The sequence below is a fragment of the Paraburkholderia sp. BR13439 genome, assembly GCF_040948805.1.
Taxonomy (GTDB): domain Bacteria; phylum Pseudomonadota; class Gammaproteobacteria; order Burkholderiales; family Burkholderiaceae; genus Paraburkholderia; species Paraburkholderia youngii.
On record NZ_JBFPKN010000003.1, the window covers coordinates 168714 to 226096 of the forward strand.

Annotated in this window: 53 protein-coding genes and 1 pseudogene (2 of these 54 cut by a window edge); 36 read left to right on the forward strand and 18 right to left on the reverse strand. The window is 61.7% G+C overall.

Annotated features, from left to right (window positions below):
- On the forward strand, nt 1–641 hold the 3' portion of the coding sequence (locus tag AB3X96_RS07560) for a UdgX family uracil-DNA binding protein (RefSeq protein ID WP_176107561.1). It extends 22 nt beyond the left edge of the window; the window shows 641 of its 663 coding nt (coding positions 23–663); its start codon lies beyond the left edge, outside the window; its stop codon occupies nt 639–641.
- Here AB3X96_RS07560 and AB3X96_RS07565 read toward each other — a convergent pair.
- Nucleotides 633–1571 carry a DUF72 domain-containing protein gene (locus AB3X96_RS07565; protein WP_368589205.1) on the reverse strand — a complete coding sequence of 313 codons (939 nt, stop codon included), beginning with the start codon at nt 1569–1571 and terminating at the stop codon, nt 633–635. The genes AB3X96_RS07560 and AB3X96_RS07565 overlap by 9 nt on opposite strands.
- Nucleotides 1568–1801 (reverse strand): DUF2795 domain-containing protein, encoded by a 234-nt coding sequence (locus AB3X96_RS07570; RefSeq protein ID WP_176107563.1) that lies wholly within the window; start codon nt 1799–1801, stop codon nt 1568–1570. The genes AB3X96_RS07565 and AB3X96_RS07570 overlap by 4 nt, the downstream gene beginning before the upstream one ends.
- Nucleotides 1802–1956: 155 nt before the next feature.
- Here AB3X96_RS07570 and AB3X96_RS07575 point away from each other — a divergent pair, with 155 nt between their 5' ends.
- Nucleotides 1957–2895, forward strand: a complete 939-nt coding sequence (locus tag AB3X96_RS07575) for an NADP-dependent oxidoreductase (protein WP_368589206.1) — start codon at nt 1957–1959, stop codon at nt 2893–2895.
- A 28-nt stretch (nt 2896–2923) separates the two neighbouring features.
- Here the strand turns inward: AB3X96_RS07575 and AB3X96_RS07580 are convergent, their stop codons facing one another.
- Entirely contained in the window at nt 2924–3424 is a 501-nt protein-coding gene (locus tag AB3X96_RS07580; RefSeq protein WP_176107565.1) for a MarR family winged helix-turn-helix transcriptional regulator, read from the reverse strand.
- Between the two features lie 198 nt (nt 3425–3622).
- On the opposite strand from AB3X96_RS07580, the gene AB3X96_RS07585 reads away from it, so the two are divergent.
- Together AB3X96_RS07585 and AB3X96_RS07590 are read left to right on the forward strand one after the other, a co-directional pair.
- On the forward strand, nt 3623–4783 hold the full coding sequence (locus AB3X96_RS07585; RefSeq protein WP_368589207.1) for a Rieske 2Fe-2S domain-containing protein: 1161 nt from the start codon (nt 3623–3625) through the stop codon (nt 4781–4783).
- Nucleotides 4780–5745, forward strand: a complete 966-nt coding sequence (locus tag AB3X96_RS07590) for a 2Fe-2S iron-sulfur cluster-binding protein (RefSeq protein WP_368589208.1) — start codon at nt 4780–4782, stop codon at nt 5743–5745. Before AB3X96_RS07585 ends, AB3X96_RS07590 begins: the two co-directional genes overlap by 4 nt.
- Nucleotides 5746–5783: 38 nt before the next feature.
- On the opposite strand, the gene AB3X96_RS07595 is transcribed toward AB3X96_RS07590, so the two are convergent.
- The gene (locus tag AB3X96_RS07595; protein ID WP_368589209.1) at nt 5784–8240 is read right to left on the reverse strand and encodes a penicillin acylase family protein; all 2457 of its coding nucleotides are present in this window, start codon (nt 8238–8240) and stop codon (nt 5784–5786) included.
- A 446-nt stretch (nt 8241–8686) separates the two neighbouring features.
- Complete coding sequence (locus tag AB3X96_RS07600; RefSeq protein ID WP_368589210.1) at nt 8687–8968, reverse strand: tlde1 domain-containing protein; 282 nt, start codon at nt 8966–8968, stop codon at nt 8687–8689.
- A gap of 256 nt (nt 8969–9224) precedes the next feature.
- Between AB3X96_RS07600 and coxB the strand changes: the two genes are divergently transcribed.
- The 5 genes from coxB to AB3X96_RS07625 are packed head-to-tail and all read left to right on the forward strand — an operon-like array spanning nt 9225 to nt 14687.
- Nucleotides 9225–10247, forward strand: a complete 1023-nt coding sequence (gene coxB / locus AB3X96_RS07605; RefSeq protein WP_368589484.1) for a cytochrome c oxidase subunit II — start codon at nt 9225–9227, stop codon at nt 10245–10247.
- 28 nt (nt 10248–10275) lie between these two features.
- Complete coding sequence (gene ctaD, locus AB3X96_RS07610; protein WP_368589211.1) at nt 10276–12273, forward strand: cytochrome c oxidase subunit I; 1998 nt, start codon at nt 10276–10278, stop codon at nt 12271–12273.
- 1 nt (nt 12274) lies between these two features.
- Nucleotides 12275–12916, forward strand: a complete 642-nt coding sequence (locus AB3X96_RS07615) for a heme-copper oxidase subunit III (protein ID WP_368589212.1) — start codon at nt 12275–12277, stop codon at nt 12914–12916.
- The gene (locus tag AB3X96_RS07620; RefSeq protein WP_176107573.1) at nt 12913–13329 is read left to right on the forward strand and encodes a hypothetical protein; all 417 of its coding nucleotides are present in this window, start codon (nt 12913–12915) and stop codon (nt 13327–13329) included. The genes AB3X96_RS07615 and AB3X96_RS07620 overlap by 4 nt, the downstream gene beginning before the upstream one ends.
- The gene (locus AB3X96_RS07625; RefSeq protein WP_368589213.1) at nt 13329–14687 is read left to right on the forward strand and encodes a cytochrome c; all 1359 of its coding nucleotides are present in this window, start codon (nt 13329–13331) and stop codon (nt 14685–14687) included. Before AB3X96_RS07620 ends, AB3X96_RS07625 begins: the two co-directional genes overlap by 1 nt.
- Nucleotides 14688–14703: 16 nt before the next feature.
- On the opposite strand, the gene AB3X96_RS07630 is transcribed toward AB3X96_RS07625, so the two are convergent.
- Both AB3X96_RS07630 and AB3X96_RS07635 read right to left on the reverse strand, forming a co-directional pair.
- A complete protein-coding gene (locus AB3X96_RS07630) occupies nt 14704–15180 on the reverse strand; it encodes a Fis family transcriptional regulator (protein ID WP_368589214.1) in 477 nt (158 codons plus the stop codon).
- A gap of 108 nt (nt 15181–15288) precedes the next feature.
- Nucleotides 15289–16029: a 3-ketoacyl-ACP reductase gene (locus tag AB3X96_RS07635; RefSeq protein WP_368589215.1), complete on the reverse strand. Its 741-nt coding sequence runs from the start codon at nt 16027–16029 to the stop codon at nt 15289–15291.
- 377 nt (nt 16030–16406) lie between these two features.
- Here AB3X96_RS07635 and AB3X96_RS07640 point away from each other — a divergent pair, with 377 nt between their 5' ends.
- Nucleotides 16407–18098 (forward strand): Na/Pi cotransporter family protein, encoded by a 1692-nt coding sequence (locus tag AB3X96_RS07640; protein WP_368589216.1) that lies wholly within the window; start codon nt 16407–16409, stop codon nt 18096–18098.
- Between the two features lie 273 nt (nt 18099–18371).
- A complete protein-coding gene (locus AB3X96_RS07645; protein WP_013091148.1) occupies nt 18372–18644 on the forward strand; it encodes a hypothetical protein in 273 nt (90 codons plus the stop codon).
- On the opposite strand, the gene AB3X96_RS07650 is transcribed toward AB3X96_RS07645, so the two are convergent.
- The 4 genes from AB3X96_RS07650 to AB3X96_RS07665 all read right to left on the reverse strand — a co-directional run bounded on the left by AB3X96_RS07650 (nt 18628) and on the right by AB3X96_RS07665 (nt 20011).
- Nucleotides 18628–18876 (reverse strand): hypothetical protein, encoded by a 249-nt coding sequence (locus AB3X96_RS07650; protein ID WP_368589217.1) that lies wholly within the window; start codon nt 18874–18876, stop codon nt 18628–18630. The genes AB3X96_RS07645 and AB3X96_RS07650 overlap by 17 nt on opposite strands.
- Nucleotides 18870–19271, reverse strand: coding sequence for a DUF3597 domain-containing protein (locus AB3X96_RS07655; RefSeq protein ID WP_368589218.1), 402 nt, complete (start codon nt 19269–19271; stop codon nt 18870–18872). Before AB3X96_RS07655 ends, AB3X96_RS07650 begins: the two co-directional genes overlap by 7 nt.
- Nucleotides 19272–19524: 253 nt before the next feature.
- Nucleotides 19525–19674 (reverse strand): hypothetical protein, encoded by a 150-nt coding sequence (locus AB3X96_RS07660; protein ID WP_368589219.1) that lies wholly within the window; start codon nt 19672–19674, stop codon nt 19525–19527.
- Between the two features lie 19 nt (nt 19675–19693).
- The gene (locus AB3X96_RS07665) at nt 19694–20011 is read right to left on the reverse strand and encodes a porin (RefSeq protein WP_368589220.1); all 318 of its coding nucleotides are present in this window, start codon (nt 20009–20011) and stop codon (nt 19694–19696) included.
- A gap of 846 nt (nt 20012–20857) precedes the next feature.
- Here AB3X96_RS07665 and AB3X96_RS07670 point away from each other — a divergent pair.
- From AB3X96_RS07670 to AB3X96_RS07690, 5 genes are all read left to right on the forward strand, one after another.
- Nucleotides 20858–22624: a tannase/feruloyl esterase family alpha/beta hydrolase gene (locus AB3X96_RS07670; RefSeq protein ID WP_368589221.1), complete on the forward strand. Its 1767-nt coding sequence runs from the start codon at nt 20858–20860 to the stop codon at nt 22622–22624.
- Nucleotides 22625–23159: 535 nt separating this feature from the next.
- Nucleotides 23160–24515 carry an MFS transporter gene (locus tag AB3X96_RS07675; RefSeq protein ID WP_368589222.1) on the forward strand — a complete coding sequence of 452 codons (1356 nt, stop codon included), beginning with the start codon at nt 23160–23162 and terminating at the stop codon, nt 24513–24515.
- Nucleotides 24516–24586: 71 nt separating this feature from the next.
- The gene (locus AB3X96_RS07680; RefSeq protein ID WP_368589223.1) at nt 24587–25612 is read left to right on the forward strand and encodes an amidohydrolase family protein; all 1026 of its coding nucleotides are present in this window, start codon (nt 24587–24589) and stop codon (nt 25610–25612) included.
- A gap of 2 nt (nt 25613–25614) precedes the next feature.
- The gene (ligK, locus tag AB3X96_RS07685) at nt 25615–26298 is read left to right on the forward strand and encodes a 4-carboxy-4-hydroxy-2-oxoadipate aldolase/oxaloacetate decarboxylase (RefSeq protein WP_176120638.1); all 684 of its coding nucleotides are present in this window, start codon (nt 25615–25617) and stop codon (nt 26296–26298) included.
- 5 nt (nt 26299–26303) lie between these two features.
- Complete coding sequence (locus tag AB3X96_RS07690; protein ID WP_368589224.1) at nt 26304–27020, forward strand: substrate-binding domain-containing protein; 717 nt, start codon at nt 26304–26306, stop codon at nt 27018–27020.
- A 64-nt stretch (nt 27021–27084) separates the two neighbouring features.
- Here AB3X96_RS07690 and AB3X96_RS07695 read toward each other — a convergent pair whose 3' ends face one another.
- Both AB3X96_RS07695 and AB3X96_RS07700 read right to left on the reverse strand, forming a co-directional pair.
- Nucleotides 27085–28101: an ATP-grasp fold amidoligase family protein gene (locus AB3X96_RS07695; RefSeq protein WP_368589225.1), complete on the reverse strand. Its 1017-nt coding sequence runs from the start codon at nt 28099–28101 to the stop codon at nt 27085–27087.
- A gap of 60 nt (nt 28102–28161) precedes the next feature.
- Nucleotides 28162–29094, reverse strand: a complete 933-nt coding sequence (locus tag AB3X96_RS07700; RefSeq protein WP_368589226.1) for a GlxA family transcriptional regulator — start codon at nt 29092–29094, stop codon at nt 28162–28164.
- An 881-nt stretch (nt 29095–29975) separates the two neighbouring features.
- Here AB3X96_RS07700 and AB3X96_RS07705 point away from each other — a divergent pair.
- The 6 genes from AB3X96_RS07705 (at nt 29976) to AB3X96_RS07730 (ending at nt 38508) form a co-directional block, all read left to right on the forward strand.
- Nucleotides 29976–32225, forward strand: coding sequence for a polysaccharide biosynthesis tyrosine autokinase (locus AB3X96_RS07705; protein WP_368589485.1), 2250 nt, complete (start codon nt 29976–29978; stop codon nt 32223–32225).
- Between the two features lie 59 nt (nt 32226–32284).
- Nucleotides 32285–33400: a glycosyltransferase family 4 protein gene (locus AB3X96_RS07710; RefSeq protein WP_368589227.1), complete on the forward strand. Its 1116-nt coding sequence runs from the start codon at nt 32285–32287 to the stop codon at nt 33398–33400.
- A gap of 2 nt (nt 33401–33402) precedes the next feature.
- Complete coding sequence (locus AB3X96_RS07715; RefSeq protein ID WP_368589228.1) at nt 33403–34854, forward strand: hypothetical protein; 1452 nt, start codon at nt 33403–33405, stop codon at nt 34852–34854.
- A gap of 69 nt (nt 34855–34923) precedes the next feature.
- Nucleotides 34924–35934 carry a glycosyltransferase family 2 protein gene (locus tag AB3X96_RS07720; protein WP_368589229.1) on the forward strand — a complete coding sequence of 337 codons (1011 nt, stop codon included), beginning with the start codon at nt 34924–34926 and terminating at the stop codon, nt 35932–35934.
- 15 nt (nt 35935–35949) lie between these two features.
- Nucleotides 35950–37266 (forward strand): lipopolysaccharide biosynthesis protein, encoded by a 1317-nt coding sequence (locus AB3X96_RS07725; protein ID WP_368589230.1) that lies wholly within the window; start codon nt 35950–35952, stop codon nt 37264–37266.
- Nucleotides 37267–37317: 51 nt separating this feature from the next.
- Nucleotides 37318–38508, forward strand: a complete 1191-nt coding sequence (locus tag AB3X96_RS07730; protein WP_176107590.1) for a glycosyltransferase family 4 protein — start codon at nt 37318–37320, stop codon at nt 38506–38508.
- Here AB3X96_RS07730 and AB3X96_RS07735 read toward each other — a convergent pair.
- Entirely contained in the window at nt 38484–39791 is a 1308-nt protein-coding gene (locus AB3X96_RS07735) for an O-antigen ligase family protein (protein WP_368589231.1), read from the reverse strand. The genes AB3X96_RS07730 and AB3X96_RS07735 overlap by 25 nt on opposite strands.
- Nucleotides 39792–40469: 678 nt before the next feature.
- On the opposite strand from AB3X96_RS07735, the gene AB3X96_RS07740 reads away from it, so the two are divergent.
- The 4 genes from AB3X96_RS07740 to AB3X96_RS07755 are packed head-to-tail and all read left to right on the forward strand — an operon-like array spanning nt 40470 to nt 44828.
- Entirely contained in the window at nt 40470–41945 is a 1476-nt protein-coding gene (locus AB3X96_RS07740) for a mannose-1-phosphate guanylyltransferase/mannose-6-phosphate isomerase (protein ID WP_368589486.1), read from the forward strand.
- Nucleotides 41946–41986: 41 nt separating this feature from the next.
- Nucleotides 41987–43369: an undecaprenyl-phosphate glucose phosphotransferase gene (locus tag AB3X96_RS07745; RefSeq protein WP_368589232.1), complete on the forward strand. Its 1383-nt coding sequence runs from the start codon at nt 41987–41989 to the stop codon at nt 43367–43369.
- A gap of 2 nt (nt 43370–43371) precedes the next feature.
- Nucleotides 43372–44457: a sugar-transfer associated ATP-grasp domain-containing protein gene (locus AB3X96_RS07750; RefSeq protein WP_368589233.1), complete on the forward strand. Its 1086-nt coding sequence runs from the start codon at nt 43372–43374 to the stop codon at nt 44455–44457.
- 35 nt (nt 44458–44492) lie between these two features.
- Nucleotides 44493–44828, forward strand: coding sequence for a hypothetical protein (locus AB3X96_RS07755; RefSeq protein WP_368589234.1), 336 nt, complete (start codon nt 44493–44495; stop codon nt 44826–44828).
- 22 nt (nt 44829–44850) lie between these two features.
- Here the strand turns inward: AB3X96_RS07755 and AB3X96_RS07760 are convergent, their stop codons facing one another.
- Complete coding sequence (locus tag AB3X96_RS07760) at nt 44851–45264, reverse strand: hypothetical protein (protein ID WP_368589235.1); 414 nt, start codon at nt 45262–45264, stop codon at nt 44851–44853.
- Nucleotides 45265–45323: 59 nt separating this feature from the next.
- A pseudogene (locus AB3X96_RS07765) lies at nt 45324–45425 on the reverse strand (RraA family protein); the annotation flags it as partial.
- 210 nt (nt 45426–45635) lie between these two features.
- Here AB3X96_RS07765 and AB3X96_RS07770 point away from each other — a divergent pair.
- The 3 genes from AB3X96_RS07770 to AB3X96_RS07780 are packed head-to-tail and all read left to right on the forward strand — an operon-like array spanning nt 45636 to nt 47084.
- The gene (locus AB3X96_RS07770) at nt 45636–46085 is read left to right on the forward strand and encodes a hypothetical protein (protein ID WP_368589236.1); all 450 of its coding nucleotides are present in this window, start codon (nt 45636–45638) and stop codon (nt 46083–46085) included.
- On the forward strand, nt 46085–46648 hold the full coding sequence (locus tag AB3X96_RS07775; protein ID WP_176367539.1) for a lysozyme: 564 nt from the start codon (nt 46085–46087) through the stop codon (nt 46646–46648). The genes AB3X96_RS07770 and AB3X96_RS07775 overlap by 1 nt, the downstream gene beginning before the upstream one ends.
- Nucleotides 46632–47084 carry a hypothetical protein gene (locus AB3X96_RS07780; protein ID WP_176379623.1) on the forward strand — a complete coding sequence of 151 codons (453 nt, stop codon included), beginning with the start codon at nt 46632–46634 and terminating at the stop codon, nt 47082–47084. Before AB3X96_RS07775 ends, AB3X96_RS07780 begins: the two co-directional genes overlap by 17 nt.
- 106 nt (nt 47085–47190) lie before the next feature.
- Here AB3X96_RS07780 and AB3X96_RS07785 read toward each other — a convergent pair whose 3' ends face one another.
- Nucleotides 47191–48126, reverse strand: coding sequence for a LysR family transcriptional regulator (locus AB3X96_RS07785; RefSeq protein WP_368589237.1), 936 nt, complete (start codon nt 48124–48126; stop codon nt 47191–47193).
- Nucleotides 48127–48262: 136 nt separating this feature from the next.
- Here AB3X96_RS07785 and AB3X96_RS07790 point away from each other — a divergent pair, with 136 nt between their 5' ends.
- Nucleotides 48263–49606, forward strand: a complete 1344-nt coding sequence (locus AB3X96_RS07790) for an MFS transporter (RefSeq protein ID WP_368589238.1) — start codon at nt 48263–48265, stop codon at nt 49604–49606.
- Between the two features lie 31 nt (nt 49607–49637).
- The gene (locus AB3X96_RS07795) at nt 49638–50813 is read left to right on the forward strand and encodes an L-rhamnonate dehydratase (RefSeq protein ID WP_368589239.1); all 1176 of its coding nucleotides are present in this window, start codon (nt 49638–49640) and stop codon (nt 50811–50813) included.
- A gap of 64 nt (nt 50814–50877) precedes the next feature.
- On the opposite strand, the gene AB3X96_RS07800 is transcribed toward AB3X96_RS07795, so the two are convergent.
- Nucleotides 50878–51894, reverse strand: coding sequence for a LacI family DNA-binding transcriptional regulator (locus tag AB3X96_RS07800; protein ID WP_368589240.1), 1017 nt, complete (start codon nt 51892–51894; stop codon nt 50878–50880).
- A gap of 204 nt (nt 51895–52098) precedes the next feature.
- Between AB3X96_RS07800 and AB3X96_RS07805 the strand changes: the two genes are divergently transcribed.
- The 5 genes from AB3X96_RS07805 to AB3X96_RS07825 all read left to right on the forward strand — a co-directional run.
- Nucleotides 52099–53238, forward strand: coding sequence for an ABC transporter ATP-binding protein (locus AB3X96_RS07805; RefSeq protein ID WP_368589241.1), 1140 nt, complete (start codon nt 52099–52101; stop codon nt 53236–53238).
- Nucleotides 53239–53314: 76 nt separating this feature from the next.
- Nucleotides 53315–54568, forward strand: a complete 1254-nt coding sequence (locus AB3X96_RS07810) for an ABC transporter substrate-binding protein (protein ID WP_368589242.1) — start codon at nt 53315–53317, stop codon at nt 54566–54568.
- An 89-nt stretch (nt 54569–54657) separates the two neighbouring features.
- Nucleotides 54658–55563: a carbohydrate ABC transporter permease gene (locus tag AB3X96_RS07815; protein WP_368589243.1), complete on the forward strand. Its 906-nt coding sequence runs from the start codon at nt 54658–54660 to the stop codon at nt 55561–55563.
- 27 nt (nt 55564–55590) lie between these two features.
- The gene (locus AB3X96_RS07820; RefSeq protein WP_176107607.1) at nt 55591–56442 is read left to right on the forward strand and encodes a carbohydrate ABC transporter permease; all 852 of its coding nucleotides are present in this window, start codon (nt 55591–55593) and stop codon (nt 56440–56442) included.
- A gap of 60 nt (nt 56443–56502) precedes the next feature.
- Nucleotides 56503–57383, forward strand: the 5' portion of a protein-coding gene (locus AB3X96_RS07825; RefSeq protein ID WP_368589244.1) for a beta-galactosidase. It continues 1084 nt past the right edge of the window; the window shows 881 of its 1965 coding nt (coding positions 1–881); it begins with the start codon at nt 56503–56505; the stop codon falls past the right edge of the window.

The window sequence follows — 57383 nt, forward strand, 5'->3', positions numbered from 1 at the left end:
AGCGCGCGCATGGCGACGCGCAATCGGAGCCAGCGGATGTCGAACCCGATCAGCATCCGGCAAAGCTCGGCGATTGCCGCCGCTGCGCGCTCTGGCGCAACGCGACTCAGGCCGTGCCCGGCGAAGGGCAGCGGCATGCGTCGATCGTGCTGGTCGGCGAGCAGCCCGGTGACATGGAAGATCTGCAGGGCAAGCCCTTCGTCGGGCCGGCCGGGGCGTTGCTCGACCGAGCGCTCGAAGAAGCCGGCGTCAAGCGTAACGACGTATACGTGACGAACGCGGTCAAGCATTTCAAGTGGATTGCTCGCGGCAAGCGTCGTTTGCATAAAACGCCCGCTCAGCGCGAAGTCGAAGCATGCAGCTACTGGCTCGAACAGGAACTCGACATGCCGGATGTGCGCGTGGTCGTCGCACTCGGGGCGACCGCGTTGAAAGCGGTTGTCGACGATCCGCACGCGCGTTTGCAGGACGCGTTCGACAAAACGCTCGAACGCGGCGAGAAGCGTGTGGTCGCGACGTACCATCCGTCGTATGCACTGCGCGCGCCGGACCCTGAAACCCGTCGCGAGGTGTACGAGCGCATCGTCGCGGCTCTGCGCACCGCGCAGAAGCTGGCCCACGGCGGCAAGCGATCAGGGTAATGCTGGCGCTTGCGTCGCTGGCATTCCGAGGTCTTTCATCAATCGTTGCGCGTCGAACGGCGCCCGCGCTTTTACGTCATTGTCGAAGTAGCAGTAGACCTTTCGCGCGGCTCGGCGGCGCGGCGCGAGTTGCGGCGCGATCAATCGCGCGTCGGCCGGTTGTGAGCCGCCGCGCCATGCATCGATTCGTTCGGCCCATCGTTGCAGAGCTTCGTCCCCATATGAACCCGAGTATTTGGCTTCGCTGCCGTGCAGGCGGATATAGACGAAGTCCGCCGTCAGATCTTCGGCGACGGGCCACGGTTCGGTGGAATCGGAAACGACGAGCCCGACGCCGTATTGCCGCAGCAAGGCCACGAACGCCGGATCGACGAAGCTCGCGTGGCGCACTTCGACCGCGTGACGCAACACCCGCTTGCGATCGATGTCGACGTAGGGCGTCTTGACGCGCTTATCGTGTTGACTGGCGAGCGCCGCTGCGCTCGCGGTGTCAGGCGGCAACTCGTGCAGAAAGCGCTCCATTGCGTCGGGCTCGAATCGGAAGGACGGCGGAAATTGCCACAGGATCGGACCGAGCTTTTCGTTCAACGCGAGCAGGCCCTGCGCGAAGAAGTTCGCGATGCCGACGCGCGCGCTCGCATCGCGAAACCGCAGCATATGAGTCAGATAGCGCGCGCCTTTGATGCCAAACACGAAGCCGTCAGGCGTTTGCGCATACCAGCGCTGCCAGCTATCGCGCGATTGAAGGCTGTAATGCGTGCCGTTGATTTCTATCGTGCCGAATAGCGCCGACGCGTACTGCAATTCCGCTGCATGTTTCAGATCCTCAGGGTAAAAGCTGCCGCGCCAACCCTGATAGCGCCAGCCGGAAATGCCGATGCGCACATCGCCGGCCTTCTTCGTTCGCGCGTCGAGTGTGGCGTGCGTCATTGAATACGCGCGATTTCCTTCGCGACCGAGGCCGGACTGTCGAAATTGTGATCGGGCAGACGGTCGACCAGATCGACGATGTCGGTATTCGCGTGATTCTTGCGCGCCTGCGCGACCAGCTTTTCGCGCGTGGTCGGGTAATTCACGCCACTGAGTGCCTTTTCGATGTCAGCGGGATTCGGCTGGCCGGGATGACGATGATCCTGGGAATGAGCGGGGTGCTGTGACATGGTTCCTCCTTGAATGAGTACATCACGACTGCGCGCCTATCGTTACGTGTCGCATATGTCGTGCCGCGGCTCGGGGCTCGCTGAGGAACGCGGCTTGCGGTCAGCCGGAAAACGCAGCGCCGCTGACACACGACCTTTCAAGGAGAAGGCTCATCATGAGCACGATGCTCGCTTATCGCATTCACAGCTTCGGCGGTCCCGAGGTGTTCAAGGCCGAGGAGATCGAGATCCCCGAGCCAGGCGCCGGCCAGGTGCTGGTGCGCGTGCGCGCGGCCGGCGCCAATCCGGTCGACCTGAAGACACGCGCGGGCCAGTACCCGTTGATCCGCGAAGAACAGCTGCCCTATACGCTGGGGCGCGATTTTTCCGGTGTGGTCGAACGGGTCGGCGAGGGCGCCGCGCAATGGCGCGCGGGCGAGCAGGTGTATGGCTTCGTTGGCCAGGGGCAGGGTGCGTACGCGGAATTCGTCGTCGTGCCCGCGAGTGCGCTAGCGCATGCGCCCGAAAAACTGGACGCGGGGACCGCGGGCGCCGTGCCGCTCGCCGCGTTGACCGCGTGGCAGGGCCTGTTCGAGCACGGCTGCCTCGAAGCGGGCTGCCGGGTGCTGATTCATGCGGGCGCGGGCGGCGTTGGACATTTCGCCGTGCAGTTCGCGAGGCAGAAGGGCGCGCAAGTGTACGCGACGGCGTCCGGCGACGGCATCGAGTTCGTGCGCTCGCTCGGCGCGGATCGCGTGATCGACTATCACGCGCAGCGTTTCGAAGACGTCGCGCGAGATATGGACCTCGTGTTCGATCTGGTCGGCGGCGATACGCAGCGCCGCTCGTGGTCGGCGGTCGCGACCGGCGGCGCGCTGATCTCGACGCTCAACGAGCCGTCGCAGACCGAGGCGTCGAGTCATGGCGCGCGGGCCGCGCGTTACACCGCGCGGCCCGATGGGCGGCAATTGACCGAGATCGCCTCGTTGATCAATAACGGCAGCGTGCGTGTCGTGGTCGCCGAACGGTTTTCGTTCGATGCCGCGGCCAGGGCGCTGGAACGGCTCGCGAAAGGCCACGTGCGCGGCAAGATCGTGGTGGACATCGCGCCGTAGCACGGACCGCGCGCAGGATGCCAGCGGGCTAGTCCGGAGTCGCGTCGTCGCTCGCACTGCGCAGCGGCGCGCGGCTCTGGTCGTTATTCAGATGCACGAACTTTCTCAATAGCCTCAATAGCTCTCGCGCATCCTCGTCGCCCATACCGTCGAGCAGGCCGTGATTGAGCGCGTTGACGCCGGGGATCAATTCATCGAGCAACTGCTCTCCTGCCGGCGTCAGTAACAGACGACGCTGGCGGCGCGGCAGAACTTCGCGCACGATCCAGCCTTTCGCTTCGAGCCGCACCGCGATATCGGCGGTGGTCGACGTGTCGAGACCGACTCGCTGCGCGAGCGTGACCTGATCGAGTCCGGGCAATTCCTGCAGCATTCTGAGCACCGCATATTGCACGGGCGTCACCTCGCGCCCGATCAGATCATGAAACATGGACACGGAAATCTGATGCGCGCGTCGGATCAGATGGCCGGGCTGGTCGTACAGATCGATGCTGATCGCGGAAGTGCTGGTGTCGGTTGAAGTGACCATATTAGTTCTGAAAACCTCGTGCCTTTTCGTGCCTTTTTCGTCGCGAATGGAAATGGCAAATTGATCTTCGTGTTACCTGATTGAAAGTTCGTGTAGGGGAAAACCTTCATTTAATCATTAAAGGCACATTGAGTACACTGAATCTCATTGAGTGAGCTGAATGAAGTGCGCGACCTAACAACAAGGAGTGAGACTGATATGTTTCCCAAGAACGCGTGGTACGTCGCATGCATGCCCGATGCAGTCGCGGACAAGCCGCTCGGCCGGCAGATCTGCGGCGAGCCGATGGTTCTCTATCGCAACGCGGAAGGCGCCGTAGTGGCGCTCGAAGACTTCTGTCCGCATCGTGGTGCGCCGCTGTCGCTCGGTTTCGTGCGCGACGGCACGCTCGTGTGCGGCTATCACGGACTCGAAATGGGCTGTCAGGGCAAGGCGACCGGCATGCCGGGCCAACGCGTCAACGGCTTTCCGTCGATTCGCAGCTATCCCGTGATCGAGCGCTATGGCTTCGTCTGGGTATGGCCCGGCGATGCGGCGCAGGCCGATGCCGCCAAACTGCATCATCTGGAATGGGCCGAGAGTGCCGAATGGGCATATGGCGGTGGTCTTTATCACATCCGCTGCGATTACCGGCTGATGATCGACAACCTGATGGATCTGACGCACGAGACCTATGTGCACGCGAACAGCATCGGGCAAAAGGAAATCGACGAAGCCGCGCCGAAAACCGTGGCCGAAGGCGATACCGTGCGCACGAGCCGTTTCATGGAAAACGTCGCGGCGCCGCCGTTCTGGAAGATGGCGTTGCGCGGCAATGGTCTCGCCGACGACGTGCCCGTCGACCGTTGGCAGATCTGCCACTTCACGCCGCCAAGTCACGTGCTGATCGAGGTAGGGGTCGCGCATGCAGGGCATGGCGGCTATCACGCGCCGGCTGACAAGAAGGCGTCGTCGATCGTGGTGGATTTCATCACGCCTGAAACCGAAACATCGATCTGGTATTTCTGGGGCATGGCGCGCAATTTCCGTCCCGACGATGCCGCGCTGACCGCCAGCATCCGCGAAGGACAGGGCAAGATCTTCAGCGAAGATCTGGAGATGCTCGAACGTCAGCAGCAGAACCTGCTGCGCTGGCCCGAGCGCAATCTGCTGAAACTCAATATCGATGCGGGCGGTGTGATGTCGCGTCGCGTGATCGATCGGCTCGTCGCGCAGGAGCGCGCGGAGACGGGCGCGCCGCAGGCTGACGCGCCCCGGGCTGACGCGCCCCGGGCTGACGTGCCCCGGGCTGACGCGCCCCGGGCTGACGCGCCCCGGGCTGAAGTGACGCGCGTCATTCCGGTGCGGACGGCGACATGAATCATCCCGTGCTGAATGTGGTGGTCGCGCGCCGGCGCGACGAAGCGCCCGGTATCGCGAGCTTCGAACTCGCGAGCGAAAACGGTCAGGCGTTGCCCGCTTTCGACGCCGGCTCGCACGTCGACGTGCATTTGCCCAACGGGCTCGTGCGTCAGTACTCGTTGTGCAACGATCCGCGCGAAACGCATCGCTATCTGATCGCTGTGCTGCGCGACGAAGCGGGACGCGGCGGATCGAAAGCGGTGCACGATTTGCTTCGCGAGGGCGATCGCCTGCAGATCAGCGCGCCGCGCAATCATTTCGCGCTCGCTGACGATGCGGCACATCATCTGCTGCTCGCGGGCGGCATCGGTGTCACGCCGATTCTTTGCATGGCCGAGCGGCTTGCGGCCACGGGCGCTTCGTTCGACATGCACTATTGCACGCGTTCGAAGGAACGCACGGCGTTCGTCGAGCGTCTTGCACAAGCTGGCTTCGCGAAGTCGGTCCAGCTTCATCACGATGACCATCCTGGCGGCTCGACGTTCGATATCGAACAGACGCTAAGCGATGCACCGCCCGGCACGCATCTGTATGTGTGCGGTCCGCGCGGCTTCATGGACTTCGTGCTCGAGACCGCGCGCGCGAACGGCTGGCCGGAAAACAGGCTGCACTACGAGTTTTTCGGCGCGGCCGCGAATCAGCCGGCGACGGGCGGCAGCTTCCAGGTGCGCATCGCGAGCAGTGGCGCGACGATCGACGTGCCGCCCGAATGCACGGTCGTGCAGGCGCTGGCCGCGCATGGCGTCGAAGTGATCACGTCGTGCGAGATGGGTGTGTGTGGTACCTGTTTGACGCGAGTGCTGTCTGGCGAGCCGGATCACCAAGATTCCTATCTGACCGACGAGGAACGAGCAGCGAACGATCAGTTCCTGCCGTGCTGCTCGCGCGCCAAATCGCCGCTGCTGGTACTCGATCTGTAATCTTTTGCGGACGACGCGCGGGTCGCCCGTCATACCGTTTATTGCCCTTTCCGCTCGGAGTCCGACGAACTCACCGTGCGCACATTCAACGCCGGGTCGTGCGCAATCGCTTCTTCGGAGAACGGAAAAATCGTCCAGCGCTGGGCCGCGTAATCGCGCGTGCCGTCGGCATAGTGCGGCGACGCCGGATCGTCGGATTCAGACGGCGCGAGCAGCGTGCGGGCGATCACCTGATCGCCCGAGAACCACACGATCTGCAGATACGTGTCGCCCATCGGCTTGACGTTCATCGAATAGCCGCTCGCGTCGAATGGATGCGCGGCACACGCGGAGGTGAAATAGCCACCGGCGTCGCAACCGCCGAATAGCGGAATGCGCTCGTCATTGCGTTGCACGTAGAGGGCGGCGCTACGCGGCGCATCGATCGCGATGCCAGCGCGTTGCAGTGCCGCGAGCGCATCATGCAGCGCGGCGGCGAGCTTCGCCGGATCGGCGGCGATGCCCGCGGGCGTGGTCAACGGCTTCGCGGGATCGAACGGCACCGCGTATAACTGCTCGGGCGGAATCGTCAGCAGACGTCGCCACAGTTCGTCCCACAAGGTTGCACCCGCTGCGCCAGCCGCGGCCGTATCGTCCCATGCGGCCAGTACTTTGCACGCCGCGCGCTGTTGCTCCGGGTTCGGGTCGGCCGGCAGGGCCGCGAGCGCGCTGCTGTTGCACAGACGGTCGAGCACGGGCTGCTTGAACAGCAACGCCGACATCGAGCGACTGTCGAGCGCCGCGCGGCCGAGTGCATCGGCGCAAACGCCATGCGGATCGTTCTGCAATTGCGCAGCGATCGTATGGCCAAGCCGTGTGCGCAGCGTCTGCGGCGTGTCGGTCGCGCCGATGATCTTCGCGTAGCCCGTCATTGGTGCGGCCGGGTTGGTGAGCCAGTAGCTGTCGTTGAAGTTGCCGACATAGTCGCGCCGAAGCAGCGACGGCATCCGCGCGACAGGCAACGCACGGTGCTGTACCGCGCCAGGCTCGTCGCGCCAGTCGCAGTCGCTGCGCGAGCCGTCGAGGACCGGCACGCCGGGCATGATCTGCGCCAGTGCCCGGCCGACCGGCGGCGTGCAACGTTGCGCCAGCTCATCGGGCACGTCCGGGGTCGCGCCGATGTCCGCGTACCACACGCGCGGATCGTCGCGGCCGATCGCGAGCGTGTTGACCCACGGCACCGCCGCGTTCTTCTTCTGGATGCGGATGAAATCGTCGAGCGAGGCCGCCTGATTCCATTGGAGGAAGTTTTCGAACGTGCGGAAATTGTCGGTATTGATATCGCGCAGCGCGAAGGCCTGCTGCGCATTCCACGCTAGCGCGGGCGACATCGCGCCGAGGTTGACGAGCGGTCCGAAGCGGGAGCGATACAGCGTGCGCGATACGGTATGCAGCGAACCGTCGGCGGCGCGCACTTCGACGTTCACGCGCGTCGGCGTCATTGCTTCGCTGTTGCCGTCGACCTGGTACCGGGTCGGCGCGCCAGGTTCGAGCGTCAGCCTGAACAGGCCGAAGCGCTTCGCGGTGGACACGGTATGCGTCCACGCGACGTTGTCGTTGAAGCCGATCACGATCAGCGGCACGCCTAGAAACGACACGCCGCTGACGTTCAGCTTACCGGGAATAGTGAGTTGAGCCTGGTAGAAGCGATCGGGGCCGGTCCAGAACCAGTGCGGATTGCCGAGCAGCAGCGCGCTGCCGGTGTGCGTCGCGTCCGCGCCGAACGCGAGGGCGTTGCTGCCGATGCCAGCATGGCCGCCGAAGTCGGCGAGCGGTGCAGCGACGGCGGCGTCACCGTGCAACCCGCTTTGCGGCGGGTTCGGCATCGCCTGCGGCGGTTGCGCGGTCGCGATCGCATTGATGAAGCGGGCCTCGCCACCGGCCAGATTCGCCGCGATCTGACGCCGGTAGACGTCCGCGTTGCTGATCTTGCCGAGCCAAGGCGCCGCGCGGCAGGCCGCATGCGCGCCCGGAAATTCGCCGTGCGCCAGATCGGCCACGTAGCGGTTATAGCCGGCGACGAAGCCGTCGATCAGCGCGCGCATGTCCTCGGTCTGGCTTTTGCGGTAGCGCGCGACGGTCGCATCGTCGACGATGAAACGGAAGAAGAAATCCGAGTTGAGATTGTCGGGCTGGCCGAACGTCGCGCCTAACGCGGGGCGCGCGTCGGCGCCGAAGAAGCGCGAGCGTTCGCCGCGATAGGTGACGAAGCTTTCGGTCATCGTGCACAGATTGTCCTGGGCCTGCGCGTAGCCGTACCCGTAGCCGAGGCTGCCCCAGTCGTCGGCTTGGATGTGCGGAATGCCGAGCGCGGTGCGGCGGATATCGGCGCGATAGGGGCCGGTATGTGCGACGTTGTCGGTGTCCGGACTCGCGCAGCCTTGCAGAGCGGCGGCGAGGGGCAGAGCGACCAGCAGTCCGGCGAGGCGGCGGAGCAGCGAGACGTTCGAACGCATGGCTTTTTCGGTCGGGCGGACGTTGATTGGTGATGCGCGTGGCGCTCTCGCGAGCTTAGCGGGTAGTTGGAGGCGGGTCACCGTGGTGAAGCCCAAACGACAAAGCCCGCTGGTCGGCGGGCTTCGGGTGCAACTTTTGATGCGGAGTTAGCGATTATTTCCACCGCGAGATGGCTAGTCGTCAAGCTTTCGCTGACCGCGCTTCTTGCTTCGCCACACAAGCAGAACTGCTGCGGCGAAACCTAGCACGATTGCGGCCGACGACATGAGGAAAGCGAGGTCGGATTCCTGATATGCCGTCTTGACCCCGTACATACGGACCGCCAATTTCCAGATCGGATTCGAAAAGTTCAAGGGCGCTTCTGGATTCATCATCCACCACAGCGCATTGGCAAAGATTGCGAGCAGTAAGGCGAAACCGACCGCGAGGCAAATTAGGACTTTTTTCATCTCACAATCACTTCACCGTACGCTTTAAGTTCCGATCCAGGCACTGATACTTTCGGCGTGTTCGTAAATATCGAACGAATATGATGCCAGTCTGCGAGTCGATCGATAGTTATGCAGCCCTCGCTTCTCCCCAATCGGCCCTTCGGATGCAATCGGAACTGGCCACGAATGATACCTTCGCATAAGACTTTATCGTCGTCGATATTAGCGTCGATAGCGTAGAGCGCGAACCATTCGCTCTTGTTATTGCCATTCAGTTCGAATGTGCATTGAAACACCTGTCCTCCAGATTGTCCGATAACAGTGAACTCGTAAATAATTGAGTTATGCGGAGCGGCATTCTAAAGGCGATTTTTTTTGAGAAGGAAACTATTAAACTAAATTATTCACGGCAACAGCTCGGCGCACGCGGCCTGATTTTTGCTGACCTGCTTGGGCGTCGCCTTGTTCGCAGGGGGCGACGCGTGTTGAAAGCTCATCACCAGCGGGGTCCCAGTGGCAGCAGCGCAAGCATCCGGAACGTCAGGACGGCGCATCAGGCGGGGCAGCGTCACGTCGTTAGCGGCGCTGGCTAGCGCGTCCGCAAACTCCGCGCACGCCAACCCGCTAGCACCGCTGAACTACTTCCTGCACGCAGCGGGCCCGGCGGCCCGTCCGACGCTTTACCTCGGCTGGGTTTTCACCGCGATCGTGACGCTGGTCACGCTGATCGTCGCCGGTCTGTTGATCGGCGCGATGGTCCGCAAGCGTCCCGCGGCGCAACCGGATGCGCTGAGCGCCGAGCCCGGCGGCATCCGCTGGGTGTTCATCGGTACCGCGGTGTCGTCGGTCGTGCTGCTGGCGATGCTGGTCTATGCCCTGCTCACGCTCGAATCGGTGGCGTCGCCCGCGTCGTATCCGCAATTGACGATCACCGTGACCGCTTACGACTGGTGGTGGAAGGCCGATTACAGCGACGATCCGAACCCGGCCCGCAACTTCAGTACCGCGAACGAGATTCACATCCCGGTCGGTGAACCCGTGAAGATCCAGCTCAGAAGCGCGGACGTCGTGCACGCGTTCTGGGTACCGCAACTGGCGGGCAAGACGCAGACGATTCCGGGGCAAACCAACGAGCAGTGGATTCAGGCGGACCGTCCCGGCAGTTATCGTGGGCAGTGCTCGCAGTTCTGCGGCGCGCAGCACGCGCATATGGCGTTCGAAGTGATCGCGCAGGACGCCGGCGCCTTCAACGCGTGGCGCGACGCGCAGGGACGCGCGGCCAGCGTGCCCACCGGCGATGCGGCGGTCGCGGCCGGCCAGCATCTGTTCGAAGAGCGCTGCGCGGGCTGCCACACGATTCGCGGCACCAAGGCCACCGGCGTGCAGGCCCCCGATCTGACGCATCTCGGCTCGCGCCGGATGATCGCGGCGGGCGCGCTCAGCAACACGCCCGACCATCTGCTCGACTGGATCGAGCACGCGCAGCGAATCAAACCCGATGGATTGATGCCCAGTATCGCGCTGACCACCAGCGAGGCCGCCGCGATGTCGGCGTATCTGGCGACGCTGCATTGAAGCGCACCGCACGCGAGGAGCCCGTTCAATGTCCGATCATCCCGCTTCCGCTTCACTGCCCGCACTGACCCGCACGCCGCAGCGCGGCCGCGTCGAGCCCGGCAGCGAGCAGGAAAAGCGGCTGCGCGAAATCTGGGAGTCGCGGCCCGGCTGGCGGGGCTGGTTCTCGACGGTCGATCACAAGACCATCGGCCTGCGCTACCTGGTGACCGCATTCGTCTTCCTGCTGATGGGCGGCGTCGAAGCGCTGATCATGCGCGTTCAACTGGCGCGTCCCAACGCAACGGTGCTCACGCCCGAACAGTACAACCAGCTGTTCACGATGCACGGACTGACGATGATCTTTCTGTACGCGCTGCCCGTTCTGTCCGGCTTTTCGAACTATATCTGGCCGCTCGTGCTCGGCGCGCGCGACATGGCCTTTCCGCGCCTGAACGCGCTGTCGTATTGGGTGTTCCTGTTCGCCGGCATCTTCCTGTATGCGAGTTTTCCGACCGGCCAGGCCCCCGACGCGGGCTGGTTCAACTACGTGCCGCTGTCCGGGCTCGAATACAGCAACGGCCCGAACATCGACGTGTATGCGCTCGGCATGGTCCTGCTCGGTATTTCGACGACGGTCGGCTCGATGAACTTCGTCGTCACGCTGCTGAGGATGCGCGCGCCGGGCATGTCGCTCGATCGCGTGCCGGTGCTCGTGTGGGGCACGCTGACCGCGTCGGGCGGCAATCTGTTGGCGGTGCCTTCGGTGAGCCTCGCGTTTCTGATGCTGTGGATGGACCGCCGCATCGGCACGCATTTTTTCGACGTGCTCAATAGCGGGCGTCCGTTGCTATGGCAGCACCTGTTCTGGATCTTCGCGCACCCGTGGGTCTATGTGGTCGTGCTGCCGGCGATGGGCATCGTGTCGGATGCGCTACCGGTCTTTTGCCGCCGGCCGCTGGTCGGCTATGGGCCGGTCGCGTTGGCGACGGTCGCGACGATGGTGCTCGGCTTTGCCGTGTGGATCCACCATATGTTCGCGACCGGCATTCCCGCGCTCGCGCTGTCGTTCTTCGGCTCGGCCAGCATGGTCATCGCGGTGCCGAGCGCGGTCGCGACGTTCGCGTGGGTCGCGACGATCTGGACCGGCCGCCCCGTGTATCGCGTGCCGTTCCTGTTTTTCGCGGGCTTCGTGCTGCTGTTCGTGATCGGCGGTGTCTCCGGCGTGATGACGGCCGCGGTGCCGTTCGACTGGCAACTCACCGACACCTACTTCGTCGTCGCGCATCTGCACTACGTGCTGCTCGGCATCAACGTGTTTCCGGTGATCGGCGGCATCTACTTCTGGTTTCCGAAGTTCACCGGCAGGATGACGAACGAGCGTCTCGGCAAGCTCGCGTTCTGGGTGCTGTTCATCGGCTTCAACGTCGCGTTCTTTCCGATGCATATCGCGGGACTGCTCGGCATGCCGCGCCGCATGTACACGTATCCCGCCGACATGGGCTGGAATACGGTGAACCTCGTCACGTCGCTCGGTTCGTTCCTGTTTGCGGCCGGCGTGCTGCTGTTTCTGATCGATATCGCGGTGAGCCTGAAGCGCGGCAAGCTCGCCGGCAACAATCCGTGGGATGCGCCGACGCTCGAATGGTCGGTCAGCTCGCCGCCGCCGCCGTACAACTTCGCGGTGGTGCCGACGCTCGCGAGCCGGCATCCATTGTGGGAAGGACGCGTCGAAGAGCCGGGGGAGGCGGTTCAAGCGCGCTCGCAACTCGACGAAGGTTATCTGCTCGCGCAAGGTCGCGAAGCGTTGGGCACGACCGCACTGGAGGCGAGTCCCGACGTGATTCTGAAGATGCCCGAAGATTCATACGCGCCGTTCTGGCTCGCGGTCTTCGCCGCGCTACTGTTCGCGGGGCTCGCGTTGACCGCGTGGGTTTTCGTCGGCGCGATGCTGGCCGGTTGCGCGGTGTCGATCATCACGTGGCTGTGGCCCGAGCGCGCGCTGATCCAGCGCGAGCCTGTCGCGGTCGAGGACGCGGGAGGCTGACATGAGCGATGCACTGAATTTCAATCGCGCGTCGAGCGAACCGGACCAGACCGCGCGAGCATTGCCGGTTGGCAGCGCGGGCGAGCGGTCGAGCGGCTGGTGGGGCTGCTTCACGCTGATCGCGACCGAAGGCGCGCTGTTCGGCTATCTGATCTTCTCGTATCTGTATCTGGCGTCGCAGAGCCAGCAGCATTGGCCGCCCGAGGGACTGCCGAAGCTCGGGCTCGGCAGCGCGAATACGGTCATTCTGCTGTCGAGCAGCGTGTTCGTCTGGTTCTGCGAGCGCTGCGTGCGTCGGCGGCGGTTGCGGCTGGGGGTCGCGTCGATGGCGGTAGGCATCGTGCTGGGCTGCATCTTCATGGGCATTCAGTTGCGCGAATGGCATAACCACCCCTATGGCCTGACCTCGCACCTGTATGGCTCGCTGTACTTCACGATTACCGGCTTTCACATGGCGCACGTGCTGGTCGGGATCGTCGTGCTGACGCTGCTGGCGATCTGGACCGCGCTCGGCTATTTCGATGACAAGCGCTGCGCGGCGCTGTCGATCGGCGGGCTGTATTGGCACTTCGTCGATGTCGTGTGGCTGTTCATTTTCAGCACGCTGTATCTGACGCCGTATCTGTTCCGGGAGTGGTCATGACGACGGTGCCCCGAGACTCGCACATCTCGATGCGCTACGTGCTGATCGGTCTGCTCGCGGCACCGTTCGCGTGGCTGTTGCAGATGATGCTCGCGGAAACGCTCGCCGCGCAGGCCTGCTATCCGCACAACCATCCGCTCGGCGCGCCGCTCGTGTCGTGGATGCGTCCGGCGATCGTCGCGCTCGGCACGGTGTGTCTGGTCGCGGGCGCGTTCGGCACGTGGGTCGCATGGCGCAATCTGCGCCGCGTCGCGCCGCTGAAACTCGGTGGGCTGAACGGCGAGCGTCGCACGCGCGCCGAACTCGACTGGTTTCTGACGCACGTCGCGGTGATGACCAGCATGCTATTTCTGTTCGCATTGATCGCAACGGATGTCGCGGTCGCGATCGTGTCGCCGTGCAGGTGGTGGTGATGAAGCGCGACGTTCTCGACACAGTTAGACACGGCATCGTGGCCGCATGCGCGCTGACGATAGCAGCGGCGGCACACGCCGCCAGCGCGGCCGACGCGACGGCAAACGCCGCCAGCCCCTCGACCGACGCCGCGCAGATCGCCCGCGGCGCATATCTCGCCAAAGCCGCCGATTGCGCCGGTTGCCACACCGCCGCGCCGCGCGTCCCGCATCCGGGCGCGGCGCCTGAAGCTACGCCGCCGTTTGCCGGCGGGCTCGGCATGGGATCGCCGTTCGGCACGATCTATACGTCGAACATCACGCCGGACCCGCAATACGGCATCGGCCGTTATAGCTATGACGACTTCGCGCGCGCGTTGCGCGAGGGCATCGCGCCCGGGGGCAAGCGGCTTTATCCGGCGATGCCGTACCCGTCGTTCGCGAAGATCACCGACGACGACATGCACGCGCTCTACGCCTACTTCATGCACGGCGTGCAACCGGTCGCGGTGCCGGCCCCGCAAACGCGCTTGCCGTTTCCATTCAATCAGCGCTGGGTGTTGATGTTCTGGGACTGGGTGTTCGCACCGAAAGGCCAGTTCAAGGCCGATGCGAAACATGACGCGCAGTGGAATCGCGGTGCGTATCTGGTGCAATCGCTTGGCCATTGCGGCGCCTGCCACACGCCGCGCGGACCCGCCTACGAAGAGCGCGGCTATGACGAGTCGGCATCGGCCTATCTGACGGGTGGCACCAACGACCACTGGTTTGCGCCGAACCTGAGCGCCGACCCAGGCTCGGGGCTCGGCCGAAGTTCCGCGGCCGACATCGTCGACTTCCTGCGCCACGGTCACGGCGGCGGACTCATCACGTTCGGCAGCATGGTGCAGGTCGTCGAAGACAGCACGCAGTACCTGAACGACCACGATCTCGCGGCGATCGCCGCGTATCTGAAGAGCCTGCCGTCGCACGCGCCGAGCGGCAATTTCAACGCACGCTCCAGCGCCGCGCAGCAAACCGTGCAGGCGCTGAAAACCGGCGATGTGGAAAGACCCGGCGCGGGCATCTATGCGTCGTATTGCGCGCGCTGTCATCAGATGGACGGGGCCGGGGTGCCGCATAAGTACCCGCGCCTCGCGGGCAACCCCGCGGTGCTGTCGGCATCGAGCGCGTCACTAGTGCGGTTGCTGGTCGAGGGCGGCGGCAGTCCGCATACCGAGTCGGGACCGGAGCCGCACAAGATGCCGTCTTTCGCCGGCAAGCTCACGGACACGGAAATGGCCCGTGTGCTCACCTTTGTTCGAACCACATGGGGAAATGCGGCCGGACCGGTCACGCGAAACGATGTATCTAATGTGCGCGGCGCATTGCACAAGTAAATGCCAACACGCGTCGTTACGCGGTGTTCTCGTCGCCGTCGACGTCGCAGTGGTCATTGGCGGCGCTGAACAGGGTCTTCAGTTTCGCGTTGACTGCGATCAACTCCCCGACTGGCGTTACCGCGAGTTGCTGATCGAAGAGCGTGAGGACCTGACCGAGCAGCGCGTAGGCGTCGTGATCGACCACGCAGATGCCGGTTTCGAGTCCCGCCTGGCGGCAGCGCAGAATCACGCGCTCCGCGTCGCGAAACAGCTCGGGTACGGCCGAACCATAGCCGCGCTGATTCAGCAGCATCGCCATGTAAATGGCCTGCGCCATGCTGCCGACGTGATAGTGATTGGCGACGCCGCTGCGTAATGCTTCGAGCGTCATGTGATAGTCGAGCGAGATTTCGCCTGCTTTGGCAGGCACGATCGGGCGCAGCATCGCCTTCGGGCGGGTGCGCGGCGACTTCGCGGGTGCGGCGCGAGTACGGCTCGCTTTTCTGGTCATATGCTCACTGAGGCGGCCGGCTTGCGCCGGGCCGCTAAACCATCACGGAACCTGACAACGTCGATAACGGAACACGGCTGCGCCGCATCACACGCGGCGCCGTTCCCGTTAGCCCATATGCAGACCGCCGTTCAGCGAGAAATCCGCTCCGGTCGCAAAGCCCGCTTGATCCGACGCGATCCACGCGACGATCGACGCAATCTCTTCCGGCGTACCGAGACGCCGTACCGGAATCGTCGCGACGATTTTTTCCAGCACTTCCGGACGGATGGCCTTGACCATGTCGGTGCCGATATAGCCGGGCGACACGGTGTTGACCGTCACGTTCTTGGTGGCCACTTCCTGCGCGAGCGCCATCGTGAAGCCGTGAATGCCGGCCTTGGCGGTGGAGTAGTTGGTCTGCCCGAATTGGCCTTTCTGGCCGTTGACGGACGAGATGTTGATGATGCGCCCAAAGCCCCGGTCGACCATGCTCTCGATGACCTGTTTGGTCACGTTGAACAGGCTCGTGAGATTGGTGTCGATCACCGCTTGCCAGTCTTCGTAGGTCATCTTGCGGAACATGCCGTCGCGCGTGATGCCCGCGTTGTTGACGAGCACGTCGACTTCGCCCACTTCCGTCCTGACCTTCTCGAACGCTTTCGCGGTGGACTCCCAATCCGCGACGTTGCCTTCCGAGGCGATGAAGTTAAAGCCGAGCGCTTTCTGATCTTCCAGCCATCGGGCTTTGCGCGCCGAGTTCGGTCCGCAGCCCGCAATGACGGTGTAGTTCTCTTTGTGCAAGCGCTGGCAGATGGCGGTTCCGATACCACCCATGCCGCCGGTTACGTATGCAACACGATTTGCCATAAGTCCTCCTTCTCGTTTGGGGTGAGTTGAGCAAGTTTGATTGGAGGATGGACCTATTATTGGCAGCGGCAAACGGCCGGGACGATGGGCATTTTCACCTACGGGTTAACTGCCAAATCGGATGCCGGAATCGTTGTTTGACGAGGCAATGAATTATCTTGATTGACGGTTGAATGCTTTGCGAACTCCGCGGTCCCGATGCCGCCGGCCGCTTTCCCGTCCTTGCCTGCGCGCCGTCTTCCTCATACCCTTAGCGTTAGCCTTAAGTAGCTGCCCCGGACACAGCGCGGCAGACCGCCGGCACGGTCGTCGATCCGGGGAGCGAAGCCGTCCCTTGCTCCCGCATCTATTCGTGTGATCATCAGAGGCACATCAGGATGACTGATTATCTTGCTGACATCGATCCCGACAAGTTGAACATCCTTGGGATCTTCGGGCTGTTGATCGGCGGCCTCGCGCTGTTTCTTCTCGGGCTGGAGTTCTTGACCGGCGGGCTTAAGGCGATCGCGGGATCGAAACTGCAGTCGCTGATCGGCGTGCTGACCGCGAACCGGTTTCGCGGCGTGTTGGCGGGTGCCATCGTGACCGCGCTGCTGAACTCGTCGACCATCACGACGGTGCTGATGGTCGGCTTCGTGTCCGCCGGCCTGATGACACTTGCCCAGTCGGTGCCGATGATCATGGGCGCGAACATCGGCTCGACCATCACCGCGCAGATCATCGCCTTCGACGTTTCGCGCCTGACGCCCTACATGCTCTCGATCGGCTTCGTGCTGCACGCGTTTGCTCCGCGCGAGCTGCTGCGGCAGATCGGCGGCGTCGTGATGGGGCTGGGGCTGCTGTTCATGGGCATCCAGCTGATGGGCGAGTCCACGCATCCGTTGCGCACGTACCAGCCGTTCATCGACGCGATGCAGGACATGCGCAATCCGCTCGTCGGGGTCATCGTGGGGGCGGTCTTCACCGCGATCGTGCAAAGCTCGGCGGCGACGCTCGCGGTCGTTATTGCGCTGAGCGGGCAGGGGCTGATGCCGCTCGAGGCCGCCATCACGCTGATTCTCGGCGCGAATGTCGGCACCTGCGGCACGGCCTTGCTCGCTTCGATCGGCAAGCCGCCGGAGGCGGTGCAGGTGGGCGTCGTGCATCTGGTGTTCAATGTGCTCGGCGTCGTAATCGCGCTCTTCCTGATTCCTCAGATGGCGGAATTCGTGCGCTGGATATCGCCGTCGCATCCGGACCTGCAGGGCCTCGAGCGCCTCGCGGCCGAGGCGCCGCGCCAGGTAGCCAATGTGCATACTTTGTTCAGCGTCGCAAATACGCTGCTGCTGATCTGGTTCACCGGTCCCATCGCGCGGTTCGCGCAACTGGTCGTGCCGCAGCGTGCGAAGCCCGCCAAACCCGCGGGCGATCCGCAGTATCTCGACGAGTCGGTATTGACGGTGCCGGCGCTTGGATTGCAGCGCGTGCGCATCGAGCTGACCCGGCTCGGCATGCAGGTGCTCGAAGTCGTGCAACGCGGCTCCCAGATGGTGTCGACGGGCACGATGGAAGAGATCAATCAGATGCTCGATAAGGACAAGGAGAGCGATCGGCTCTCGTTCGAGATTCTTCAATATATCGGTCGCCTGTCGAAGGGGGAGCACTCGGAGGAGGAAGGTCAGCAGATGGTCGGCTATACGCAGGTCACGAGCCACCTCGAAAGCATCAGCGGCATTGTCGGCACGACGTTGCTCAGCGTCGCGCAGCAGCGAATGACGCAGCAGCTCGACCTGTTGCGCCTGCGCGATGCGGCGACCACGCAGTTTTCCGAGGCGGTGATCCGCAATCTCGAGCAGGCGATCCGCACGATCGAGGCGCCCGATCCGGAGGAAGTCGCGAAGGTCATCGACGCGAAAGCCGGCATCGAGAAACTCGCCGCGACCGCGCGTCAGGTCGTGCTCGCGAAGCTTCAGTTGGCCGACAAGGCGGACGTCGTCACGTTCCGGCTGGCGATGGATCTGATCGAGCAGGGCCGGCAGATCGCGCAGTTTGCGCGGGCCATTGCGAAAAACGTGGCGGCGCTTCAATAGATTCAATGGCGGTCGATATATTCGTGCGGAACTGATCGCCAGCACACGTAGGTCCGGGTTGCATGACGGTTAAACTTGTGGCGTGTCATCCTCGTGACACGCTTTCAAAGAGAGTGGGATTGCCCGCCTTTGCTGTGCGGGCTTTTTTCTTGTCGCGCGGGTTGTGGTATCAGTAGTGAAGCTTGCAACGCCTGTAACGATTTAACACACGCCGCGTCCATTATTTGATAGCCTTTGTCGCAGCAGAGCATTGAACTCAAGGAGGGATTCACCATGATAAGGTGGCTTGCTAACTGGGCTTCACAACATGCTCCTACTCCCGAGAAACAGGCCGAACGCGCGCTGAACAACTTGCGCATGGAACTGTTTCAGGCCGAACAGCTGGTGCTCGACGCACAGCTGCGTGCCGATTACTATCGGGCTCGCTTGACCTTCCTCGAGGAAGTCACGAGAAAGGGAATCGAACAGGTATCGGACGAACGCAAGGCTCCTCTGGAGCCTCCCCAGCCACTCCGGCCGGGACTCAAGCTCACCGCGGCACAATAGCCGCGTATATTCCCATCGCAATCTGTTCGGTCAGCCGCGTTTGAATACGTGGGCTGACGGCAATCGTGCTGTCCAGGGCGCGTGCAATGCGCGTTTTGCCAGCCGATTGTGCGAGCATTGATTGCCGCGCCGAGAAGGTTCGAGTTGCCCGGTTCAGTGCTTCGACCGGGCAACTTCGTTTGAGCGATTGATTTTTACTGCGGGTAAACGCCTGCTTTGTCGTGCTTAGCATGCCAGATCGGGCGGCAGCTTGCCGCCGTTCGCAGCGAGCGCCTGCATCACCTGCTTGTGCAGCCAGATGTTCATGCTCGCTGAGTCGTTCATATCCCCGCTGTACTTCAATTCCTGCGCAAGCTGCTTGCGGTGTTCGAGACTGCTGTCGACGCCGAGCGCCTTCATCGTGTCGACAATCGACGTACGCCAGTTCAACGTCTGTCCGCTTTCGCTGACGAGTTGATCCATCACGGCGGCCACGTCGACGTCGGTCAGCGGTGCGGGTGCGGCGGGCGCGTTGGGCGTCGCGGCTTGCGCGGCGGCCGGGTCGGGGGTGGCTTCCGTCGCGGGAGGAGGTTGGTCCGGCTTCGCTTTGCCGAACAGCTTGTGCACGATGTCACCAAAAATACTCATTTCCGAAATCTCCGCGGTTGAATGACGAATGCGAGTGGGGCGCTCGCGGGACATGCCCCCGATATGCTACGCGTCTAGCACGCTGAAAAACGTAATATTTTGTCAGCCGGTCGTCATTCGGCGTGCTCACGGTCGAACTGCCATACCGCTGGGAAGCCCATCGATTTGCACATTCCGGAGAACGGGTACATGGTGTCTTCCACCTGCGTGGTGCCGCGCTGCGCCTCGATCTGGTCGTAGACATCTTGCAGTGCTATCGCGCCGCGAGAAAGCCCGATGCCGGATAAATCGCAATCGAAAAACCGAGCTTCTGCAATTCAGCGGGCATCAGTTGCGGCGTGCGGCCGCCTTCGACGATGTTCACGAGCAGCGGCGTATCGAACGTGCGTGCGATCGTCTCCAACTCGTCGATCGTTCCGGTATCAGAAGTGCGTATGCAAGCCGACTCGTGCGATAGCCTGGGTCTGGCCGCTCGATGCGCCGTCCGCGCTGTTCATGCCGTTGATCTGCGCGAAGCCGCCCGAGCTTGCGCGCTGGTACAGGCCCGTCACGTAGACGCTCGTGCGCTTCGACAGCGAGTAGTCGACAATCGCCGCGACCTGGTGCGCGTGATTATTGTCGACGACCGAATTGCCCTTCATGTACATATACGACGCGCCGGTGGCGAGTGCCGGCGTGAACCGGTACAGCACGCCGACCGAGGCTTCATAGACCGAGCCGCCATTCGCCGAGTTGTGCACCCGTGAGAATGGCGAGCGCGATCTGCGTCTTCTTCATTGATTTGATCTCCTTTCTATATTTCGTCATGCCAAGCGAAGTCGTATGGCTATGGCGGTATTGGCGGGCTGTCAGACATCGCGGGGTTTACGCGAACTCGCGAGGCGGCGCTCTGACTATTTCATTTCCGACTATGTGTGGTAGTTCATTGCAATAAAAGCTTTGCGTTTGCATCGCGGCAACAAGATGTTTTGCTTGCCGTAAAGCAGACGAATGGAAGGTGTAAGAGGCTGAAATGTCACGACAAACGCATCAATAAACAAAACAGAAAGCTTTTCGCGTAGATTCGCAACGCGATTGGAAATAGCGTTTCGGCTTTCTTCCGTGATTACTTCGTGGAACTCATTCGCGACTCATAGTGCTACCGACTACTGATTTCAATTTGTTTCTCTTCGCATCTAAAAAAATTATTGGGTGCGACCGTGGGAGTTGGCGGTGCACGCTCGAATCGGCTTGCGGCGCCCCTTGTCATTCCTTGTGCCATCGGCTCGAGCGTGGTGTCGAGCGTCATCGAGTTCGGCGTGCGAGCGCATCGGAGAGCCGCCGATATCGCTGATCCCTGTGGTTAACCCGCGATTTCATGTCATTCACCGTCTGGCTAACGTCGCGTCAACCCGGCAAGCCCGTGCGACCGCACCGCCGCGACCGGAAGAACGAGGACGTTTCTAAAAGCCGAAGTACCAAAAGAGGAGATGTGAATCGATGAAGGTGAAGACGACATGCGTCACGCATCGCGGATGCGCAATGCGCACCGCGAACACACGCACGGGCCCAATAGTGGACCGTGACAACCGCGCAGGAGAACAAGTATGAGAAGACTGCAACCCCTCAAGTTGTTGTCGCGCATCAAGGCGCGCGGCGTTTCACTGCTGACGTTCGTCGGCGTTTGCGCGACGGCTGCGATCGTCGCTGCATGCGGTGGCGGTAGCGGTGGCGGCTCGCTCACGTACACGCTGTTGGCAGCCGTGCAACCGGTCGTCGATTGCTCGAAGCTCGCTTCAATCGATATCACCGACATCGGCGGCGCCGGTAGTTCGATTACCTCGGCGACCGTGACCAACGCAACGGTCAACGGCGCGACGGTCGCGTTCTGCACGGTGAAGGGCACACTCGCTCCGTCGAACACGTTCGAAGTCGCGCTGCCGGTCAGCACATGGACACAGCGTTTCGCGGAACTCGGGTGCGGTGGTTTGTGCGGCAATCTGAGCGACCCGACCAAGCAAAGCTCGTTCAGCTTCTCGTACCAGTGCCCGCTCGTGCAACAAGGCGGCTTCGTAACGGCGGCGACCGACATGGGTCACTCGGGCCAGGATTCGAACTGGACCACGGACCCGCAAAAGCAGGCTGACTTCGCGTATCGCGGACAGCACATCACGACGCTCGCCGCGAAAAAGCTGATCAAGGCTTACTACGGACAGACGCAGAAGTATTCGTACTTCATCGGCTGCTCGGACGGCGGCCGCGAAGCGCTGATGGCCGCGCAACGTTACCCGACCGACTACAACGGTATCGTCGCCGGTGCGCCGGCTGCGCACTTCCAGATCCAGAACTCGCTGTATCACGGCTGGAGCGTGAAGTCGCAAAGCACGACCGGCACCAGCGCCGGCAATGCGATTCTGTATGCCGACAAGGCGACGCTGCTGCATAAAGCCGTCGCGGCGGCATGCGGCGGCGGCAGCGGCGCGGCCGACGGCCTGATCGCCGATCCGCGTACCTGCCATTTCGACCCCGCGACGATCCAGTGCTCGAGCGGCGCGGCGAGCACCAGCAACTGCCTGACCGCGGCTGAAGTCACGACAGCGAAGGCCATTTACAGCGGTCCGACCGATGCGACGACCGGCGAGTACATGCTGGCGGGTTCGCCGCAGTATGGTTCGGAAGCGAACTGGGTTGGCGTCGAAGTGCCGACGTCGAACTCGACGGATGCCCCGGTTTCCGTGACGAAGCTGTTCAGCTATTCGATCGTGACGGGCGCGTACAACCTGATCTTCACGGGCTCGCCGACGATGCCGAGCATCGACACCTTCGGCTACCAGGACGCCAGCTTCTACGCGACTTACCTGAAGGCGAACCATCCGTTCATCGACGCGACGAGCCCGGACCTGTCCGCGTTCAATGCTGCCGGCGGCAAGCTGATCCTGTGGCACGGCTGGGCGGACCAGCACATCTCGCCGCTGTTCACGATCCAGTACTACGAGGCGATGCAGAACACGATGGGCACGTCGAGCGTGGACCAGTTCGCGCGTCTTTATCTGGTGCCGGGCGTCGGTCACTGTGGTGGCGGCGAAGGCAACCCGAATATCGACCTCGTGTCGAAGATCACCAACTGGGTCGAAGAATCCAGGGTGCCGACTTCCGTGATGACGTATCAGACCGATTCGTCGAACAACGTGACGGCCTCGCGTCCGGTCTATCCGTACCCGGCGGTCGCGAAGTACACCGGTTCGGGCGACTGGCACGACGGTGCGAACTACACGCAAGGCACACCGCTCTACGCGGCAGCCTCGCGTACGTGGGCCGGTTCGAGCTTCTACACGCCTTATGCGCCGGCGACGCGCGGTGTCGCGGCGCCCTGAACCGGGTCTCGCACAGAGCGCTAACTGAGTACGAGCCGGTCCGCGACGCCGGCTCATCCCGAAGCGGCATGGCCGTGACACGGTCATCCGCTTTTTCTTTTGAGCCCTTTTTTCGTGGGGAAAATCCGCTGCCAGCGCGGCGCATTCACGTCGATCGCAAAAGCGGGGCGTCTCGCTGCCGTTCTATGCGAGTTCGTTCCCGCGTCATCTGTTTTGTTTATCAGTTGGTGTGCCAACTGGCGTCCCGCAAGGCCGCTTCGAAGGCCGGTGGGCCTAGGTCGAACGCCGGTCCGGCGCCGCTTTGCGCGAATCGGACAGACTTCGACGATGCTATGCGGAACGGTGAAAATGCGGATACTCGCTTCAATCATATGGTTAACCCGCGCTTTGGCCCGCGAAGGACGGAACGTACCGTCACGCCAGTTGTTTGAGTAGGGCGTGCAGGGGCCCCATCGCCACGATGGTTACGACGCACTTTGCGAAGCAACCCGCGTCGAGCGCGCGATAGGCCATTGAAGGAGACAGGAGAGTTTTGATGAGTACTACCAGCAGTAACAGAATTGATATCAAGAAGTTCATCGACGAACGGCCGATCTCGCCCTACCAGTGGCTGCTGGTAGTGCTGTGTTTTCTGATCGTGACCGCCGATGGCATGGACGTCGCGATCATGGGTTTCGTCGCACCGTCCATCATTCATGATTGGGGTATTTCGCGTCCCGAATTCGGTCTCGTGATGAGCGCGGCGCCGATCGGTCTGGTGATTGGCGCATTGTTCGCGGGTCCGGCATCGGACCGCATCGGCCGCAAGTGGGTGCTGATTACGTCGGTGTTTCTGTTCGGTGTGTTCACGATCGCGACTGCATTCACGCAATCGCCGTTTTCGATGGCGGCGCTGCGTCTGTTGAGCGGTGTCGGCCTCGGCGCGGCGATGCCGAACTCGACGACGCTGCTGTCCGAGTACGCACCGCAACGCAAGCGCGCGCTGCTGATCACCGTGATGTTCACGGGCTTCAATGTCGGCTCGGCATTGATCGGCTTCGCGGCCGGCTGGCTGATTCCGGTTCACGGCTGGCGCTCGGTGCTGATTTTCGGCGGCGCGCTGCCGCTCGTGCTGATCCCGTTCCAGATCTGGCTGCTGCCTGAGTCGGCCCGTCTGCTCGCGGTGCGCGGCGCGCCTGCGCAGCGTATCGGCAAGGTGCTCGGCCGCGTGTGCGGCGTGCGTTTCGCCGGCAATGAAGTGTTCGTGTCGAACGAACCGCCGCTGCCGACGCGCAAGCCGATCGGCGTGCTGTTCTCGCAAGGCTATGGCTCGATGACGATCGCGCTGTGGGTCACGTATTTCATGGGCCTGCTCGTGATCTATCTGCTGACCGGCTGGCTGCCGACGCTGATGAAGGATGCGGGTCTGTCGGTCACCACCGCGGCCAACATCACGGCGATGTTCCAGATCGGCGGCACGATCGGCGCGGTGCTGGTCGGCTGGGTCATGGACAAGGCGCGTCCGGCGCCGGTCATCAGCGCCGCGTATATCGGCGGCGCAGTGTGCGTGCTCGGGCTCGGCTACATCGGCGCGATGTCGTCGTCGCTCGCATTGCTGGTGTTTGCCGCGGGCTTCTGCATGAGCGGCGCGCAAACCGGTCTGAACGCATTTGCGCCCGGCCGCTACCCGACCGTTGCGCGTGCGACCGGTGTGAGCTGGATGCTCGGCATGGGCCGCTTCGGCAGCATCTTCGGCTCGGCGATCGGCGGCGCGCTGCTCGGCTTCGGCTGGCAGTTCGGCGCGATCCTCGCCATGCTTGCGATCCCCGCTACGCTCGCCGCGATCGCCATCCTGGTGAGCCAGCGCGCGGGCGGCACCGGTACGGCGGCGCAGCCGAATACCGCGCATTGACGCACGCAGGTACGTGGCGCGCGTGCGGTTCGCGCGCGCCGCTGGTTAAATTCATCTACTGAGGAATCACGGTGATCATCGACATTCACGGCCACTACACCACCGCGCCCAAAGCGTTGGAGGCGTGGCGTAAGCGCCAGATCGCAGGCATCAAGAGTCCGTCCGAGATGCCGGCGGTGTCGGAATTGCAGATCAGCGACGACGAGCTGCGCGAGTCGATCGAAAACAACCAGTTGAAACTGATGCGCGAGCGCGGCCTCGATCTGACGATCTTCAGTCCGCGTGCGAGCTTCATGGCGCATCACATCGGTGACTTCGAAGTCTCCAGCACGTGGACCGCGATCTGCAATGAACTGTGCTATCGCGTGAGCCAGCTGTTTCCCGCGAACTTCGTGCCGGCCGCGATGCTGCCGCAAAGTCCGGGTGTCGATCCGGTCACCTGTATTCCTGAACTCGTCAAATGCGTCGAGCAATACGGCAATGTCGCGATCAACCTGAATCCCGATCCATCGGGCGGCCACTGGACCAGCCCGCCGCTGTCGGACCGCTCGTGGTACCCGATCTACGAGAAAATGGTCGAGTACGACATTCCCGCGATGATTCACGTGAGCACGAGCTGCAATGCGTGCTTCCACACCACCGGTTCGCACTACCTGAATGCGGATACCACCGCGTTCATGCAATGCCTGACCTCGGACCTGTTCCGTGATTTCCCGACGCTGCGGTTCGTGATTCCGCACGGCGGCGGCGCGGTGCCGTATCACTGGGGTCGTTTCCGCGGCCTCGCGCAGGAAATGAAGAAGCCGTTGCTGAAGGACCATCTGCTGAACAACGTGTTTTTCGACACCTGTGTCTATCATCAGCCGGGCATCGATCTGCTCACGCGCGTGATTCCCGTGGACAACATCCTGTTCGCGAGCGAGATGATCGGCGCGGTGCGCGGCATCGATCCGGAAACCGGCCACTATTTCGATGACACGAAGCGCTACGTTGAAGCCGCGGATATGAACCCGGAGCAGCGCTACAAGATCTACGAAGGCAACGCGCGGCGCGTCTATCCGCGTCTCGATGCCTTGCTGAAAAAGAAGGGGCTGTAATCATGTATGAAATCGGAGTCGTGTATCGCAACATCCAGCGCGCGGATGCGGACGTGGCCGCGAAACTCGGCGCGCTCGGTTCGGCCACCGTGCATGAAGCCATGGGTCGCACGGGCTTGCTCCAGCCGTATATGCGTCCGATCTATACCGGCGCGCGCGCGAGCGGCACGGCCGTCACGGTGCTGCTGCAACCGGGCGACAACTGGATGCTGCACGTCGCGGCCGAACAGATCCGGCCGGGCGACGTCGTCGTCGCGGGTGTCACCGCGGAGAGCACCGACGGCTACTTCGGCGATCTGCTCGCAACCAGCTTCCAGGCGCGCGGCGCCCATGCGCTGATCATCGACGCCGGTGTGCGCGACGTCGGCGTGCTGACCGAAATGAACTTCCCGGTCTGGAGCAAGGCGATTTCCGCGAAGGGCACGGTCAAGGCGACGCTCGGCTCGGTGAACATTCCGGTCGTGTGTGCGGGCGCACTGGTCACGCCGGGCGACGTCGTCGTTGCCGATGACGACGGCGTGGTCGTGGTGCCGGCGGCCGCCGCGCAAGCGGTGCTCGACAAGGCCGCGGCGCGCGAGGCGAACGAAGCCGAGAAGCGCGCGAAACTCGCCTCCGGTGTGCTGGGTCTCGATATGTACAACATGCGCGGGCCGCTCGAGCAGGCTGGACTGCGTTACAAGGACTGACAGGCGTGGTCGCAGAGATCAACGGTCAAGCCGTGCGCGCGCCGATCACCGGCATTTCGTCGATGGCCACGCGCCAGGTGCTCGCCGAACTCGCCGCGTCGTACGAGCGGCGCACCGGGCAGGGCGTCACGATCGAATCGGTCGGCGGCGTCGATGCGGCGCGCCGGGTCGAGGATGACGAAGTCTTCGATATCGTCGTGCTCGCAGCAGACGCGATCGAGCGGCTCGTGGTGACGGGTTGCGTCGAAGCGGCGAGCCGCGTCGGGCTCGCGCGCTCGGGCATCGCGGTCGCGGTCGCGGCCGGAGCGACACACCCGGACATCGCGACCGAAGCGGCGCTGCGCGACGCGATTCTCGGTGCGCGCAGCATCGGTTACTCGACGGGGCCGAGCGGCACGCATCTACTGAAGCTGTTCGAACGCTGGGGCATTGCCGGGCAGATCGCTTCGCGTATCGTGAAGGCGCCGCCGGGTGTGCCGGTCGGCACGCTCGTCGCGCGCGGAGAAGTCGCGCTCGGCTTTCAGCAGATGAGCGAATTGATTCACGTGCCCGGTATCGACGTGCTCGGCGAGCTTCCTGCCGCCATCCAGTCCACCACGACTTTCACCGCCGCGATCTGCACGGCGGCGCGCCACCCCGAAGCGGCGCAGGCGTTGCTGACGTTTCTGGTCTCGCGCGAGGCCGACGGCGCAAAGCTGCAAAACGGCATGTCGCCGGCTTGATGGGGGGCGGCGTTCGCCGCCCCGGCTCGATGGTGGAATCCAAACGCCGCGAATGAAAGCGGATTCAAGCCATCAGCTTGCCCCACTCGTAATCGATACTGTCCGGCGTGAAGGGCAGCACGCCTGCACCGGGCGTAAATGTCAGTTCGCCGAAATAAACGCGGTCGTCCGGCGCATACAGGTCCACTCGCACATAGTCGAAGTCTTCGCACAGACGGACCGCGATATCGAGCACGGCATCCAGATTCGGCGGGCGCGGACCTGGTGCCGCACTGCGCTTGTAGTCGCCGATTGCGATATCGAGGTGATTCCAGTCGACGTCATACACGTCGCCGTGCGTCGCGGTGCCGAACCGGTCGGAGATCACGAGGATATAGATGATCGGCCCCCCAGGCCGACCGCCGAAGCAGTGCATCTTGAGATCCGCCGGAATCTGGCCGCGCTGATCGAGCAGCAGCTTCTCGAAGAAGACGCGAGGCTCGATCGACCGATAGTGCCGTTCGCGCCCAACGTAATAGAATTCGGTGCGCAGCCACTGGTCGGCAAGCTTCTTCAGCTTGTCGAACGAGGTCTCCGATTTGTTTCTCACCACTTCGACGAAATTGCTGCCGTGATTGGCTTTCATTACGAAAGCATCGGGCAACGCGTCGAACACTTCGGGCGTGAATACAGCGGGCGCTGCGATCAGCGGTATCAAATGCTTGTCACCGATCTTCCGGGCAATATAGTCCCGCACCAGCAGCTTGTCGGTCAGCTCGATATAGCGAGGATCAGGGTGAAGATTGCGCTGCAGGATCTTCTCATTGAACGTCACTGGACGAATCAGATTCGGATAACGGCCAGTGCATTTGTGATGTAACAGGCTTAGGAAAAGGGCATCCGGCAATAAGGTCTTCGCCGCTTCCTTGATCTTTCTCACGGTAGATGGCGCTTGCCCTTGCGAGAAATGCGCGCCTGCGTGCAGGCCCGGCATCTTACAGCGCGCAGCCACGGCACTGTCAACGGATTGTAGGGAGGCCATGTTTTCCGGCGCGACGGCCGCGTCCTCCGCGGCCAGTTCGGCGGTTTTGATGATCGTCATGTTCTTATCCCTTTTGCGGTCGAGCCGACGAGTCGTGCTCGGAGTAACAGGGAATTGAAATCAAAGCGTCAGCGGCGCTTGCCGCAACATCTCGGTCGCGGCACTCCAGCTTTCCTCCGGTGTCAGCCAGCGTTCTTCCGCGTCCACATGCTGTTGCGCGCGGAATTGCGTCGGCGACATGCCATAGCGCTCCTTGAATAGCCGCCCGAGCCGATTACCGTCGCCCATTCCGCAGCGACGCGCGATCTTATCGACCGGCAAATCGGTGTTCTTCAGCATCGAGCGAACGATCTCGAAGCGTGTGCGCAGCAGATATTCGAGTGGCGTCATGCCGAACTCGCATTTGAAACGGCGCTGAAAATTGCGCTTGCTCATCGCCACCGACTCGGCCGCCTGGGCAACCGAAATAGCCTTGCTGTAGTTCTCCTTGATCCAGCGCGCCGACTCGCGAATCTTCTCGGTCGTCGTCGTGATATTGACGTCGTCGAACTCCGAACGGCTCTTCTCGGCGTAGCCGGTTTGCAGGATGCGGCCGATTTTGCGGGCCGTGTCGGTATTGATGTCGCGTTCGATCTGCGCGAGCGCGAGATCGGTCGGCGTCACATTGCTTTGCGTGCGCGCGGTATCACCGCTGTCGTCGAACAGAAAAATCGGCACGATCGATTGCAGCGGATCGTTGCAGACGACCGCGAGATTCGCACCCTGTTGCATGCCGAAAGATGCGATCGATCCTTGCAGTGAGATCCACGACAGAAACCGATCGTTGGATTCCGCCACTTCGGTGACGTCGCGGCAGGCCACGAAGAACGCGTGGAAATCCGCGAGGCAATAGCGTTCGAGGCCTTGCGTCCAGATCGATATGCCGGAAGAACTGGTCACCAGACCACCGCCATCGGATACCACGGTAAACCGGTATGGCGCCTCTTCGCCAGCCGTTCTCTTGAACTCATTGGCAAGCCGGAACGCGTCGCCGATCGCGCCGGTACTTGCCATCGAACAATCCTGAAAGACGAATAGACCAATGTGCTTCATCACGCCAGCTTCTCCAGACAGGAAAATCTACGCATTGAGATTAGCGCATCGATTTCTGTCAGACGAGCTTGGCCGGCAGGCGCGGGTGTTTTGGCGTAATCGTCAAGATTCGAGAAATTCTTACCTCACTATTAGCTAAATTGCGTGCTACTAATTAACGTTGCGCGGAATTTTTTTCCACCTCGACTAGCGCGATTTTTGCAGGCGAGAAGCCAGGGCATCGGCGGAATGCGCCGAGTGGCGCGGAATCGGCACGATTTGCGGGATATCAACGGCATTCTTTGCACACCAACCGCCCATTTGGCGTTCTGTCGCGATGTACGGCGCCTATCGTATAACTCTGTTACAGCAATTGCAGATCGCAACAAGGCTTTCCAGCTTCTGTTTCATTTGTAAAAGGCTCCGCATTATCGGCCAATAGCACCCTACTTTGGGCCGCCGGCGAATGCCCCGATCCTTTGCGGACTATGCTTCACCGCAACATCGAGAGAGAAATTGTCAATCGCGGATTACGTGAATGGCGGGTACCGCATTCGCTGATTCGTGAGAAGAACAATCGGCAATGCCGCGGTGGATAAGCAATAGGTGTGTAGCCTTCCGTGGTTCGAGAGGTCCCGAACACGGCTCCCCGACCTAACCCGACACAGCACGTCGCTTCGCCGTGCTGCCAGCCAATTCAGGGTCTATCCGGCCGGCGGCATAAATAGCGACGTGGCGACGCAAAGCGATCGCCGATCGCTTTGTTTCATCAACCTGCAAGGATCAGACCGGTGGATTACTATCCGCAAAACTCGCTCTATCCCGCTGTTGATACCGAGCGCAGACAACTCAGTGCCAGCGGGATGCTTACGCTAATGCGTGACCACATCTGGGAGATCGTGGTGACGACGGTCGTCGTCCTCACGCTCGCGGTCGCGTATCTTCTGATTACCACCCCCATCTATTCCGCCGACGTAATCGTTCGTGTGGACCCGCCCGAGCCGAATGCGCTCGGACTTGCGTTGCAGAACCAGGACCTGTTGCCGCCTCCAACACCGTCGTCGGTAACGGAAATGGCGGTGATGGAAAGCCGGTCGGTTTTGCAGCCGGTGATCGACCAGTTCCGTTTCGACATTTCGGTAAAGCCGCACAAGCTTCCGGTGCTCGGCGACATCGCCGAAAAATTTGCTACACCGGGACAGCCTTCGGCGCCGTGGCTCGGCCTGAAATCGTATGCATGGGGCGGTGAGCGCGTGCAGATCGCGGCGCTCGACGTGCCGCGCGAACTTGAGGAAGAGAAGCTGACCTTGACCGCGCTCGACAATGGCGGCTTCGAATTGCATGGCCCGTCCGGCGAGTTGCTGGCGAGTGGCACGGTCGGCATGCCGCTCAAGCAGAACGGCGTGTCGATGCTCGTGAAGGAACTCGCTGCGCGGCCCGGCACGAAATTCGAAGTGATCCGCTGGAATGAGCTCGATGCGATCAAGCGCTTCGAGAGTCTGATCAAGATCGGCGACAAGGTGAAAGACTCGGGGTTGCTGCAAATCCAGTACCGCGACAAGAGTCCGGACAAAGCCGCTGCCGTCGCCAATGCATTGGGACAGCAATACCTCGCCTCCGCGGTGGCGAGCCGACAATCGAACGACACGCAGACGCTCGCGTTCATTAACGGCGAACTCCCGCGTCTACTCGCCGATCTGCGAAAAGCCGAGGAAGCGCTGAAGAGCTTCCGCTCGAACTCGCAATCGATGCAGCCGACCAACGAGGCGCAAGCCTATTTGCAGGGCGGCCTCGATCTCGACAAGCAGATCGCGACGTTGCAATTGCAGCGCACGCAAATGCTCGAGCGCTATACGCCGCAGAGCCGCTGGGTGCAGAACATCGACGAGCAACTGGCGCAATTGAAAGAAGCGAAAGCGAAATTCTCCGACCATTTCAACGGCATGCCGGCGTCGGAGCGCGAGAGCGTCGATCTGATCCGCGCGCAGAAGGTGGCTGAAACGGTGTATCTCGGCATGGTCCAGAAGGCTGAGCAATTGCAGGTGCGCCGCGCCAGCACGACGGGCGGTGCGCATATTCTCGATCCGGCGATGAGACCGCATATGCCGGTCATGCCGCAGCCGATTCTCGTGCTCGGCGGCGGATTGATGCTCGGTATCGTGTCCGGCGTCGTGTTGGTCTTCATGCGCCGCCACGTGATGATCGGCGTGACTGACCCGCGCTACGTCGAGCGCCAGATGAGCGTGCCGGTGTTTGGCGAGATTCTGTTCAGCCATCAGCAAGTGCTGCTCGATCGCGATGCGACCGCAGGCCGAAAATCTCTGCCGCCAGCGACCGGGCGTGCCCATCCGCCGCTGCAGAAGAGTCTGCACGAGATTCAGCTCGATAAGGGCATTCCGAACAGGATTCTCGCCGCGCGCTTTCCACACGACGCGTCGGTCGAAGCGCTGCGCAGCGTACGGACCGCCGTCACGCGCGATCTCGCGCATGCACGCAACAACATCGTCATGGTCATCGGCCCCACGCCGTCCGCCGGCAAGAGCTTCGTCGCCGCGAATCTGGCGATCCTGCACGCGGAAGTCGGTCAGCGTGTGGTGCTGATCGATGCCGATATGCGGCGTGGCCATCTCGCCTCGCTATTCAACGAGAGCAATCGTGGAGGCCTATCCGAAGTGCTGTCCGAACGCTTGCCGTTGCGCAATGCGTTGCGCTCCACCCGCATCGACGGATTGACGTTCCTGTCGTGCGGCGTGCGCCCGGAGAATCCCGCCGCGCTGCTGATGAAGCCGCGCCTGAAGGATGTTCTTGAGCGGCTGTCGAGCCAGTTCGATCTGGTGATCATCGATACGCCGCCTTTCCTCGCGGTCACCGACGCCTCGATCGTCGCGAACGAGGCGGGCGCATCCCTGCTCGTGCTGCGCTCTGGTATGCAGAGCGAGGAGGAGATCGCCGACACGATCAGAAAGGTTGAACGCGCGGAAGGGCGCATCGCGGGCGCGGTGTTCAACGGCATACCGCTGCGTCGAAGCACGAAGAATTACGGCTACGAAACGAACTATGCCAGCGATTTCGGCGAAAACGACGCCGGGCAGCAAGCGCCGCGAGGCGCCTGAGCGTGTGGAGGCCTCAACGCGGCAACGCGCGTTCGCGATGGCGTAAAACGGAGAACCAGATGGCCTTTGCAATCAACGGAAAGTTTACTTCGCAGTCCATCACGGGGGTTCAACGCGTGGCGTATGAGCTGACGAGAGCCATGCAGATGCGCGCCGCGCCCGGTGACGAACCGGAATTGTTCGTGCCACAAAACGCAGTCGAGCCCGGGGCGCTGCTCAGACCGCAGCGGCGCTTTCCGTGGCTGCGTGGCACGTTGTGGGAGCAGATCACGCTGCCGATCGCTGCTCGCGGGATCACACTGCTCAGTCTGTGCAATACGAATCCGCTGTTCAAGCACAGTCAGGTCGTGATGGTTCACGACATGGCCGTCTTCGACGTGCCGCAAGGCTTTTCGAGGAAATTCCGGCTCTGGTATCGCATCGTCTTCACGCTATTGCCGCGCACGCATCCGATCGTTCTGACGGTGTCGACGTATTCGAAAATGCGGATCTGCCATCACCTGAAGATCGACGAATCGCGTGTGAAAGTGGTGGCGCCCGGCGCGGATCATCTCGACCGGATCGTGGCCGACCCGTCGGTGCTGCAACGGCTCGAGTTGAACAAGGACGCGTATTGCGTGATCGTCGGCAGTCTCGACCCGCGCAAGAATCTGCGCGGCGTGCTGGACGCAATTGCGCGGCTCGGGCATCTGCGCGACGTGAAATTCGTCATCGTGGGAAAACAGTATCCGCGCATCTTCAGCAGTGCGGGCGTTGAGCATCAGCTGCAGTCGCGGCAGGTGGTGTGGGCCGGATTCGTGTCCGACGAGGAGCTGAAGGGGCTCTACCAGAACGCTGGATGCCTCGTGTTTCCGTCGTTGTACGAAGGCTTCGGCCTGCCGCCTCTGGAAGCGATGTATTGCGGCTGTCCGGTGATCGCGTCGACGCGTACGTCGATACCGGAAGCGTGCGGGGATGCCGCGATGTACTGCGACGCGGCCTCCGCGGACGACATCGCCGCAAAGATCGAGCAGATGATGAGCGACGCCGATCTGCGCCAACAATACCGCAGCGCTGGGCTGCTGCATGCGCGCGAGTTTCGCTGGGAGCGCGCGGCGCAACAAGTGCTCGAAATCCTCGATGTAAAGACCGGCGAGCGGCTGCCTGAACTGGCACCGCGCGCGTCAGCGAGCTAGCGATGGATCGCATCAAGACCCGTGCTGGCAGAAGACGTGCGTTGCGCACACTCGCCGCGTTGGCGGCGGGCGCGGCCGCGCCATTGTCGGATATCAGGCCCGCTCTCGCGTTGGTACAGGACCCTGCGCACGCGCGCGGCCGCATGATGAGCGATCTGATCGGCGTGAACGGCTGGGCCGGATCGGCTGCCGACATCGAGATGTGGCGAGCGATGGGCATCAGCTGGGGGCGCGACACGGTCGGCCCGGGCCAACCTGATCGGCGCGGCGAGCCGATGCGCATCGACAAAACCAGCTCGGCGTACGATGTCGATCTGCCGTCCAGACTGTTGCGAAATGAACGCAATGGAATCGGTTCGCTGCTGATGCTCGGCTTTACGCCGAGATGGAATGCGAGTGTGCCGGGCGAAAGCAATTCGGCACCCGTCGACGTGGATGCATGGAAGCAGTACGTCGAGGCGGTGGTCCGCAAGTATTCGGCGCCGCCTTATAACCTGCGCTATTTCCAGATCTGGAACGAGGCGGCTGGAAAATTGTCCGGCGGCTTGCAGCAGTCGGTGTTCTGGCGCGGCCCCGGGTTCAGCAAGGACGAAAAACGCTCGAAACCGTACGAGAGCGCGATGCAGGATTACGTCGAGCGGGTTCATATTCCGGCCGCCCGCATCATTCGCAGTCATCACGCGTACGTGGTGTATGGCGGCTGGCCCGACCAGGGCGGCCTCGACAACTTCTACCGCTGGCTCGAATATCGCAGTCCGGCATTGAAAGAGCGCATGCTCGATTGGGTCGACTATATCGACACGCACTATTTGCCGGTCTCCGACATGGAACCGCTGTACCAGAGGTACGTGAAGAACGGTCCCGCGCGCGGCTTCTGGCAAACCGAGATCGGCAACGAGTACATCAAAGACCCGCACTATTTGCCGCGCTATTTCTTCGACTTCGCGGTGTGGGCGCTGGGCAGGAACTGGGACGATCCGAATAAGTACCTGTCGATGATCTATCACTGGGAGGGCTATGAACCGTATCGTCTCACGCATCCCGGTCCGCCCGAACGAACCTACAACGTTTCCGGTCGAAGCTTGGTCGTGTTGCGACAAACCGTGGGTGGGCATCTGGCGAGTTTTTCGAAGCCGCTGCAATGCGGTCCGGGTGTTGCTGCAAATGCTTTGGTTTCCGGCAACGACCTGGTGATGCAGGTGAGCAGCAGCGCGGGCTGGCAGAACATTTCCATCGGCGGGCTGCAGACGCTGCGCTCGCATGCGGTAAAGGCCGATTTCATCGACGCGGTGAGTGGCGAGGCGAGCGCACCGGACAATGTTGCATTGAGTTGGGACAACGATTTGATGAACGTGCGATTCAAGGTACCCGACAAGGTGAATGGTGCTGGTAACAATCCGCCCAAACATCTGGCTTATCTGGTGGTACGGAGTGCGGCGCAGGCAGTGGCATAGCGAGATTTCGCGAACTTTGCGGCCGCCGGGAGCCGGCGGACCGAACCTGATGGATAGCGTTGACACATCATGAAACAGGTCACCATTGCGATTTGCAATTACAACTACGAGCACTATCTGGCGGCGGCGATCGACTCGGCGCTCGCGCAGGACTATCCGGCGACCACGGTCATGATCGTCGACGATGGATCGACCGACGGGTCACGCGCGATCATCGAAGGCTACGGCGACCGCGTCGTGTCGGTGTACAAGAAAAATGGCGGACAGGTGTCCGCCTACAACCATGCAATCGCGTCGCTCACCACCGAGTTTGTGATCTTGCTCGATTCGGATGACGTGCTGTACCCATCCGCAGTCACCGAGGTCATGCGCTTCTTCGAGAACGGCGAGTGGGCGAAGGTGCAATTCCGCCTCGACGTGATGGACAGCAATGGAGAATTGACGGGTGCCTACGTGCCGAACAGCGAGCCGCCCCCCGACTGCAGCGGTCTGCTGCGCGGCGGTTGGCTCTATCCGTCGCCGCCCGCGTCTGGCAACGCTTACCGGGTGAGTGCGCTCAAGCAGATCTTCCCGGTCCCCGAAGAGGGCGTGAATCGCTATGGCGCGGACTTTTACGCGATCTATGGCGTCGCGCTGGCTGGACCGATCGCGACTTTGTCGAAGTCGCTAGGCGGCTATCGTGTGCATAACGCGGGCAGTGAAACGGTGTCGTTCGCAAACTCGGAACAACTGACGAAAGCGCCGCGCGCGTTCAACATGCGCTGGGCCATTCTGCGCAATATTGCAAAAGACCGCCTCGACATTGAATTACCGGCCACATTTCTCGACTTTTCACACGAGAAAGCGACATTCTGCTCTTCCGTTTATCGCGCGACGTTTTTCAGGCGTTGGCACTGGATGCTCCGCGATTCGCGCAACTATCTGCACACGATCATTGCAAATCCGTTCTGGAGCCTGAAGAAGAAGCTCGGCACGCTCGTACTGTCGAGCCTGTGTCTCGTGCCGTACTCGCCGCTGTCGGATTTCGCGGTGCGTTATATCGCGAACCCGCTTGCGCGCCGTCGCGTCGCAGGACGCTAGGCGAAGGGGGACGGCATGGATAGACGAACGAGCACCAACCTGATCGTATTTGTGTACGCCGGCTATTTCATGAGGTACGTGTACCTCATGATCGTGGTGCCGTTCTATGGCAGGGTGCTTGGCGTGGCCGAATACGGCCGGGTACTCGCGTCGATGTCGCTGATGAACGTGATATGGATGTTCGTCGGCTTCGGCTTCACCTTCGTCGGCATGCGCGAGGTGGCGAAAGCGCAGTCGACTCAGGAATGCAATGCGATCTATTCGCTGCATGTCAGCGCGCGGCTGACACTCGCCGTGATTGGCGCGGGCATCGGCATCGTTGCGACGTTCTGCTCACCGTTGTTGGCGGAGCAGCCTCTGATCGGCATGCTCGCAACCCTGCTAGGGATCGTGTCGGCGTGCAATCTCGGCTGGCTGTTTCAGGGGCGGCAGCAGATTCGCACGCCGATCATGATCGAAGTGTTCGGCTTCGCGCTGAGTCTCGTGCTGGTGCTGGCGCTCGTCAAAGGTCCGAACGACGCCGTATGGGTGTTGGCGAGCCTGCTGATTGCGGGCGTCGCGTCGCTGGTCATTGCGTATGGTTTGACGACGTGGCAACTCGGTTGGCCGCGTCTGGCGTTTTCCGGCGTCCTGCCGCTCGTGCGCAGGTCGACGATGCTGTTCTGCTTTTCGTCCGGCTCCGTCGTGCTGACGGCATCGTCGACGTATTTGCTGACCTTGTTCTCGACGCCCGCGGAGGTCGGCTATTTCGGCGCGGCCGAGCGTTTCGCGACGATCGGTCTGAGCCTGATGGCCCCCGCGGCGCAAGTCTTTATTCCGACGATAACCCGGCAACTCGCGCAGGGCGACAAGACGGGTGCGCATGTAACGACGCGGCGCGGCGCCTTGTTGCTGCTCGGCTATGGCGTGCTCGTGCTGTGCGGCGCGTTAACGCTTTCGCCTTTCGTGTTGCCGCTGATTCTCGGCGCCGCGTTCGAGCCGAGTGTGCACGTATTGCAGGTATTTGCATGGATGTTCCCGTTCGCGGCCTTCAATGAGTTCGTCGCGTTCTACGTATTCGTACCGCGCAGGAAAGACCGGGTACTCGCGATTGCGGGCGTCGCCTCGGCGCTGGTCAATCTCGTGGCGGCGCTCGTTCTCGCGCCGCGTTTCGGCGCGATTGGCATGGCCTCTGCTCGGGTGATCGGCGAAGCAGCGCTCTCGGTCACGCTGCTCAGCGTGCTGATTCGCCTCGAGCTGGTGGGGCTGTTGCCCGGCGCCGAGCGGGCGCTCGCGCGGGTGCGGGTGGTGTGTGGGCTTCGTACGCAAGCGGGCGGCGCAAAAGACGATTGAAGTGGCGCGTGGGTGTGCGGGAGTTTGGGTGGATTGTCACAGGAGGTCGAAGTGAAAGTCGCTATTGTTCACGATTGGCTGGTAGTGTCCGGCGGCGCCGAGAAAGTATTGAAGAACATCATCGAGTGCTTCCCGGATGCGGACGTCTTTTCGATTGTCGATTTTCTCGAAGACCGCGATTGCGTGAAGGGGAAGTCCGTCAATACGTCCTTCATCCAGAAGATGCCATTTGCGCGAAGACGATACCGCGCCTATTTGCCGTTGATGCCGATTGCTATCGAGCAGGTGGATCTGTCCGGCTACGATCTCGTCATTTCGAGCTCCCACGCGGTCGCCAAAGGCGTGTTGACCGGGCCGAACCAGGTACACATCAGCTACATTCATTCGCCGATCCGCTATGCGTGGGATCTGCAACATCAGTACCTGCGCGAATCCCATCTCGACAGGGGACTGCGCTCCGCGTTGGCGCGAGTGCTGCTTCATTACATTCGCGGCTGGGATTCGCGTTCTGCGAACGGCGTCGATCATCTCGTTGCTAATTCCCAGTTCATTGCACGGCGAATCAGAAAGGCCTATCAGCGTGAAGCGACCGTGATCTATCCGCCAGTCGATCTGGCGAATATGTCCATTGGTACGGAGAAAGAGGATTTCTACGTGACGGCGTCGCGGATGGTGCCTTATAAGCGTATTGATCTGATCGTTCAGGCTTTTTCGCAAACGCCCGAGCGCAAGCTGGTCGTGATCGGCGACGGTCCCGATATGAAGAAAATCAAAGCGGTGGCCGGCGACAACGTCAAGATCCTCGGGCATCAGCCGTCCGACGTGCTGGTCGATCATTTGCGGCGCGCGCGTGCATTCGTGTTCGCGGCGGAAGAGGATTTCGGCATTTCCGTGGTCGAAGCGCAGGCATGCGGTACACCGGTGATTGCCTTCGGCCGCGGCGGCGCGCTTGAATCGGTGGTGGGATTGCCTCTCGAGCGGCCCACCGGGGTCTTCTTCGGCGAGCAAAGCACCGCGTCCTTGCTCGAAGCCGTTAGCCGTTTCGAGAGCAACGCCGCCTTATTCGATGCACGTGTGTGCCGCAAGAATGCCGAGCGTTTTTCGTCTGAGAACTTCAAGAAGGCGCTGATGGGCTTCGTCGATGCCCGGCTCCCCTATGCGTGCGTCGAGCAGTTCCTTCCCTATGCGCCGAGTCAGTCGCTGCCGGCCGAAGAACGTCATCTTGCCGACGTTGCGCCGTGAGTCGGGCGCCGGGGCACGGGCTGTGTAGCTCGCGCACCCACGACGCCCGCCTTGCGCGCACCGCGCGGGCCGGGCCTGAACGCAGTGGCCGCCAGCGGACGCGCGGCTAGCAGCAGCGAGATTACAAGAGAAAGAATCAATACATTCGACGGCGTGACCAGTCGATGTTCGGTTGCCGACATCACCAGCAGGCATACCGACGAAATCTCGACGAAGCGGAACGCCGCGAAGTGGCGGCCCCCCTCGACCAACGCGGCATACGCCGCCCCCTGCTTGCTCCATTCCACCAGTTTCCAGAAGAACGCGAGGATCAGCGTCAAGCCCACGACGCCGAGCTCGGCGAGAATATTCAGGTACGAGTTGTGAGCGTGCGAGTCGCTGTGCTCGATCACGATGTCGGACGGTACCGCGAACAGATGGAAGTACGAGGTGAGGCTGCCGATATGATCGTCGAACGAGCCGAAGCCGAGACCGACGAGCGGGCTTTGCACGAAATACGCGAGCGCTCGTGGCCATAGCCACTCGTAGCGGATGTTGAGGTTGTTGACCTTGGCGTCGTTGGCGTGAATCGCGAACGTATAGCCCATGTAGTCGACGTTCGGCTGGGTATGGTAGATCGCGATGGCGGCCGAGGCGATCAGCAGCACGGCGATCAGCGTACCGAGAATCCAGCGCTTGCGGCCAAAGTACAGGTAGGGCAGAACGGCCACCGCGCCGAGCAGCGAGCCGCGGCTGTAGGTCGAAAACAGCATCAGCGTAGTGCAGAACAGCAGCGCGATTATCAGCTTGCTGCGTTTTTGCAGGTAGCACGCTACGCCGAGACAGAACAGCATCGCGAGGAAGCCGCCGGCCGCGTTACGGGCAATGAAGTAGCTGCCGAAGGTGTCGTTAGGGTGAATAAAGATGCTGAACAGCCCGTTCGTGGCGATGTAGTACGCGTACATCGGCAGATTGATGACGACTGCGAAGATGAACAACGAACGCAGCACCTTATTCAGATCCCAGCGGTGCGCATACACGCAACCGGCAAAAATGGGCAGATAGGAGATGAAGAAATTGCCGTCGCGCCGATAGAAGTCGAATTCGAGGAATGACTGCGGATCATAGAGCAACGTCGAGATGATCGCGAGCACCGTGAAAGCGGTAAGCGGCGTGATGAACGCGGGATAAGTGCGGCCGTAAAAGCGCCATGCCAGCAATACAAGCGGGACGAAGCCTATCGCACTGATGGGCACGAAGTTCGTGACCGTCATGAAAAGTGCGAGTAGCGAAAGATAGGCCATTGCAGCTCCAGAAAAACGGATGGCGCGCCGGTTGGGGTTGTGCCCATGCGCTGGATGATGGCGAGATTGGGAACAGCGAAAGACTTACAGTGTGGCCGTGCGGATCACACAGCTGTTTGTCTTTGACAGGAATGCCACGGGACGTTCATTAAACGGTAGCACGTGTCGCTGCTTATTTCCATCGTGCGCACTGCAATAGAAGTGCAAGCTCGTTCGCAAGCTTGCGAAATCCGGTCCGCGAGCGCCGCCAAAACTTCCGCGCTTCGCGCCAGATGGCCTGTGTCGCAAGGCGCTCTCACTATGATGAATTCATCGGGGCACGACGTCGACCAGATCCGATGTACGTCGTTGCCACATTCGTTCTTTCGTTTTCAAATCGTTTTCCGGTCGTCGTTGTCGAGCGGATCACTGCGATTCGGCCAGTCAGTTTCTGTACTTCCAGCTCGCGCCGGATTGCCGTCGGCGCGTGCCTCTATCACTGTGAACTGAACTACTGGTCCGGTCCGTTTGACGCGGACGCCCTGTCGATAAATCACATCAGACGGTATTTGCGTGGATCGCGGCACACCGCGTTGTGCGGTGTCGTCCAGGAAGACGCGTTCCCGAGCCGGTTTCAATGCGAAGGAGTTTGCGATGGGTAAGGTTACCGCGGCAGCAGCCGCAGTGGATGTCGAAACGATGCGACAGGATGCCGCCGAGTCGGATTTCCCGACGCTCGTGCAGGTGATTCTCGCCGGTGGTTCCGGCACCCGGTTGTGGCCGGTGTCGCGCGAACAGTTTCCCAAGCAACTGATCGACGTGATCGGTAAGCAGACTTTGCTACAAGCGACCATGGGGCGCATGGCGGGCTTCGATGCCGCATGGAACGTCGCGGCCGATCCGGTGATCGTCTGCGGCACCGAGCATTATTTCGCCACTTACGAACAGGCGCGCGAGATCGGCGTGAACGCGCGGATCGTGGTCGAGCCCGCGCGTCGCGATACCGCGCCGGCACTGACGCTTGCCGCGCTGACGGCATGCACCGAAGACGAAGACGCGATCCTCGTCGCGATGCCAGCCGACCACGCGATCGCGAATCTGGAAGCGCTGCATCACTCGCTCGACATCGCCGCAACGCATGCGCGCAACGGCGCGATCGTCACGCTCGGCGTGCCGCCCGAACGGGCCGATACGGGCTTCGGTTATATCCGGCTCGGCGATGCATTGCCCGACGGCGCGCGTCGCATCGAGCGCTTCGTGGAGAAGCCCGCTGCGGAACTCGCGGCCCAGTACGTCGCGTCGGGCAATTACTGGTGGAATAGCGGCATCTTCGTCGTGCGGGCGTCGGTGTGGCTTTCGGTCATCCAGCAGTTTCAGCCGGACATGCACACGGCCTGCATTCAGGCGTATCGCGACGCGAAGAAGACTGAAGAATGCATCATGCCGGACGCCGACGGGTTTCTCGGTTCGCCGTCCGACTCGATCGACTATGCGGTGATGGAACAGCTAGGCAAACCCGAGTCGGCGTTTTCGGGCGTGGTGGTGCCGCTCGAAGCGGGGTGGTCCGATCTCGGCTCGTGGGATGCCGTGTGGCAAGCGATGGAGAAGGACGAGTGCGGTAACGCGGCCAGCGGCCGCGTACTGTTCGAAGGAGCCACCGCGACCTACGCACGCTCGCAAGGAGGCAGGCTTCTCGCTTGCGTCGGCACCGACAACATGATCGTGATCGAAACCGACGACGCGGTGCTCGTCGCGGATCGCTCGCATGTGCAGGACATCAAGGGACTCGTGTCGCGGATCAGGGCCGAGAAGTCACCGGAAGCCGATGCTCACAGAAAAGTCCGTCGCCCGTGGGGTTTCTATGACTCGATCGATCATGGCGAGCGCTTTCAGGTAAAGCGCATCGTCGTGATGCCGGGCGGCCGTCTGTCGTTGCAGATGCATCATCATCGCGCCGAGCATTGGGTGGTGGTGTGCGGCACCGCGCTCGTCACGCGTGGAGAAGAGCAGTTTCTCCTCGGCGAAAACGAATCGACCTACATCCCGCTGGGTGTTCGCCATCGGCTCGAAAATCCGGGCCGCGTACCGCTGCAGATCATCGAAGTACAGTCCGGCACTTATCTCGGCGAAGACGACATCGTGCGTTTCGACGACAAGTACGGGCGTTGTGGCTGATGCGACGAAGTCGACCTGATACGTCCTATGAGGGGGCTGTGATGCGATTGCTGACTGGTCTGCTGGCGAGAGCGTTCGACGTCGCGATGATCGTGGCTGGGGCCTTCGCGGCCTCACAGGTGCGCTTCGACGGCGGCTCGCAACGGAGCTTCTATTTCGCGTTCGTCGCTTTTGCCGCGGCGTTTGCTCTCGCGGTCTTTCCGGCGCTCGGCGTATACGAGTCCTGGCGGGGCCGCTCGAAAAGAGTGCTGGCGAGCCAGGTGGCGCTCGGCTGGCTCGTCGTGCAGGCGTGCGCGATGGTGCTGATGTTCTCGCTGCACCGGATCGACATCGTGTCGCGGCTCTGGTTCGTGTACTGGACCGGCATTTCGGGCGCCGCGATGATGTCCGGCCGGCTGGTCACGCATGCGCTGCTCGGCCGCATGCGTCATGCGGGGATGAACTTGCAGCAGGTCGCGGTGGCGGCGTGCGGCGATCATTGCGACGAGATCATTCGCAAGATCGAGACCTCGCCCGCTGCTGGCTTTCGCGCGAATGCGTTGTATAACCTGCACCCCGACTGTTGCGTGCCGCCGCACCCGTCGGTGCAGATGTTCGAAGAACAGTCCGCGTTCGCTCGCTACGTGCGCGAGCAGCAGATCGGCGAAGTGTGGCTGGCACTGCCGCTCACCGAGGAGCGCGCGATTCTCAAGCTGGTGGCGGAGTTTCGCAACGACCTGATCAATGTGCGCTTCATGCCCGACGTGCGCTCGCTTGCGCTGTTCGAAGGCAGCATGACCGAGTTGCTCGGCTTGCCGACGATCAATCTCGCCGCGTCGCCGCTGCCGCCCAAGGCGTTGGTGCAGAAAGACCTGTTCGACCGTCTGTTCGCGCTCGTCGCTTTGATCGCGATCTCGCCGATCCTGCTGGGCTGCGCGATAGCCGTCAAACTGAGTTCGCGCGGGCCGGTATTCTTCAAGCAGCGCCGCAAAGGCGCCGACGGCCGAGTATTTACGATCTACAAGTTCCGCACGATGCGCTTGCACGAGCAGAAGCCGGGCATTCTCGAACAGGCGACGCGCGGCGATCCACGCATCACCAGCGTCGGTGCATTCCTGCGCCGCACGAGTCTCGACGAACTGCCGCAGTTCTTCAACGTGCTGCGCGGCGATATGTCGGTGGTAGGGCCGCGTCCGCATGCGCTCGAACATGACGATCTCTATCAGAACATCGTGTCGGGCTATATTCAACGTTATCGGATCAAACCCGGCATTACCGGCTGGGCGCAGATCAACGGATATCGCGGCGAGACCGATCGCCTCGAAAAAATGGAAGGCCGTGTTGCACACGATCTGTACTACCTGCGCAACTGGTCATTCTGGCTCGACATGAAGATCATTCTGGCCACGATTTTCAAGGGGCTTCATCATCCAAACGCGTACTAAGCATGATGCTATCCGGAGTTGAAAACGTAGTGAGACGATCAGCAAAGCGGGTCTCGCTTTACCGCTTTCACCACGATCACGGCATGCAGGCGAGAAGAATATTGGAGCGACTGGAAAGCAGATATGGCAAGGCCGACCCGAACAACCTGCGGCTCGCGGACGCCTATGCGCGGGACGTGTTCGGCGACCCGGTCTACGCGCCCTGGCTGCGCGTTTATACCGCGTTTTGCGGCACATTCAAGGAAGGCTGGATTCCGGACAACTACTATGGGATCGTCGTCGTGCCGCATCTGAAAGGCTGGTACGGCAAGATTTCGAGCCTTAAGCCGATTTCACGGCTGATATTCGACGGCGACGAATTGCCGGACCTGGCGTACTTTGCCAACGGACTGTTCTTTACGGACAAAAGCGTCGTGGTACCCGAGCGCGACCTGAAGGACGTCGTGTTCGAGCATACCGAGCGCGTCGCATTCAAGCTCGACGGTTCCGGACAGGGCAATGGTGTCTACTTCTTCGACCGTGCCAACTTCGACCCCGCGGTCATCAGGTCGCTCGGCAATGGCGTGATTCAGACTTTCATCGACCAGCACAGTCTGTTCATGGCGTTTGCTTCGAAACCGGTGGCGACGTTGCGCTTCACGACCGTGGTGGACGACACCGGCCACATTTCCGTTCGAGCCTGCTACTTGCGCCTCGGCAGAGCCAAAGATACGCATGTGCTGGCGAATCGCGAAATATGTGTGTCGGTCAATCTGGAGACGGGCGAACTCTGCGACCTGGGGTATATGAGCGACTGGGGCGCGGTAGACGCGCATCCGGACTCGGGCGTGCGCTTTGCGGGCGTGAAGATTCCGTGTTTCGACAAATGCATGGCGACCGTGCTGCGCCTGCACAGGAAGATTCCGTTTGCGCGCTGCATCGGCTGGGATCTCACGGTCGACGCGAACGACCAGGTCAAGTTGATGGAGTGGAACGGCAAGCACAACGACGTCAAATTCAGCGAGGCGACGCAAGGCCCGTGCTTCGCGGATCTGAACTGGGAACGGCTCAGGGCCGAACCTGACTTTGGACGGCTGCCACCGGTCTGACCGGGCAGGACAATAAACGCAGCGGGAGACGCGACGTGAGCGAACAGTTATGGTGCGTCCACATCGAAGGGCTGAACGACTTCATCGCCGTCGATTCGGAGGAATCGGCGCGGCACGAGGCGTCGGCGATCAATGCGTATATCGATCGCGCCGAAAGAGGCTCGCGTGCCGCGCGTTTGCGCGCGGTGGTGGTCGAATGGCCGTTCAGCGCCGACGGTCACGCCAGAGCCCTCGATACCGATTGGCACGATCTGCAGCATATGCCGCATAGACAGCAGGCTGCGGCGCGCCCCGACAGCGTGCTGTCGAATCTCGCGCGGCGCGTCAAAGAACTGCTGGGTGTCGCACGCGCGGACAGGGACGATGCCTGAACCGTGGCGATGGCAAACCGCGTTACGCGGGCAGCGGCACGTCCGCGATCAGATCCGCGTTCACCGCGCGAATCCTGCGGTCGACAAAGTAACCGCCGCCTTCGACGTAGCGCAAGTACAGTCGCCCGCACGTCGAGCATTGCCATACGCCGCAGCGGTTGTACGGGAAATAGCGCGGCGCGATCGGCGCATCGGCCGACCAGTAGCTCGTTTTATTGGGCAGATATTCGCTGAAGGTCGGCTCCGGATCGTCTTCCGGCATCAGCGTGCCGATCTCCTCCAACAAGGTTTCGTCGAGTGAAAGCGGTTGCGATTGCCAGCCGTCGAGGGGAGTGCGCGTGCATTCGCAAGGCGCGGCGGCGCGTTGTTGTTCCAGGCGCCGCTGCGCCGCACGCGCGAGGTCGAGAATGGTTGCAGTGTTCAGGTAGTGCGCCATGTGGCTAGTAGCAAGGGGTTCATGAGCCGTTCATCATCCGGTCGCGCTGCGTCGCGAGTCGCACCGTCGATCAGGAGCAGGTCGCCGGAGCGGCAGAATTCGAACGCGCGATGGATCGCGAGATTGTCGCCGGGGCGTGTATGGGTCGTCAATGCGGTGCCGGGGCCGTCAATTCCTGACGATCAGGGGGCGGCTCAATGCCGCCTTTTTCTAGTCATGCCGCCTAAGCAGGATATGCAATAAAAATAAGATACGCGACATCATTGTAAATAGTTGTCAAAAACGGCTTATCCCAATTTAAAACGGTTGACCGTGGTCCGTTTCAGGTGTCAATTCTCGGGGCATCACCCCGAAACCTGATGAGGACTTCAATGGAGCAACAGAGACAGCAAAACACTTGGAGCGTTGAGGAGGAAGTATGCGGGGTTTGCCGCATTACCTATTCGATATATTCCAATTTTCCCCCAATGCCATCCGCAATGGCCTTGAACGCCGAAACTGGGGAGTTCTTTCCATTCGATAAGCTCCGCTCGCTTCCAACCGGTTACGCCATGGCCGAGGCCCTGGGATATGCATGGACGTGCAATTGTCGCGAACGCAAGGCAGAGTCAGCGCTAACGTCGAACGATCGGACTCACGACGAGCAATACACACTCAAAGTTGCTGGCGGCCGGATTATGCGCGACACGTATTACACGGTTCGTCTGCCGTCTGGTTCGCTCGCACACGGCGTTACAGATGGTTTGGGGCGCACTAAACGCTACAAAACGAACGGCCCTCAATCCATATCTATTTATCTTGGTCACCGAGAGGACGCGTAATGCCCGACGCACTTGGAACAGCGATAACGAATACCAATCCGAATTCATGCGTGACTGTCCATTCGGGCAGACTCTGCAAGCCATGGAAGATATCGCAGCAAGGGATAACTTTCATTGCAGGCTGGGAAGCTTTCAAGCCACATATTTACGACAACGACGGTGCAGGTAAAGGAGGTAATGCAACTATTGGGTATGGACATCTGGTTCATATGGGGCCAATATCAGGGGCGGTGTCTGAAGCGCAATTTCGCAATGGCATAACAATTGCCGAGGCCCGAGAATTGTTGCTGCTTGACCTTGATTACCCTGAGCACATTCTAAATAGAAAGATTCGCGTTCCACTATATCAGTACGAGTACGATGCGCTCGTTTGCTTTGTATATAACCTTCCAAGTGGTAACGCTGGCTTGTTGAGTCTTGTTAACTCGGGTCACTATGACCGCGTGCCGGCCAAATTTTTGGAATATACGATGGCTGGCGGTGTGCGGCCGCGTGGACTGATCAAGCGTCGTCGCTCAGAAGGCAGTCTTTTCAAAGAAGGAAATTATGACCACAGCCATTAAAACCATCGGGGCGGTACTGATGATATCGGCGTCTATTTCAGCGTTGGCGGATACGGCATGTGAAGAGAAGGCAAAAACGCGAAACGATTTTCTTGCCTGCACCAACGCCGACACAGAAAAAATTCTCGCGAACGCAGAGAAGCTGTATCGAGGCATCAGGAAAGGTACGACTGGAGATAAACAGATTGCTCTCGACAAGAATTTTGGAATCTGGAATGAAAGAATGTCATCGGACTGTACATTGATTGCTTATTCGTTTAACGAGTGGAGTGATCGCTATGCTCCCGATACGGGTTTTCAGGTTGCGGAATGCCGCTTAAATATCGCTTCGCAGGAACTGGAGTTCTATAAGTGGCTGTCTTGTCCCGAAGATATGGAAACGTCAAAAATTCCAAAATGTGCTGCAGTCAATCGGTTACTTCGAAGAGGTCGGTAACAAGGATTGCTAGAGTGACGCGATGAATTTGTGCCGACCGTGAACACCGACGATGAAATAGTTCTTCTCCTCCGAGACGTCGAATAGCAGCGTTTCACAGAAGCCCTCACGCCGCACGAATCGAATCGATGACCAGTTGCATCGCCGGCGTGACGCGCCGGTTTCTGCGCAGAATCAGCCCATACGGTGCGAGCCGGCCGCGCAACGGCGTCGCGACCGCGGCGATCGCATCGAGCGCGACGTAGTACTGCGCGACCGAACTCGGCAGCACGGCGAGCATGTCCGAATCGCGCAGTAACGACAGCGTGGTCAGAATCGACGACGTCTCGACCGTGCTGACCGGTGGCGCGACGCGCGACTCGCGAAACGTTTGATCGATGACCTGGCGCATCGGGCTCGGATGCGGCTGGATGATCCACGAATAGCGCGCAAGGTCCGCGAGCTTCGGCCGCGTCCGCGCTTGTTTGCCTGTTTTCACGGCGGGATGATCGGGCCGCACGACGATCGACAGCGCCTCTTCCGCCAACGTCTCGAAGCTCAGGTCGAGTGCCGGAAAACCATCGGGAATCCGACCGATTACTATATCGAGCTGATCCTGTTGCAGCGACTGCACCAGCACGTCGCTGGTGTCGATCGTGACCGCCATCTGCAGGCGCGGATGCGCCTCCTTCAGCTTGACGATCGTGTGCGTCAGCAATTCGGGCGACGGCGCCATCACCGCGCCGATGCGTACCTTGCCGATATCGCCGGCCTCGATGCCGGCCAACTCCTCGCGCAGCTCGTCGAGATCCTCGAACACGACACGCGCATAGCGCATCACGGCCTCGCCGAAGATCGTCGGCTCCATGCCGCGCGCATGTCGCACGAACAGCGATACACCGAGCGTGTCTTCGAGTTCCTGCAAGGCCTTGGTCGCTGCGGGCTGGGTCATCGCGAGATCGTCCGCGGCGCGTCGCAGCGATTCGGTTTCCGACAGCGCGACCATCAGTTGCAGATGACGTAGGCGCAGACGCTTGCGGATGGTGGAGGCGGGCGGGATCATGAGCGATAACTTTAAGGAATCGGCCGATACGAATTATTCAGTGGTCAGTTATCGGATAGTTTCGCACACTAGCGCTTATTGCAGAACGGCAATCGCGACGCCGTTCGCGTTGACAAGACCAAACTGGAGACGACGCATGACGATGACCGCGAGCCCCGCGCTCGACAGCGCGATTACCAAAGCGCGCACGAGGCTGCTGCCTTTTCTGATCCTGATGTACGTACTGGCGTTCATCGACCGCGCGAACGTCGGCTTCGCGAAGAACGTGCTACGGGCCGACACCGGCTTGAGCGACGCGGCGTTCGCCTTCGGCGCCGGCATTTTCTTCGTCGGCTATGCGGTGTTCGAAGTGCCGAGCAACCTGCTGATGTACCGCTTCGGCGCGCGCGTCTGGATGAGCCGCATCATGGTCACGTGGGGCATCGTGTCCGCGTGCACCGCCATCGTCGACAGCGCCACGAGCTTCTATGTGCTGCGCACGCTGCTCGGCATCGCCGAAGCCGGTTTCTTCCCGGGCATCATCCTGTTCCTGTCGAACTGGTTTCCCGCGAAAACGCGCTCGCAGACGATGGGGATGTTCTATTTCGGCTTCCCCCTCGCGCTGTTGCTCGGCAGCCCGATATCGGGTCTGCTGCTCGATGCGGGCAATCCCTTTGGCATGCATCCGTGGCAGTGGCTCTTTGTCGTCGAGGGGCTCGCGGCGTCGGCGGTGGGTGTCGTCGCTTACTTCTATCTGACCGACCGGCCCGTCGAGGCGCGCTGGCTCTATGCCGATGAGCGTGATGCGCTCGATCACGCATTGCGCCAGGAAGACCGCCAGAAGCTCGCGCATGGTCCGGCTTCGGTGCTGGCGGCGCTGCGCGACTCGCGCGTGCTGTTCTGCGGCCTGATCTACTTCGCGGTGCAGATGAGCGTGTACGGTGTCGTGTTCTATCTGCCGACGCGCATCGCCGGGCTCGCGAGCGGTGGCCATGTCGGCGTCGAGGTCGGACTGCTGACCGCGATTCCGTGGATCGCCGCGATCATCGGGACGTTCTGCGTGACGCGCTACGCCGACCGTCACGGTCATCACCGTATTTGGGCCGCGGCGATGCTCGCGCTCGCGGCGATCGGCATTGCCGCGTCCGCGATGACGTCGTCGGTGACGCTGGCGATTGCCGCGTTCTGTTTCGCCGCGATCGGTTTCGTCTGCGTGCAGCCGCTGTTCTGGACGCTACCCACCGGTTACCTTGGCGGCGCCGCAGCCGCGGGCGGCATCGCGTTGATCAATTCGATCGGCAATCTCGGCGGCTTCGTCGCACCGAACCTGAAGGGGCTGGCCGAGCGCGCGATCGGCTCGTCGCAGGCGGGGATGTTCTCGCTCGCGGTGGTCGGCCTGATCGGCGCATTGCTGTTGCTGACGTTCCGCTTCACGTCCGCTTCCGCTTCCAGTTCCGTCTCTCATCGCAATAGCCCGCTCGGCGAACGCACGGGCCACTGACTCACCGACTCTTAGAAGGAAATCGTCGAACATGAAGATCAAGCATATCCGTACGCGTGTTTTCGAGTGGAAAGGCAAAGTCGTCCCACCGCAAGCGCATTTCTGCACGAACGCGGTCGATATTCTGTACGAGCGCGGCGACGCGATGGGTTCATTCCGCTTTCACGGCTGGCTCGTCGTCGAAGTCGAATGCGACGACGGCACGGTGGGCATCGGCAATTGCGCGCTCGCGCCGCGCATCGCGAAGCAGATCATCGACGAATACCTTGTGCCGATCGCGATCGGCGAAGATCCGTTCGACAACGAGTACATCTGGCAGAAGATGTATCGCCGCACGCTCGCCTGGGGCCGCAAAGGCATCGGCATGGCGGCGATCTCCGCGATCGATATCGCGCTGTGGGACATCATGGGCAAGGCCGTGAAAAAGCCGGTATTCAAGCTGCTCGGCGGCCGCACGAAAGAAAAGATCTGGTGTTACGCGTCGAAGCTCTATAACAACGACGACCGCGATGCGTTCCTCGGCGAAGCACAAGGCTACCTGGACACCGGCTTCACCGCGATGAAGATGCGCTTCGGCTACGGCCCGAAAGACGGCCCGAAAGGCATGGCGAAAAACATCGAACAGGTGCGCCTGTTGCGTGAACTGGCCGGCGACGAAGTCGACATCATGCTCGAATGTTATATGGGCTGGACGCTCGAATACGCGCGCAGAATGCTGCCGCGCCTCGCAGAATTCAATCCGCGCTGGATCGAGGAGCCGGTGATCGGCGACGACATCGAAGGCTATCAGGAGCTGAAGAAGATGAACCTGATGCCGGTGTCGGGCGGCGAGCACGAGTTCACGAGCTACGGCTTCAAGGATCTGCTCGAACGCCGCGCGATCGACGTGATCCAGTACGACACGAATCGCGTGGGCGGCATCACGGCGGCACGCAAGATCAATGCGATGGCCGAAGCGTGGTCGGTGCCGGTTATCCCTCACGCGGGGCAGATGCACAACTATCACCTGACGATGTCGAGCACCGCGAGTCCGATGTCGGAGTTCTTCCCTGTGTTCGACGTCGAAGTGGGCAACGAATTGTTCTACTACATCTTCGAAGGCGAGCCGCAACCGGAAAATGGCTATCTGCAACTGTCGGACGACGTGCCGGGCCTGGGCATCCAATTGAGCGACAAGTATCTTGCCGATTTCAACATCGTCGAATGAATCGACAGAGACGAAGGAAAGTGTCGTCACGCAGATGGCGATGGAGCGAGCTAGCTAAGGCGCGTCAGCGTTTCCTGCGCGGCCCGGTCGAAGCACGCACCACCAGCTCGGGCGGCGGCCCGAGCACCATCGACGGCTGCCGCTCCGGCGTCTGGATCAAACGGATCAGACTCTGGATCGACAACTCCGCGACGGCCGCGGTTTGAATCGCGACCGTGGTCAGCGCCGGATGCACCTGATGCGCGAGCTGAATGTCGGTGATGCCGATCACCGACACGTCGCCGGGAACCGAGCGGCCGAGCGTGATCAACGCCTGGATCGCGCCAATCGCGAGCAGGTCGTTGGTCGCGAAGATCGCGCTCAGTTGCGGGCGATTCGCCATCAGCTCCATGCAGGCGGCGAAGCCGGCGTCGATCGAGTCGCGAATTTGCAGCACCGCGGCCGCGTCGGCTTCGAAGCCGGCCGCGCGCATCGCCGCCCGAAAACCGTTCGAGCGCGCGTCCTGCAAACCGCCGCAGCCGTCGCCGATCAGCAAGCCGATCTCGCGATGGCCGAGTCCGAGCAGATGCCGCGCGGCCAATTCGCCCGCGCGCGCGAAGTCGACCGCGATGCACGGTAGCGCGGGCGGCGACTCTGGGTGCTCCCACATCGCAAGCAGAATCGGCGCGCTATGTGTCGCCGATGCGCACAGGTCGTTGATCGTGATGTCCGTGTTCATCACGAGCACGCCGTCGGCGAGCGTGCCGGCGATCTGATTCAGATACGCGCGGCCGATTTCGGCGTCGTCGTCAGTATTGCAAACCATCAGGAAGTGGCCGGTCTTGCGCGCCGCGCGCTCGGCGGCGAGCACGAACTCCGGATAGAACGGGTTCGAGATGTTCGACAGCATCAGTGCGAGCGTCGACGACCGGCCTTCGGCGAGCGCTCGCGCATTAAGGTTCGGCCGATAGCCGAGCTCGGCGATCGCCTGCAGCACGCGCTCAGCCGTTTCAGGGCGGACTTTCTCGCGATTGCGCAGCACGTTGGAGACGGTGGCGGCGGTAACCTGCGCGCGTTTCGCGACTTCGGACAACGTGACCATGTTGGGTTATCCCAGATTTAGGGAGGTCAATTCAAATGTTGCAAACGACCCGCGAGATTGCTAACTTTCCCAAAAACGTAACGGAGACACCTGCCATGACTTTTTCCGTCGAACTCGAATTTAAGCGATTAAATGCCGCCCGCACAAGGCCCGGGCGTTTTATTTCGGCGAAAATTTAAGCGGTTAAATCAAGGCGGAGACAGCATGGCGACGATTCGTTTGAGCGATGTGCAAAAGGCCTACGGCGACCATCCGCCGGTGATCCGGCGCGTGAATCTGGAGATCGCGCAGCATGAGTTCTGCGTGTTCCTGGGCCCGTCGGGCTGCGGCAAGTCAACCTTACTACGGATGATCGCTGGTCTCGAGGACCTCAGCGAAGGCGAGCTGCATATCGGCGGGCGACTCGTCAACGACGTGCCGGCCGCCGAGCGCGGCGTCGCGATGGTGTTCCAAAGCTACGCGTTGTTTCCGCACATGACCGTGTTCGACAACATGGCGTTCGGATTGAAGCTCGCGAAGCAGCCGAAGGACGTGATCGAGCGCAAGGTGCGTGAAGCCGCGCGGATTCTGCAACTGGACAGCCTGCTCGACCGGCATCCCAAAGCGCTGTCGGGCGGCCAGCGGCAGCGCGTCGCGATCGGCCGCGCGATCGTGCGCGAGCCGGGCGTGTTTCTGTTCGACGAGCCGCTGTCGAATCTCGATGCCGCGCTGCGCGGTCAGACGCGCGTCGAGATCGCGCGTCTGCATCAGAGGTTCGCGAACGCGAGCGTGGTGTACGTCACGCACGATCAGGTCGAAGCGATGACGCTCGCCGATCGCATCGTGCTGCTGCATGCGGGCGCGGATGCCGAGCGCTTCGGCAGCATCGCGCAGAGCGGTGCGCCGCTCGAGCTGTATCACCAGCCAAAGTCGCGCTTCGTCGCGGGCTTTATCGGCTCGCCGCGCATGAACTTCATCGATGCAGCGGTCGAATCGATCGAGCCGGGCCGAGTGACGGTGGCGCTGGCGGCGGGCGCGCAAAACCTCGTCGCGGACGTCGATGGAGAACGGCTGCAACGCGGCCAGCCCGTCACGCTCGGCGTGCGCCCGGAGCATCTGCGGCTCGACGGCGATGAACAGTTCATTCAGTGCGCGACCGTGCTGTCGGAGCGGCTCGGCGAGCACAGCTATATCCACGCGGATCATGCAGGCGGCACGCTGATCGCGAAAGCGCCCGGCGATACGCCGCTCGGCGCGGGCGAACGCATCCGCGTTCACGTGCCGCCCGCTGCTTGCCATCTGTTCGACGAACAGGGGCTCGCGCTGCGGCGTAGCACGTTCGAACCGGAACGCGCGGCCGCCTGACCGAATTCCGCCATAGAGCGGGTTACATCGCCGGCCACGCTGCGTAGCCGGTCAACAGGTAGACAAGGAGACATAGATGATTGCTCTTCGCCTTCGCCGTCTTGCCCAGGTATCGATCGCCGCCGCCGTGGTAGCCGGCGCGCTCGGCAGTGCCGTGGTCGACGCGGCTACGCTGAACGTCAACGTATCGGCGCGCGGTAATCAGCGCTCGACCTGGCAGGACGCATTCGATCAGTTCAAGAAAGCCAATCCCGACATCGACCTGAAAATCACCTACGTGACCGAGGAAGCGTACAAGGTGCAGATGGGCGGCTGGCTCGCGACCGATCCGCCCGATGTCGTGTCGTGGCACGACGGCGAGCGGATGGCCTATTACGCGCAACGTGGTCTGCTCGAAGATCTGAGCTCGGACTGGGCGAAGAACGGCTGGTCGCAGCAGTATGCGTCGGTCAAGGACGCATCGACGTACAAGGGCAAGCAGTATGCGGCGCCGCTCGGCTATGACGCGTACGGCTTCTTCTATCGCAAGGATCTGTTCGAGAAGGCCGGCATCAAGAGCGAGCCGAAAACGTGGGACGAACTGCTCGAAGCCAACAGGAAGTTGAAGGCGATCGGTGTCGCGCCGATCGCGGTGGCCGCACGTGATAGCTGGACGCTGGCCGCGTGGTTCGACTATCTGGATCTGCGCATCAACGGCAACGAGTTCCATCAGAAGCTGATGGCCGGCGAAATTCCGTACACCGATCCGCGCGTGAAGAAGGTCTACACGACGTGGAAGACGCTGCTCGACAACAAAGACTTCATCGACAACGCGCTGTCGTACGACGTCGATTCGATCGGCCCGATCCTGAACAACGGCAAGGCCGCGATGATGCTGATGGGCACGTTCTTCTCGGCGAGCTTCCCGCCGTCCGTCAAGGATCAGATCGGCTTCTTCCGCTTTCCGGTGATCGACGCAAACGTGCCGATGGCAGAAGACGGTCCCGTCAACGTGCTGCTGATCCCGGCGAAGGCAAAGAACAAGGCCGACGCGCGCAAGCTGCTCGCGTTCATGGAGACGCCGAAGATCAACGCGGAACTCGCAAAGGGCTGGGGACAGTTGCCGTCGAACAGCCAGGCCGCTCCGCCTGAAGACGCGATCTCGAAGGTCGGCTTCCAGACGCTCGCGAACACGAAGGGCGGCATCGCGCAGTTCTACGATCGCGACATGCAGAAGGAAATGGCAGACGAAGGCATGAAGGCCATGCAGCAGTTCTACAGCGATCCGTCGCAACTCGACAGCGTGCTCGCTCATCTCGAAGCGACCCGCAAGCGCATCTACCAGAAGTAAGTCCCACGGCGCCGGCCGCGTGAGTGCGGCCGGCTTGCGGGCCCCGCTTCTGGGTCAACTCCGCCTTCGATTTCCGACGAGGCCGTTCCATGTCTCATACCGCAGCGCGCCGCTTGCCCGCGGCGCGGCACCGTCGCGTCTCGACGACGCGCCGTCATCAGCATCGCGCAGCGTTTTTCTTTCTGCTGCCCGGCTGTGCGTTGTTCACGCTGTGCGTGATCTATCCGATCATCAGCAGTATTTCACTGAGCTTCTACAACTGGGACGGCATGACGCCGAAGACCTTCGCGGGTCTTGCCAACTACGTCGAGCTGTTCCGGTCCGATACGTTCTACACGGCGCTGAAGAACAACCTGATCTGGCTTGCGCTGTTTCTGCTCGCGCCGCCTCTCGGTCTGTTGTTCGCGCTGTATCTGAACCAGCATGTGCGCGGCATGCGCGTCGTGAAATCGCTGTTTTTCGCGCCGTTTGTGCTGTCGGGCGTAGTAGTTGGCCTTGTGTTCAGCTGGTTCTACGATCCGACGTTCGGGCTGCTGCGCTTGATCGTCGGTCGCGGCATTCCGGTGCTCGGCGATCCGCACACGGTCACGTTCGGCATCATCTTCGCCGCGCTGTGGCCGCAGGCACCGTTCTGCATGATCCTGTATCTGACCGGACTCACCGGCATCAATCCCGAGGTGGTCGAAGCGGCGCGCATGGAAGGCGCAAAAGGGCTGCGACTGTTGTGGCACGTGATCCTGCCGCAACTGCGGCCCGCCACCTTCATGGCGGTGGTGCTGACCGTGATCGGCGCACTGCGCAGCTTCGATCTGATCGCGGTGATGAGCGGCGGCGGTCCGTTCGACAGTTCGACCGTGCTCGCCTATTTCATGTACGACGAGGCGATCAAGTATTACCGCGAAGGCTATTCCGCCGCGATTGCGGTCGTGCTGTTCGCGATCATGCTCGTCTATATCGTGTTCCATTTGCGCCGCATGCTGCGCGAGGAACGCTGATTCTGTGTACGTCAGGAGTACCAGCTCATGTATCCGCTTCCCGTCGAACGCTGGAAACCGCTGAATCGCACGCTTTACAAGGCTTCGCTGCCGCTTGCGCTGTTTATCTGGCTGCTGCCGATGCTCGCCGTTTTGCTGACCTCGATCCGCTCGACGGACGAGTTGTCGCAGGGCGACTACTGGACATGGCCGAAACACTTCGCGCTGCTGGAGAACTACGGCACCGCGCTCACGCAAACGCCGATGCTGCATTACTTCGCCAATAGCGTGCTGATCACGGTGCCTTCGGTGATCGGCGCGATCGTGCTCGCGTCGATGGCGGGTTTCGCGTTGGCGACGTATCGCTTTCCGGGCAACACGGCCGTGCTGTTGGCGTTCGTCGCCGGCAATTTCGTGCCGATCCAGATCCTGATGATTCCAGTGCGCGACATGGCGCTGAAGTTCGGCCTGTTCAACACCGTGTGGGCGCTGGTGATCTTTCATGTGTCGTTCCAGACCGGCTTTTGCACCTTGTTTCTGCGCAATTTCATCAAGCAGCTGCCGTTCGAGATGATCGAGGCCGCGCGCGTCGAAGGGGCGAGCGAGTGGACGATCTATCTGCGCATCGTGCTGCCTTTGATCCGCCCCGCGCTCGCCGCGCTCGCGATCCTCGTGTTCACGTTCGTGTGGAACGACTACTTCTGGGCGCTGTGTCTGACGCAAGGCGACGACGCCGCGCCGATCACAGTCGGCGTCGCCGCGCTGAAAGGGCAATGGACGACCGCGTGGAACCTGGTCGCGGCGGGCTCGGTGCTGGCCGCATTGCCTTCGGTGCTGATGTTCTTCGGAATGCAAAGGCACTTCGTCGCCGGACTCACGTTCGGCGCAAGCAAGGGCTAACCGGCGCTTGAAACACGATTGAAACGACGGCTCGACGTCACCTCACCACGAGACTTTCACATGCAACTTGGTGTCTGCTACTACCCGGAACAATGGCCGCGCGCGATGTGGGCCGACGACGCACAACGTATGGTCGAACTCGGCATCACGCATGCGCGGATCGCCGAATTCGCGTGGAGCCGCATGGAGCCGCGCGCCGGCGAATACGACTGGCAATGGCTCGACGAAGCCCTCGACACGCTGGCCAAAGCGGGCCTGAAACTCGTGCTCGGCACGCCGACCGCTGCGCCGCCGAAGTGGCTCGTCGACGCGTATCCGGACGTGCTGCCGGTGCGCGCGGACGGCACGCGCTGGAATTTCGGCTCGCGGCGTCACTACGATATTTCGAGCGACACGTACCGGCGCGAATGCGTGCGCATCGTCACCGCGATGGCGCAGCGCTACGGACGGCATCCGTCGATCGTCGCGTGGCAGACCGATAACGAACTCGGCTGCCACGATACGGTGCCGAGCTATTCGCCCACGGCATTGCAGCGCTTTCACGCGTGGCTGCAACGGCGCTATGCAACGATCGGCGCGTTGAACGACGCGTGGGGCAACGTGTTCTGGAGCATGGAGTACCCGTCGTTCGACGCGATCGGTCTGCCGACGCTGACACCTACCGACGCCAATCCGATCCATCTGCTCGATTTCCGCCGCTTCATGTCCGACGAGGTCGCGAGCTTCCATCGCGAACAGATCGACGTGTTGCGTGAGCATGCGCCGAACGCGGATCTGCTGCACAACTTCATGGGCTTTTTCACGACCTTCGATCACTATCGCTTCGCCGCCGACAACGCGATCGACATCGCCGCATGGGATAGCTATCCGATCGCGCGCACCGAATCGATCGCATTGCCGGAGGAGCAGAAGGCGCGCTTCGCGCGTACCGGACATCCCGA

Coding starts and splice junctions, on each gene's coding strand:
- AB3X96_RS07565 (WP_368589205.1), bottom strand. CDS start 1,571: ATGACGCACGCCACACTCGACGCGCGAACGAAGAAGGCCGGCGATGTG.
- AB3X96_RS07570 (WP_176107563.1), bottom strand. CDS start 1,801: ATGTCACAGCACCCCGCTCATTCCCAGGATCATCGTCATCCCGGCCAG.
- AB3X96_RS07575 (WP_368589206.1), top strand. CDS start 1,957: ATGAGCACGATGCTCGCTTATCGCATTCACAGCTTCGGCGGTCCCGAG.
- AB3X96_RS07580 (WP_176107565.1), bottom strand. CDS start 3,424: ATGGTCACTTCAACCGACACCAGCACTTCCGCGATCAGCATCGATCTG.
- AB3X96_RS07585 (WP_368589207.1), top strand. CDS start 3,623: ATGTTTCCCAAGAACGCGTGGTACGTCGCATGCATGCCCGATGCAGTC.
- AB3X96_RS07590 (WP_368589208.1), top strand. CDS start 4,780: ATGAATCATCCCGTGCTGAATGTGGTGGTCGCGCGCCGGCGCGACGAA.
- AB3X96_RS07595 (WP_368589209.1), bottom strand. CDS start 8,240: ATGCGTTCGAACGTCTCGCTGCTCCGCCGCCTCGCCGGACTGCTGGTC.
- ctaD (WP_368589211.1), top strand. CDS start 10,276: ATGTCCGATCATCCCGCTTCCGCTTCACTGCCCGCACTGACCCGCACG.
- AB3X96_RS07615 (WP_368589212.1), top strand. CDS start 12,275: ATGAGCGATGCACTGAATTTCAATCGCGCGTCGAGCGAACCGGACCAG.
- AB3X96_RS07620 (WP_176107573.1), top strand. CDS start 12,913: ATGACGACGGTGCCCCGAGACTCGCACATCTCGATGCGCTACGTGCTG.
- AB3X96_RS07625 (WP_368589213.1), top strand. CDS start 13,329: ATGAAGCGCGACGTTCTCGACACAGTTAGACACGGCATCGTGGCCGCA.
- AB3X96_RS07630 (WP_368589214.1), bottom strand. CDS start 15,180: ATGACCAGAAAAGCGAGCCGTACTCGCGCCGCACCCGCGAAGTCGCCG.
- AB3X96_RS07635 (WP_368589215.1), bottom strand. CDS start 16,029: ATGGCAAATCGTGTTGCATACGTAACCGGCGGCATGGGTGGTATCGGA.
- AB3X96_RS07640 (WP_368589216.1), top strand. CDS start 16,407: ATGACTGATTATCTTGCTGACATCGATCCCGACAAGTTGAACATCCTT.
- AB3X96_RS07645 (WP_013091148.1), top strand. CDS start 18,372: ATGATAAGGTGGCTTGCTAACTGGGCTTCACAACATGCTCCTACTCCC.
- AB3X96_RS07650 (WP_368589217.1), bottom strand. CDS start 18,876: ATGCTAAGCACGACAAAGCAGGCGTTTACCCGCAGTAAAAATCAATCG.
- AB3X96_RS07655 (WP_368589218.1), bottom strand. CDS start 19,271: ATGAGTATTTTTGGTGACATCGTGCACAAGCTGTTCGGCAAAGCGAAG.
- AB3X96_RS07670 (WP_368589221.1), top strand. CDS start 20,858: ATGAGAAGACTGCAACCCCTCAAGTTGTTGTCGCGCATCAAGGCGCGC.
- AB3X96_RS07675 (WP_368589222.1), top strand. CDS start 23,160: ATGAGTACTACCAGCAGTAACAGAATTGATATCAAGAAGTTCATCGAC.
- ligK (WP_176120638.1), top strand. CDS start 25,615: ATGTATGAAATCGGAGTCGTGTATCGCAACATCCAGCGCGCGGATGCG.
- AB3X96_RS07695 (WP_368589225.1), bottom strand. CDS start 28,101: ATGACGATCATCAAAACCGCCGAACTGGCCGCGGAGGACGCGGCCGTC.
- AB3X96_RS07700 (WP_368589226.1), bottom strand. CDS start 29,094: ATGGCAAGTACCGGCGCGATCGGCGACGCGTTCCGGCTTGCCAATGAG.
- AB3X96_RS07705 (WP_368589485.1), top strand. CDS start 29,976: ATGCTTACGCTAATGCGTGACCACATCTGGGAGATCGTGGTGACGACG.
- AB3X96_RS07710 (WP_368589227.1), top strand. CDS start 32,285: ATGGCCTTTGCAATCAACGGAAAGTTTACTTCGCAGTCCATCACGGGG.
- AB3X96_RS07715 (WP_368589228.1), top strand. CDS start 33,403: ATGGATCGCATCAAGACCCGTGCTGGCAGAAGACGTGCGTTGCGCACA.
- AB3X96_RS07720 (WP_368589229.1), top strand. CDS start 34,924: ATGAAACAGGTCACCATTGCGATTTGCAATTACAACTACGAGCACTAT.
- AB3X96_RS07725 (WP_368589230.1), top strand. CDS start 35,950: ATGGATAGACGAACGAGCACCAACCTGATCGTATTTGTGTACGCCGGC.
- AB3X96_RS07735 (WP_368589231.1), bottom strand. CDS start 39,791: ATGGCCTATCTTTCGCTACTCGCACTTTTCATGACGGTCACGAACTTC.
- AB3X96_RS07740 (WP_368589486.1), top strand. CDS start 40,470: ATGCGACAGGATGCCGCCGAGTCGGATTTCCCGACGCTCGTGCAGGTG.
- AB3X96_RS07745 (WP_368589232.1), top strand. CDS start 41,987: ATGCGATTGCTGACTGGTCTGCTGGCGAGAGCGTTCGACGTCGCGATG.
- AB3X96_RS07750 (WP_368589233.1), top strand. CDS start 43,372: ATGATGCTATCCGGAGTTGAAAACGTAGTGAGACGATCAGCAAAGCGG.
- AB3X96_RS07760 (WP_368589235.1), bottom strand. CDS start 45,264: ATGGCGCACTACCTGAACACTGCAACCATTCTCGACCTCGCGCGTGCG.
- AB3X96_RS07770 (WP_368589236.1), top strand. CDS start 45,636: ATGGAGCAACAGAGACAGCAAAACACTTGGAGCGTTGAGGAGGAAGTA.
- AB3X96_RS07775 (WP_176367539.1), top strand. CDS start 46,085: ATGCCCGACGCACTTGGAACAGCGATAACGAATACCAATCCGAATTCA.
- AB3X96_RS07780 (WP_176379623.1), top strand. CDS start 46,632: ATGACCACAGCCATTAAAACCATCGGGGCGGTACTGATGATATCGGCG.
- AB3X96_RS07785 (WP_368589237.1), bottom strand. CDS start 48,126: ATGATCCCGCCCGCCTCCACCATCCGCAAGCGTCTGCGCCTACGTCAT.
- AB3X96_RS07790 (WP_368589238.1), top strand. CDS start 48,263: ATGACGATGACCGCGAGCCCCGCGCTCGACAGCGCGATTACCAAAGCG.
- AB3X96_RS07795 (WP_368589239.1), top strand. CDS start 49,638: ATGAAGATCAAGCATATCCGTACGCGTGTTTTCGAGTGGAAAGGCAAA.
- AB3X96_RS07800 (WP_368589240.1), bottom strand. CDS start 51,894: ATGGTCACGTTGTCCGAAGTCGCGAAACGCGCGCAGGTTACCGCCGCC.
- AB3X96_RS07805 (WP_368589241.1), top strand. CDS start 52,099: ATGGCGACGATTCGTTTGAGCGATGTGCAAAAGGCCTACGGCGACCAT.
- AB3X96_RS07810 (WP_368589242.1), top strand. CDS start 53,315: ATGATTGCTCTTCGCCTTCGCCGTCTTGCCCAGGTATCGATCGCCGCC.
- AB3X96_RS07815 (WP_368589243.1), top strand. CDS start 54,658: ATGTCTCATACCGCAGCGCGCCGCTTGCCCGCGGCGCGGCACCGTCGC.
- AB3X96_RS07820 (WP_176107607.1), top strand. CDS start 55,591: ATGTATCCGCTTCCCGTCGAACGCTGGAAACCGCTGAATCGCACGCTT.